The sequence below is a fragment of the Mesorhizobium sp. M0621 genome, assembly GCF_040320745.1.
Classification (GTDB): domain Bacteria; phylum Pseudomonadota; class Alphaproteobacteria; order Rhizobiales; family Rhizobiaceae; genus Mesorhizobium.
In genome coordinates, this window is record NZ_JAMYQF010000044.1 from 1 (window position 1) to 56114 (window position 56114).

A 56114-nucleotide genomic window follows, 5' to 3' on the forward strand; every position below is an offset into this window, starting at 1 on the left:
GTGCTGATCCCAACCTCAAAGCGCACTGCCGCCTGCCGCCGCGACAGGCCACCCTGCTCAACTGACGCAACAACCCGTTCGCGAAGATCCATCGAGTAAGGCTTGCCCATCCATGCTGACCTCCTTGCCCAGCATGAAGGTTGAATCTGGAGGGTTCTGTGTGGTCGCGGGCGCGATGGTAGGGGCTCGCACGGGTCGTGACTACATTGAAGCCTGATTGAACTGAACCGCGGGATGGCGGGCGGGGCTATGGGGATTTAGGGCTCGACAGTGTGTCCGAGGCGCCGGAGCGGGCTCGCCGATCGCTCTTGGGCGGTCGCCCGTCGTCGCGATGCAGGACCATCTGCGACGCGAGAGACGGCGCCATTGGGTCGTTGACGCTGAGGTGCAGCGTTGCTGGCGACAGCCAGGCTGCGACTTTGACTAGCGGCGCGCAAAGGCCCCTTCGGCGACTGTAGCAGACGCCGGGATGGACGGTGCGAGCGTGTCGGTACGCAGCGTGTCATGAGGTGTCTGGCCAAGTCGGGGCCTTGCGCGGGATCGGGCCGAGCGAGGCCATGGCGCCGCCGCAGCCCGGACAGATGTCCAGGGAGCGCCCTGTGAGACAGCGGTAACGCTGGCGATAGTCGGCGGTCGGGTCCGGCGTCAGCGGCGTGGGCGCCGCCAGAAGAAGACGGCACTGGGCGAGCTTGGCGACGCGGTGGCCGTTGGCGAGGAGGCCGTAATGACGGATGCGATGGAATCCGTCTGGAAGAGCGTGCAGCAGGAAGCGCCGGATGAACTCGTCGGCGCTTAAGGTCATGAGCTTGTGCTTGGACTTGTCGTGGTGACGATAGTCCTTCCAGCGGAAGCTGACCTTTCCCTGGTCCAGGCTCACGAGGCGGCTGTTGGCGATGGCGACGCGATGGGTGTAGCGGCCCAGATAAGCGAGGACCTGTTCGGGACCGCCGAACGGGGGCTTGGCGTAGACGACCCATTCGATCCGCTTCAGTCCAGCCAGTTGGGCGCAGAAAGTGGCAGGGTCGGCCAGGCTGGCGAGATCGCTGAAGAAGCGAAGCTGGCCGGCGTCGAAGGCGTCCTGCAGGCGCCCCAGGAATAGCCGCCTGAACAGGCGCGACAGAACCCGCACTGGCAGGAAAAATCCCGGCCGGCAGGCGATCCATCGCTGGTCCCCGGCCTTCGCCGTGGCAGGCTCGAGCGACAGGCCGCCGCCCGGCACGACGCAGTGGACATGCGGATGATGGTGGAGATTTTGACCCCAAGTATGAAGCACGGCGACCATGCCGATCTCGGCGCCCAGATGCCTGGGATCGGCCGCCGCCACCCTCAAGGCTTCGGATGCGGCCTTGAACAGGATCGCATAGACCGCCGCCTTGTTCTGAAAGGCGATCTCGGCGATCCGGGCCGGGACGGTGAAGACCACGTGGAAGTATGGGACCGGCAGCAGCTCAGCCTGCCGCTCGGCCAGCCACTGGGCGCGGGCTAGGCCCTGGCACTTGGGGCAGTGGCGGTTGCGGCAGGAGTTATAGGCTTGCCGCACGAGACCGCAGTCGGCGCAGTGTTCGGCGTGACCGCCCAGGGCCGCGGTCCGGCACGCCTCCACCGCGGCCATGACCCGGCGCTCGACACGCCCGAGATGGCCGGCATGGTCGCGGCGATAATCAGCCCCGTGACGGTGGAATACATCCGCCACTTCCAGATCCGGGCGCATGGCGCGCAGCTCAGCCGGGCGGCGTGATCTCCATGCGGAGTTGGTCAAAAGGACTGGCGGTCCGGCCGATCACAGCCGTTGAGACCTGGGCGTATAGTGTCGTCGTCGCCAGGCTGCGATGGCCCAGCAGCACCTGAATGATCCTTATATCCGTGCCGGCTTCCAAAAGGTGGGTGGCGAAGCTGTGGCGAAGGGTGTGCACCGTCACCCGCTTCTCAACGCCCAGGAACTCGCAGGCTGCTTGACAGGCGATCCCTAAGGTCTGTGGGTGGATCGGGCCGCGGCCATCGCGCCGAGGAAATAGCCATCGCCCCGGCTTGGTCAACCGCCAATAGACGCGCAAAATCTCCAGCAGCTGCGGCGACAGCATCACATAGCGGTCCTTGCCGCCCTTGCCCTGCTCGATGCGAATGATCATCCGGCTGCTATCGATGTCCGTCACCTGTAGACGCGCCGCCTCCGCGGCGCGTAAGCCCACCGCATAGGTGGTCATCAGAGCGACCCGGTTCCTCGTCCCCTTCACGGCCTGCAGAAAGCCGACCACCTCATCGGCGCTCAGCACGATCGGCAACTTGCGCGGCGTCCGGGCGTAAGCGATCCGCTCAGGCAGATCAGATCGACCAAGCGTCACGCCGTAGAAGAAACGCAAGGCGCAAACGGTCTGGTTCAACGCGCCCCACGAGACCCTTCGGCCCACCAAGTGGGCCTGATAGGCGCGCACTTCTTCATATCCTAGTTGATCGGGTGATCGTCCAAAAAATCGACTGAACTTCGCCACGTGATGCACGTAGGATCGCTGGGTCTCCGGTGACAAATTGCGGATCGTCAGATCTTCAATCATCCGCTGACGCAGAGGGCTTATCTGGGCCATCTGGGGTTCTCCTGTCTGGAAGGTTGGCTCGACACCAAATCTTCTCAGACAGGGACCTCCTCAGGCCAGACCCGCGCATCAGCTACCGCGGCAGCGGTTTAGTTCAATCAGATTTGCACGCCTAAGGGAATCCCACGCCGATTCAGTCTCATTTCATCCCGCTCTAGTCCGTCTTCTCGTCCAACAGTCCCGAGACGAAATCGAACAGGCCTGGCCGGCGATCGCGTCTTAGCCGCTCGGCGACGACGATGCCGCGCACTTCGGCGAAGGCGCGGTCGAGGTCGTCATTGATGATGACGAAATCATATTCCTTCCAGTGCTCGATCTCGTTGCGGGCGTTTTTCAGCCGCGTCTCGATCACCGCCTCCTGGTCTTCGGCCCGGCGCTTCAGCCGCGCCTTCAATTCCTTCATCGACGGCGGCAAGATGAAGATCGAGACAATGTCGGCGCGCATCTTCTCCTTGAGTTGCTGGGCACCTTGCCAGTCGATGTCGAACAGCATGTCGCGCCCTTGAGCCAACGCCAGTTCGGCCGGTTCGCGCGGGGTGGCATAGCAATTGCCGTGCACCTCGGCCCATTCGAGCAGCGCGTCTGAATCGCGCAGCCGCTCGAACTCGCGCACCGTCCGGAAATGGTAGTGGACGCCCTCGATCTCGCTGCCGCGGCGCGGCCTGGTGGTGACCGAGACCGACAGTTCGAGGCTGGAATCGCTTTCCAGAAGGTTGCGCGCGATCGTCGACTTGCCGGCGCCGGATGGCGACGACAGAACGAGCATCAGGCCCCGGCGGCGAATGCGGGACCCCAAATCCTTGGCAACCATCGGCTACTCCAGATTCTGGATCTGTTCACGAAACTGGTCGACCACCGCCTTCAGTTCCAGCCCGATCGCGGTGACGGCGGCGGCATTCGACTTCGAACACAGCGTATTCGATTCGCGGTTAAATTCCTGTGCCAGAAAATCGAGCTTGCGGCCGACCGCGCCGCCGGCTTCGAGCAGTGCCCGACCGGATGCGACATGCGTTTTCAGCCGGTCGATCTCTTCGCGAATATCGGCTTTGGTGGCGAGGAACGCCGCCTCCATGTGCAGCCGGGTGGCGTCCAGGTTGGCGGAAGCGTCCATCAGCAGCCTGACCTGCTCGGCGATGCGTTCGCGGATCGCCACCGTCTCGCGCGACGGATCCGCCTCGGCCCGCAGCGTCAGCGCCTCGATTATGTCGATATGGCCCGACAGCAGCAAAGCCAGCGCAGCGCCCTCACCCTGTCGTGCCTGTTCGAGCCCAGCCAGGGCGATCTCGAGCGCGACCATGATCACGGCATCGAGCGCGGCCCTCGCCTCTTCGGTTTCGACAGTTTCGGGAATATCGAGCACGCCGCGCAGCGACAGCAATCCGTCCGATGTTGCGGGAGCAGCGCCGAATTGCTCCTGCAGCCGCTTGGCGAGCCCGGCCAGATCCTTCAGGAAGGCTTCGTTGATGACCGGCTGCGCCTGCGCGCCGGCGGCACGGCCGATGGTCAGCGTCGCCTGGAAATTGCCGCGTGCAAAACGTTTCTGAAGTGTCTGCCTGACGGCAGGTTCCAGCCGCTCGAAGCCTTGCGGCAGTCGCAGCCGCACTTCGACGCTCTTGCCGTTGACGGACTTGACCTCCCAGGCGATCGACGTGCCTTCATGCTCGGCGACGGCACGCGCAAATCCGGTCATGCTCTGCAAATTCATATCGCCCACAAGTCCCTGGCGCATCACCCCGAGACCGGCTTTCCGGAGAGGAGCAAGTGCTGCTTGAAAATGATCGCGCCGCAGGCGTGTCGAAATCGGATGCGCGGCGCTCTTGCAAATGTCGGGGCGTTGCCTGGTGGGCAACGCCTTTCTTTATTCTACTGGGCAGCGCCCGCGTCACCGCCGCTGTCGTCGCCACCGTCAGCCGGCTCACCATCGGTCGGCCCCCCGTCTGTCGGCTTGCCGGCATTGCTGTCGATGACGCCGGTGGCGGCCTTGGCGGCGTCATCGGCCTGCTTCTTCTGCAACGCACGATAGCGGGCGACATTCTCATTGTGCTCTTCCAGCGTCGCGGCAAAGACGTGCCCGCCGGTGCCATCGGCGACGAAATAGAGGTCGTCGGTCTTCGACGGATTGGCCACCGCCTCCAGCGCCGCGCGACCCGGGTTGGCGATCGGCGTCGGCGGCAGGCCGCTGATCACATAGGTGTTGTAGGGCGTCTGCTTCTGGATATCCGACTGGTAGATCGGCCGGTCCGCCGGCTTGCCCTTGCCGCCGAACAGACCGTAGATGATGGTCGGATCGGACTGCAGGCGCATGCCCTTGGCAAGCCGGTTCAGGAAGACGGCGGCAACCCGTGAACGCTCGTCACCCTTGCCGGTCTCCTTCTCTACGATCGAGGCCAGCGTAACAAACTCTTCGACGTTGGCCAGCGGCAGGTCCGGCGCGCGCCGCTGCCAGACATCGTCAACCAGCTTCTTCTGATCCGCCAGCAGCTTGTCGACCATCTGCTGGCGCGTCGCGCCGCGCGTGAAGCGCAGTGTGTCAGTGGCGAGACTGCCTTCTGGAGGCGTGGTCGCCGGCATATCGCCGCTCAAGGCAGCCTCGTCGGTGATGCGCTGCAGCGCCTGCGCGACCGTCAGCCCTTCTGGAATGGTCAGCGAATACATCACCGACTTGCCGCTCTTCAAAAGCTCCATGATGTCGCGCATGGAGGCTCTGGGCTTGATCTCGTACTCGCCAGCCTTCAGCGCGGAATCATTGCCGAAGGCGCGCACGCCAAGGCGGAAGATCCGAGCGTCGCTGACCAGTCCGCGGCGTTCGAGCTGGTCGGCGATATCCTGGACGCCGGTGTTCGGCTTGACCAGAAAGGTGTCGCCATTGGCGGAGGGGCCGGGCTCAGTGAATTCCTGCTTGCCGAAATAGACCGCAACGCCGGCCGCCAGAACCATCAGCATCACCGAGGAGATGACGAAGTTCATGAACACGACGACCTGGCTGCGTGATGCACGCGAGCGCTTCGGCGGCGGCGTGCCGGCCTCAGGCCGCAACGCCTCGCTGGCCGTTTTCGGCATGATCGGTCCGGATGTCGCCGGCCGCTGCCCGAATTCTCCGTTGCCTGCCGGATTTGTGTTCATTTCGCCCTACCGTTTGATCGCCCAACGAATCCCCAACGGCAGAGTAGAGGCGAATATGGCAAAATTGACGGCACGCCAAAGCGGCGCCCGGCAGCCGGACGATCAGCCATTGTAGCGCTGGAAGACCAGCGACGCGTTGGTACCGCCAAAGCCGAAGGAATTGGAGAGCGCCACGTCAATCTGGCGGGCACGCGGCTTGTTCGGAACCAGGTCGATCGCGGTTTCTCGCTCCGGGTTGTCGAGGTTGATGGTCGGCGGCGCGACATTGTCTCTGATGGCAAGGATCGAAAAGATCGCTTCGGCGGCACCGGCCGCCCCAAGCAGATGGCCGATTGACGACTTGGTCGACGACATCGAAATCTTCGACGCGGCATTGCCGACAAGCCGCTCGACGGCGCCGAGTTCAATCGTGTCGGCCATGGTCGAGGTGCCGTGAGCGTTGATGTAGTCGACATCGGCAGGCGTCAGCTTGGCCCGGTTCAGCGCCGCCGTCATGCAGCGGAAGGCACCGTCGCCATCCTCGGCGGGCGCCGTGATGTGATGCGCGTCGCCGGTGAGACCATAACCGGTTACCTCGGCATAGATCTTGGCGCCGCGCGCCTTGGCATGCTCGAGCTCCTCCAGCACGACAACGCCGGCACCTTCACCCATGACGAAGCCGTCGCGGTCGCGATCATAGGGACGCGACGCCGTTTGCGGCGCATCGTTGCGATCGGTCGACAGCGCCCGGCACGCGGCGAAGCCGGCGATCGACAGCCGCGTCACCGGCGCTTCGGCGCCACCTGCAAGCATCACGTCGGCATCGCCCCACATGATCAACCGGGCAGCATCGCCAATGGCGTGCGCGCCAGTCGAACAGGCCGTGACGACGGCATGGTTCGGGCCTTTCAGCCCGTGCCGGATCGAAACCTGCCCGGAGACGAGATTGATGATCTGGCCCGGGATGAAGAAAGGGCTGATGCGGCGCGGGCCGCGTTCCCTGAGGATCATCGCGTTCTCGGCGATGCCCTCGATGCCGCCAATGCCGGAGCCGATCAGGACGCCGGTGGCGCATTGCTCGGCATGTGTCTTCGGCTCCCAGCCGGAATCCTTCAGCGCTTCGTCGGCGGCGGCAATCCCGTACAGGATGAAGTCGCCGATCTTGCGCAATTCCTTCGGCTCGAGCACGGCCTCGGGATTGAAGGTGGCATTGCTGCCGTCGCCACGCGGAATGACGTGGGCGATCTTGCAGGCAAGATCTTCCACCTCGAACTCGGTGACGCGCTTGGCAGCGCTGCGGCCGGTCAGCAATTCCTTCCAGCTGTGCTCGAAGCCCATGCCGAACGGCGACAGCAGCCCAAGGCCCGTGACGACGACACGCCTCATCGCAGGTCCTCCCCGGTGATGACTGCGGAAAATATCAGGCCGAAGCCTTGTCGATGTACTTCACCGCATCTCCGACGGTCAGGATCGTCTCGGCCGCGTCGTCGGGAATCTCGACGCCGAATTCTTCTTCGAACGCCATGACGAGTTCGACCGTGTCGAGGCTGTCGGCGCCCAGATCATCGATGAAGCTCGCCTGCTCCGTCACTTTGTCGGCATCGACGCCAAGGTGCTCGATGACGATCTTCTTGACGCGCTCTGCGGTGTCACTCATTTGGGCATCCTCGTCTTTTGTTTGTCTGTCTTCGTTAGCGGGCAGAATGCCGCTAATCAAGCTGAAAGATGGTCCTGCCGGAAACGCAACGGCTACGACCGGTTTTTGCCCGAACCGCCGGGTTGCGGGCCGCATTACACGAAAATCAGCTGAGGTCCAAGCCGAAATGGGCCTTCTCCGATGACTTTGAGCGGGTTCTGTCGCGACCCCGCTCCATCCCTCCGTCGCATGCGTGCCTGGCGTCCCGCAAAAGAAATTCCGCGAGAATGGTCCAGCAGGATGACCGACGCGGGTCGATTAGAGTCATTGTTCTAGACGCGAACCAGCGACAAGACGGGCATCTTGGGCATGCCGACGACAGCCAGACGAAAATCGAAAATGGAGATAGCCTGCTAACTGAAAAGTTACTCCATCATGGTACCGTTAATGATTCTGTCAAGAAATGGTGCCCCGATGACGGTCGCGCTGGCTTGCGGGAATAAGAAAAGGAGTGGACGTATGTCATCCTTGCTCAACAAAAGAGGCCTGACGACCAAGCGCTGCCTAGTCATACTGGCGATTTTCGCATTTGGCATTCTGCCTGCGCGGGCATTGGAATCCATAAAGCTCCCAGAACCGCCGGACACGGTTGCTTTCAATATCCAGAAGAACGGTGAATCGACTCCGATCACCTTGAGGCAACTGGAGAAGCTCGGCCTCTATAGAATCACGACCCCAAGCCCTTTCGAAAGCGGCCAGCTTACATTTGAGGGCGTCCTGTTCAGCGATGTTCTCAAGCTGGTTGGATTGGAGGGCAAGGATTCCGTTGTTCTGCGAGCCGTCGACGACTATGTGCAGATAATTCCGAGAGAGGACTGGACCGACGGTCCTCTCCTGCTCGCCACGCGACAGGACGGAAAGTTACTGACCCGACGCACCCAGGGTCCTACCCGGCTCGTCTATCCCCTCAATGACTATCCTGGCTTCGATACGCCGATTCGCAAACCACGATGGGTCTGGCTGATCAAGGCGATCGAAGCCGGCAGCTAGTTGAGCTTCCGCGTGACCTTGATGGCAAAGCTTGGAAAGAGGGGCTGGCGAGTTCCGGTTACATACGGGACAGCCATAGCTGCAGCCGTGGCCTGTTCAAGCATCTTGATCACGGTGTTGTTTCTCAGCATCAGCAAGATAGAGTCGTCGCTGCCCCGGTTCGGGTTTTTCGCCATTCGCGAATTCCACATCGCCATACGCGACGTGACGCACTTGCGGGATATGATTTCGCTCGCTCAGGCTGCTCCCACGTCCACAACAAGCCTCGATCAGCTACTGGCGGCAAATGATCTGGTTTATGTCCGCTTCGAGCGGGTCGACGGCAGTGGAACGAGTCGTGAAATTCCTGCCTACGCGGGGATCGTGCCGCGCGTCAACGACCTGGTGACGCGGACTGATGCGCTGATTGCAGCCGGGCTACCTCTCGATGCAGACAGATTGAAGGAAATGGGGCTGGAACTCGATCAGATCGTAGCCCGAATGAATGAGGAGTATTATAAATTCGGTGAACAGGTAAACGCCGATCTCTACGCCTCAGAAATCAGCCTGAATAGATTTAATTATCAGATTGCCTTCGCGTTGGCGATTTTGTCACTACTTGCAATCGGGACTGCCGTTTTGCTTATCGGCCGCCGTGAGACCATAAAGAAACTGGAATTTCTGGCCTGGCGTGACGCGACCACTGGTTTGAAGAACCGTGCCTGGATGTCAGCCAATAGAGACGATTTGCTGGATCGCGCAAAGCTAGCTGGCAAGCAACTCCATCTTTACCTGATCGACCTCGATCATTTCAAGAATGTGAATGATACGTTCGGCCATCACGTTGGCGATCTTCTGCTGAAAGCCGTCGCCGAAATCCTGCAGTTGATCGAACGCCCCGATGACGTATTTGCGGTTCGATTGGGTGGAGACGAGTTCGCCGTCATCGAGGTTGGAATGACGCATTCGGCCGAAAAAGGTCTCGGCAATCGTCTTCGGGAGCAATTGAATGGGTTTGCCGAGCTGGAAGGCCATCAAGTTCGAGTTGGCGCAAGCATCGGCATGGCCAGTTTTCCGCAGCACGGTGCGGAAATTTCAACATTGATGCGCAACGCGGATAGCGCTCTCTATGCCGCAAAAGCCCAGGGGCGGGCCGGCCTGGTGACGTTTTCGCCTGCAATCCTCAGTCAAATCGATGTGCAGCTTGGCGAAGAGGCCGCAATCAAGCGAGCGCTTAATTGCGACGAATTCTTCCTGGTCTGGCAACCACAATTTGAGTTGGCAACCGGCCGCATGACCGGGGCCGAGGCCTTGGTCCGTTGGCGTGACCCGATCTCAGGGGCGATTCGGCCGCCGATATCGTTTATTCCAACAGCCGAGCGAAGTGACCTGATATTGGAACTCGACAAATTGGTCTTGAGCAAGGCTTGCCGGCAGGCAGCACAGTGGCTGCCCATTTGCTCGGAGGACTTTGTCTGCTCGGTAAATCTTTCAGGAAAGAGTCTTCAGAATGACGTCTACTTCACCCATCTGGTTGAAGTGTTGCGACAAACGGGACTGCCGACGTCACGTCTGCAACTGGAAATCACTGAAGGGGTGTTTGTCCAGAACAGCCGAAGCGCTTTGGATATCCTGACCGAAATTCGAAACATCGGAGTCAGTTTGGCACTCGACGATTTTGGCTCTGGCTATGCAAGTTTCGGCTATCTCGCCGATTTCAACCTGGATCAATTGAAGATCGACCGGTCCTTCTTGAGCGATTTGGCATCGTCCCCGAAAAAGCAGAATGTCGTGCGAGGGATCATAGCGCTGGCCAATTCGCTCAGCCTGACCGTCGTGGCGGAGGGGGTGGAAAACGAAGCGCAGCTAGATTTTCTGATTGCTGAACAATGTCACCGCGCTCAAGGGTTCTTTATGTCGAAGCCCATCGAAGAAACCTTGCTGACAAACCACATGATTGCCCGGCGAGGCAGGACGAGAAGCGCAGGAAAATTCAAGCTGAGCCTCTCCGCCTAGTCATCGTTCGACCGGCCTCATTCCGAACAACTGGTCTCATCCCGAACAAAGCGGATGCGCGGGGAAGTGCCGCGTCCGGTCAAATCATCGCCATGCCGCCATTTACATGGATGGTCTGGCCGGTGACGTAGGCGGCTTCGTTGGAGGCGAGATAGGCGACAGCGGACGCGACTTCAACGCTGGTGCCCATGCGGCGCGTCGGGATCGCCGCCATGATCGCCTCTTTCTGCTTGTCATTGAGCTTGCCGGTCATCGCCGACTCGATGAAGCCCGGGGCGACGCAGTTGACGGTGATGTTGCGAGTGGCGATCTCCTGCGCCAGCGATTTGGAAAAGCCGATCATGCCGGCCTTGGAGGCGCAGTAGTTGGTCTGGCCGGGATTGCCGGTGACGCCGACGACCGAGGTGATGTTGATGATGCGGCCGTGGCGGCGGCGCATCATCGGATGGGTGAGTTCGCGGGTCAGCCGGAACACGGCGGTCAGATTGACTTCGAGCACGGTGTCCCAGTCGGCATCCGACATGCGCACGAACAGCCCGTCCTTGGTGATGCCGGCATTGTTGACTAGGATGTCGACGCCTTCGAGATCGACCTCCGCCTTCTGGCCGAGCGCCTTGACCTCGTCGCGGTTCGACAGATTGGCCGGAAACAGCTTGACCCGGTCGCCAAGCTCGGCGGCCAGCGCTTCCAGTTTCTCGACGCGGGTGCCGTGCAGGCCGACGATCGCGCCTTGCGCATGCAGCACCCTGGCGATCGCCTCGCCAATGCCTCCCGATGCGCCGGTGACGAGCGCCTTGCGGCCAGTCAATTCAAACATGTCTTTTCCTTCTCTCAAACCGGACAACGATTATCTGTAGACATCACTGCCCCAGAAGTCGTCGGCTTTCATAATACCTTCCTCACCGATCCTGATCCGCACCAGCACCGCGGCGGCAAGACAGTAGTCTTCTAGGTCCTCAAGGCCGCGCTCAATGAACTCGCGCATGTAATAAGCGCTGGCGAGACCGGTCTTGGACGCGAGAGCATCCAGGCGCAGCCTGACCTCTGGAGAAAGACGGATCGATGTGGGCATGCCGCACCTTGGTTGCGATGCGCGTATTCATGTGGCCGCGCGTCTGTGAATTCAAGTCAGGCCGTTCAACCAAGCGCCGCTAGCGCTGCCTCGACTTCGACCGGCGTGCCGACAGCTGATGTGGCGATGTCGCGGTTGATGCGGCGCGCCAATCCCGAAAGCACCTTGCCGGCGCCAATCTCGTAAAGTGTGGTGACGCCATTTGCGCCGAACCATTCCACCGTCTCGCGCCAGCGCACGCGGGAGACCACCTGCTCGACCAGACGCCGCGCGATCTCGTCGGGGTCATTGGTCGGGGTGACGGTAACGTTGGAGACGATGGGCACCACCGGCGCGGCCTTCGTCACGCTGGCCAACGCCTCGCGCATGATCTCGGCCGCAGGCGTCATCAGAGCGGAGTGGAAGGGCGCAGACACCTGCAGCATCAGCGCGCGCTTGGCGCCCTTTTCCGTGCACAGTTTTGCCGCCAGTTCGACCGCGGCCTTGACGCCGGAAATGACGAGTTGGCCACCGCCATTGTCGTTCGCCACCTGGCAAACAGAGCCCTTCCCGGCCGCTTGGGCGGCCTCGGCGCAGGCAGCTTCGACATCGGCCTGTTCCAGTCCGATGATCGCTGCCATCGCGCCCTCGCCGGCCGGCACCGCCGCCTGCATGGCGTTGCCGCGGATGCGCAGCAGCCGGGCGGCATCGGCAACCGAAACGAAGCCTGCGGCCGCGAGCGCCGAATATTCGCCCAGCGAATGGCCGGCGACATAGGCGACCTTGCCTTTCAGCGAGAAACCACGCGATTCCAGCGCCCGGATCGCGGCCAGCGACACCGCCATCAGCGCCGGTTGCGCGTTGGCGGTCAGGGTCAACGTCTCTTCCGGACCTTCCCAGATCAGCTTCGACAGGTTTTCGCCGAGCGCGTCATCGACTTCCTGGAAGATCCGGCGCGCCTCCGGAAAGGCGTCGGCGAGATCCTTGCCCATGCCGACAGCCTGGCTGCCTTGTCCAGGAAAGGTGAATGCAACGGCCATGCGAGGGCTCCCAAGGGTTGGTTTTGCTTGCCTGGTAGATGAGTTTTTCTTGCGTGTGACGCAAGGCGGGCTGCCAAGTCAAGCCCGGTTCGACCCCGCCCGGCGGCAACTTTGTCTGCAGAGTGCCTGTTCCGAAAGGCTTTTTGGCGATCACACTCCATGAATCAATTTGCCGCCACATCTTTTTCGCAGCGATGGCCAGCTTGATGCCCTGTTGATGGGTATCCTCGAAGACCGTGGTGAAGCCAAACTAACCCGCCCCCTAAACGAGTTGAGGGTTACGATCCGGCATCGGCGGCCAGAGAGCTACCTCGATGTAATTTGCTCGAACTTGAATTTATAGAGCGGACTGACCATCGAGGGCTCTTCCAGCAGATTGGTATCCACAAGCCCGCTGACATCCGACGGGTAAAAATGCCCCGAGAAAACAATTGTTTGGCCGACTTCCAAACCCAGAACGGTTTGATACAAGCTCGAGTCAGCGGTTATAAAACTTCCGTCATCCGGCTTGGTTCGTTCCGATGACCCAAGCGTTTCTGCGGTCTGGTTCAAAATTCCGTCCAGCATCGAGTCCGGATTATCCAACAAGCTCCCCGAGCCGATTCTAATTTCGTCACCAACCTCAACGGAAAGCGATGCCCAGTGGCCGTTCACCTTATCGACTTTGTACACCTTCCCGACCCAGTTCGAGACTGAAAAACTGCCTTGGCTAAACGGTTGGAGCTTTTTGCCTCTTTCCTGCAAAAGCGTGGATTTTAGCAACTCGTTTTGTGATCCCTTGTATCTCTCCCGAAATTCGCTGTTGATTGCGACAAACCTCGCTTCTTGGTCAGGAATGATCGGATCAGATTGAACATTCTGGATCGGATTGGACTGGGCACCTGCGGCGTTGGTTCCTGCGCTGCTGACGGCCTCGTTCCCCGGTGCAAATTTGGCCGAGTCATCATTGAGGTTGATGGCGAGATGCAGCAAATACAACCCTCCAACTACAACCACGAACCTGACCAGAAATTTCGTGCCAAATTTGCCTTCAGTGGCCCGAGTATCCGCACTCTTCGAATCCGAAGGAAACATCAAAGCCGACACGGCCCTCTCAAATTCCTTCTTGCTCAGAGTCTTATTTGAGAGCAGCCCGTAGAGCTTGTCGATTTCCTCGGCGATTTTGAGGTGCTTGCCACTAATAAGTTGCGACTTGGCACTTTCGTACCCTTTTGCGGAGATGACCCCTCTTTCTCGGAGAGACGAGAGTCGACCTAATTCGTCCGCAATCTCTGCGCTCATTTCACTTGCCCCCAACTCTTTCCTCACGCCTGAATTAATATCCAAGACAGCGTCAATGTTCAACGAAGGACACGTAATTTATTACGGAATTTTGCCGCCTTAGTCGGATATTGTTCGGTTCACGGCTTGAGGCTGGCAGCGCAATGCTGCCCTATGTCAGCGACCAAAAACTTCGGCACGATTCTGAGGGAACTCCGCAAGTTGCGAGAGCTTACGCAGGACGATTTGGCGCTCCGGACGGATAGGTCAGTTGACGCTGTTTCCCAGTGGGAAAGAGGACTGAATTGGCCCAACTTCGAAACCCTCGTACGCCTCGGCAAGGCTCTGGATGTCCCCGTGAGAGTTTTCTTTCAAGAGGGCGATCTGACTCAATCTGAGCAACGGGCCATGCTTGAGATTCAAGCCGGCGTGATACTCTCAGGACTTAATGATGGCGATTTGCAGGTTGCAGTTGAGCAGCTAAGGGCGCTGGCAAAACGAACCCAATCGGCGTCATAGTTTGTAATTTAGGCAGGCCCGAGCATGGCACAAAGGGCACACCTCTCCCAAATTGCCAGCATCCTCTGGCTTTCTGCGGCACCATGCTCTCTTCGCCGTTTGTTGCGGCTACGGCTGACGCTCTCCGTTCGGATTCGTTAGAAGCTTGGTGCGCATCCACTTTTCCCCTATTTTTTCAATGATCGCATATCTGTCTGGGTCCTCCGATGCGATGACCTTTAGCACTCCAAAAGCCCTGCCAAAGTCATTGTCACTCGCAGATTTGATGTAGAGGCGAGGAAAAATGATAACAAGCAAGCTGAACGCAACGGCCAACAATCCGAGGCCAGCAAAGACCAAAAGAGCCAAGCCTAAAAGCAGTCCGTAAACAGGGGTATCCAAAAAGAACCTATCAGTGGCCGAAAGTTCCCGCTGTTCATCGGTCGGAGCTTTTCTAATTTGCACCGGATCATCACCAACAGATATCAAAATATCCCCACCGCCGGATGAATCGGAAAATCCGGAATCATCAGCAAGGCCGTAAACCTCAATCTTTTCGTTCGGCGCAATTGTATAGTCTTTCGCTGAATCTCCCGGGTACTCGATATTCCCGTCTGCATCGACAGCAGCAACTTTAAACCCACTGAGTTTAAGATTCAGGTTTTTATATATCTTTCCACCAAAATTCGAGATGACAAATTTCTGAATGACAAAGCCCGAGTTAAAATCGTAGTCGTGCTTTCGAAGCGCATCGACCCCACTTGCCGGCGTCATTCGACCATCGGCAATAAGCTTAGCAAGCCCAGCCTGGATAATGTCATTTCCTGTATATAGGGGCAGCGATATCGTGCTCTGATACGCATCAATCGATGGCTTCTCCGGCCCTTGCTGTAGGAAGTAATGGTTGAATGAGGTTACGATGATAGCCGTGATAATCGACCCAACAATGCCATAAAGCCACGCCTTCATTTACGGATTCCCCCTCTTGATCGACCGGGAATCCCCCAGCCAATCAAGCCTATCTTATCACGACAACCTGGGGCCTCACCACAAAGGAGCGGAAAGCCGCCCCCCTTGATCCGAGCATACCTGAGCACCAAAGATGTCCCCGCCGCCCAACTATGTCAGGCGTGCTTCCCCGCCTTGAGCGTGGCCACAGCCCCCGCCAACAGAGACTCGATTGATTTGCGAATGTCTGCTCGATGAGAGAGAGGCATTGGAGTCCACACAGGGCGAGCTTCGTCATGCACTGAGATTTCAAAGTTGCTGAGGGGACTATCCAGATTCTTCAACATGCCGGCTGCTCTGTAGCCGAGTTTTTTCGTTCCACTGTGATCCGCAGCGCTCAGAGTAACTTCCCATTCGTATGTTCCATCGGGGAGCGTATCCACACAACAGTTGAGAACCGGACCATCGTATTGCTTAGCAGTCATTGAAAGCCCCCTTTTGGTCGTCCCCAGAGCCCCGAGGAAATCAGCCCGCAGCCCTAAGGGGCGTCCCCGACCAGTCAAACCGGAAGCAGTTAGCCTGTTCCTCAAGGACTCGATCCTTCGAGGTCAGTCCTAGGTCTAGATAGAGCACAGCCCCATCGGACGGCATCCTCGTGGCGGCGTTCACCACGATAACGGAAAGCACCGGATAGCCCGCACGTGACAACGTATGGCTATCCCGCCAAGGATGTCTCCCCAGCCCCGAGTGGCAACGTTGAATTTTGTCGAAAGCTCACCGTAAGTGACTGTGTCCCCAGCCGTCGCAACTGCAGCAAGGTGCCGGGCGACATCCAACCGAAAGCTGTTCTTCATTTTCAAATAATGGCTTGCTGATATCTGGCCCATTGACGATCCCCCTAATTTCCACCCAGCCCCAAATCTTGGATGTCCTACGACTTTCACTTTCTAGATGGCTTCGCTCTAACTTTTGGCTTGGCGGGCGGCGTAGTTAGCTGCCTGTAGGCATCGTCGATTCGACCACGAGTTTTTCCGATGAATCCACCGCTCCTGATTGCGACGTCCCGCACAGAATCGTTCCGAGAAAAATAAAGAAGCATTCTTATCAAGGCATACACGGACAAGGTGACCCTTGGAATTTTGCGCTGGTTAATCAGATCAAAGATCGGTGCAAATGATGAGACTAAGTCATTGAGTGTAGCATCCAGCTTCTGGATGGTGTCAATCTCCGTCGCCCGCAATAGCGGAAGCAATCGATTGTAGCGCTGGTCTTCTTCGTCAATCTGCCCAGTGAATGTAGGTACGTGAAGTCCGCTCCTCCTTGCGGCAGATACGAGCTTTTTGACTGTTGAACTCTCTTCAAGAAACACTTCCAGAGAGTCTTTGTTGACTGCAACCTGCAGCTTTCCGGCTTTCACCCCCTCTGCATATTCTTCCCTTAGTTTAACAACCCGCCGCTCAATATCGGTCAAATCCTCGTCAACACCTTCAAGCATTGCGCTAACTCGATAGAGCTTGCGCTTGATCGGGATCGGAACTGCGCTGTCATTTCCATACCTAAGCCGCCTGTCTAGGGCGGCCCAGGTATGTTGAAGCAGGGTCCGTACCTGTATCTCCAGCTTCATACCTGCGAACTGTACGTATTCTGGAAGTTTATCTCTGGCCGATCCATAACTGGCGATGTAGTGGATTGAGGCGTAGCCAAAGCGATCCGGCTCCGATGCTTGGGTCTTATCGATCGAGTTGACCAAGTCGATTTCATACCAGCTTTTAATCAAGCGACAAATTGCATCTACGTCCTTTTGGTAATAGGCGATTATGCGTATTCCGCTCAAATCAGTGATATCCGTATACTTTTCGTATTTGCCGATTTTATCTGGCCTAGTTACCTTCTTCGAAAAACTTGCAAGGTCTTTGGTTCTCTTCTCGATAGCCAAATACTCGATACTTTTCCCATTCATCAATGACTTTATTCTATGCTCGGATTCTTTTGTAAACTCGAGATATCTCCGTCGGCTTTTCTTGAAGTCAGATATCATCCTTGCGGCATGATCCATCCCCTCACCCCCTATCGATTGTTACCCAGCAAACTGCCTTCCGATCACCAATAGCCCCTGCTCCTGTGGGAACGACCATATCTGTTCGCTTGTGTCCCACAAGAGTTCCATTGACATTTTGGGAATTCTGTCCCACAATCTCATAGGGGCTATTGGGAAGGATTTTGCATGTTTGTGGGTTATGCGAGGACAAGCACTGTAGACCAACAGGCTGGGTATGAGGCGCAGCTTCGGGACATCAAATCGCAGGGCTGCGAGAAGGTTTTCAGCGAACAGGTTTCTTCCGTCAATGCACGCCGGGACGAACTTGAGCGGGTGATCGAGTTCGTGCGTGAGGGCGACATCCTTGTGGTGACACGACTTGACCGCCTCGCCCGTTCGGTTGCCGATCTGTGCCAGATTGTCGCCCGGCTTGAGGCCAAAAAAGTCGGATTGAAAATCCTCGACATGAACGTGGACACCACCACCCCAACCGGTCGCCTGATGTTTAATCTGCTGGGCTCAATTGCTCAGTTTGAGCGGGAATTAATGCTTGAGCGTCAGCGTGAAGGAATCGCCAAGGCTAAGGCCGAAAACAAGTTCAAAGGCCGGGCACCTACCGCCCGCCGCAAGTCCGATGCCATTTGGTCAATGCATCGGGCAGGCAAGAAGCCAACTGAAATCGCCAAGGCAATCGGGGTGGGACGCTCGTCCGTGTATCGGATTTTGGCTGAGGCCGCTTGATGGCCCAAACTGCGACTGGGCTGCTCCTGGAGCAGTCGCCGACGCAAGGGGTGGATCGGCAACCTTTCCCTGCCCGCTCGTGCTGAGATCGACAGGCTGCTTAAAGAGACCGGTGTTGAGAACTTCAAAGACAACTGGCGAGAGCACAAAGCCGACCTTGACGATCTTGAGAGCAGCTTCGGCACGAAGCCCTGACACCGGACAGCGCTGTTATCGTCAGCGGTTCAAGGTAGAGGGCCTGTTGCTCGAATTTACAGCCACACATGGCGGCCCTGTGACCTTTCGAGCAATTGGCGGGCAGACACAGCTGAAGGCGTTCTCCGGCGGCTCCTGGGGCGGCTGGGACGATGAAATCGCTCAGTTCACTGGAAGCGGCTATTTCCGGAATGGCTTTCTCGTCCTGCGGCACGTTGTGTCACTTACAAGCGACTGGGTTCGACGTGAAAGGCCCTTTCGTTTTCACTTCGAAGCTGTAGACGAGAGGAAGCACCGGATTTATCTTTACCTGGTGGCTCGCTACCAGGCCCCGATGAAACGGCGTTACGTGCATTTTATGGACGGAAATCGGTTCTGGTTCGTTCGGACTTCCGACGACCCCGGCTTGGGCCAGCAAATTCCTGATAACGACGGCCGGGCCGGTGATCACCACATTGGCTGAAGTAGACCGCAGAGACGGTATCGAGCGCTTTGACCAGCTTGTGGACCTCGACGCTGAATAGCTTGCCAGTGAGGGTCAAAACCGGCTCATTTCGTCGACTCAGGCGAAAACGGCGGGAAACGCAATTGCACGACTTACAAACCAAGTACCCGATAATTTTGGCCGACCCTGCATGGCACTTCAAAACGAATGTGACCAAGAATGGGCGACACGTAACGAAGCACTACGACACGATGAGTATCGAGGCGATCAAAAATCTCCCTGTTGCTGACATTTCAGCAGATGATGCAATTCTTTTCCTCTGGGTAACCAATCCGCTGCTTGATAGGGCGCCCGAGATAATCGCTTCTTGGGGATTTCGGTATAAGACGGTTGGATTCACGTGGATCAAGCAAAACAAGAAAAGTGAAGGGCTGTTCAAAGGCATGGGTTACTACACCCGTGCCAACGCAGAACACTGCCTGATTGGAACACGTGGAAAGGTATTGCCTCGAAAATCGAAATCAATCGAGCAGCTCATTTTTGCCCCAAGGCGAGAACATTCACGAAAACCGGACGAAATTTACCATCGCATCGAGGCCTTGTATGAAGGCCCATATCTGGAACTGTTTTCCCGCAGTTCGAAGCCGGGATGGACGCTCTGGGGAAATGAGGTTGGCAAATTCAAGACCGGAACCCGCCCGACAATCGCCAAACCGCCGAGAGGAAAGCTTACGGCAGCCGATGTTATCGAAATCCGGCGACAGTTTCATGAAGACGGAGCGTGGCAATCTGTGATTGCCAAACGGTTTGGGGTTTCCGTGCCGACAATCTCTAGGTGCATAAAGCACAAAGTCTTTGGCGTTTAGTTCTTGGACCCGCCGTCTCCCATGCGAGGGGCGGAAACGCACTGAACCAAGCTTGTTTTCCAATATAATGATTATATTAACGGTTATATTCTTGATGTGCTGTATTACCGTACATATTTCAAATATGCGATAAATGTAGAATCAAGCGATGGTTGATTATCTATTGACAGCCCTGAGGGTTTGTGCTATTACTAGCTGGACATTGACGATACCCACCCAATCAGCCCCTCAACATTGAACTCGCTTGGGGAGCTGTAGTTACGTGATGATTACGCAAATGCCACTTTTGAGCCTTTGCGTTCCATACCATTCGGTCTGTCAACGGATGAAGTGTGGCAATTACTAAATACTCACTGCGTGCACAGGGATATTCGCTGCGCAGCAGATTGGCGTGGATCGCATTGTTATGATTAGGTTTGAAACGGCACTTTTGCCTCCAACAGCGAAGCTATGCCAATATTTAGGAAAGACTGCGAGATGGATGAAAACAACCCAAGAGACATCGCCCTGAGTGACATCGAGGCGCACTGTCCACGTTATTATTCTGATTTCTACTCAATCGTCAGTTCATCGGTGTCGGATTTTGAAGCTGCCGAAACCTTAGACGAAAAGGTCGATTGCTTATTCACGTTGCAGCTCATGCTCGCCTCGGCCTGTGTTCGTTTGCTGCCAAAGACTCGTTGAGACGAGGTCGACACACTATGGCAGTGACGATAGCGATCGACCCGACTGCTTTGCCGGCCCTCAAGCTAATGGCAAAGCGGAGTGGCAAAGACAGCGTCCAGGAACTGGCCGGCCAGATTCTCAACGACTGGCTGGTGCAGAACAAGGCTGACATAGCCCGTGAGTTGATCATCGAGAAGATTGCTCGCCACCGGATGACCCAGTTCGTTACGATTCCTTTCGTCCGAACTGGGTCGATCGAGGAGGCAGCAGAAATAGCCTATCGGAAGATCAGAGCTTCAAAGGCGCAGCCACCACTTCCGATGGAGGACCCCATATCTATCTTGAGGGCGCAAGATCGGCCTACCGGCGATCGTTTGGTCAAACGATATTTCTCTACGCTGCGTCGTCAGTTTGATCGAAATTTGCCGGCAGTTGCAATCAGTGAGACCGTCAAGAAGAACGGGATCGACTCGACCTTCCTTCACTATCATTGCCTGCTTGCAATCCCGGACCACGAGGAGCTTAGGTTTCGCCGGATGTCCCAACATTTCTGGGGCAAGATTGGGATGCAGAAGGTTGGCTTCCCTGTGAAGCCGTCGATCCTTCGGCTGGATTCACAAGATTTGGCCATCCGTTATGCCCTCAAGAACGTGGACGAGCGTTACCCGATCGAGAACATTATCCTGTCGGGCTATGATGCACAGCCGGCATAGATCGAGTTGACGGCCCGTTCGCTGGGGCAAAGACCTGGGAAATAGGATGGCTGAAAATCGCTTAGATTCGGAGTTGTCGACGATCTTGGTAATCGGGCCGCTTCTTGGAAGCTCTTTACCCGTTCGGGACCAAACATCGATTTCTACCTCGCCTGTCGTGAACTCGGGGGCTCACTCAAGACTAGCTTTCATCAGTCGGGATTTTGGCACACCGCTTATGACCAGGCGGCCTTTGAACGAATGAAACCGAGCGACCAAGAGGGTCGTAATTGGTTCATCAGCAAGTGGCCAAAGCCGACCGAAAAGCTACCGGGATTCCGGATAGGCATGCACGTCATCACGCCATTTGGATCGTCGACGGTTCAAGACAAAAACTTGCCCGCAGGTTTCATAAAGGTTGCGCCCGCCCCGACCGGACGAGCAATCGAGTTCACTGTTGCGGTAAGCGAACCGCAAGTGCTCATTTCAGGCTGGCCAGGAAGCAGGACGGGAACGAGCCTTGTCGGCACGCTGGCGCTTACCGACGGCTCGACCGTCTGGGTTCTATCGTCCGTGGTCGATATACCCGAAATCAAAGTTCCTCACCGCAGTCCCCATTTCTTCGAAGGCCACGACGTGTCTGACCTCAGAAGCGAGGCCTTACGGGCGCTGGCGTTTGCGGACTGCGCCGACGGATCGAAGATGATTGTCGACGCCAAGGTTGCGCCCTTGGCTCGCCCGTGAGGACCAGCCCCTTGCTCGCTCGCTAATATTAAGCTGAGACCAATTCGGCTATGTCGGTCAAAGGACCGAGATTCAGGAAAACCGGAGTCGAAGGACGAGTTCTTTTCGGCATCAAGATGGCCCTAAACTCTCGCTGGTAAGCGTATCGGAAATGTTTGAGAAAATGGATCTCGTTGGCACTTTCGACGTCAACCGTTTTGTATGGATCGTAATAAACAACAGGAGAAAAAACAGCTCTGGCAAGCACGTCGTCTTCATTATCTGAATTGTGTCTATGTATGCTCTGAACCGCTCGCCTTTTGAATTCTTCGACATCTTGAATTACCAAGCAGCTATCCGCATTGAACTCGGCATACATCCGCAATTCATAAACGCAGGAGAATGAACACACCCAAAATTCAGATTCGAGTTCGTAATAGCCTCCATTGCTGACATGGACTTGATTTTCATTGTCGAACTGGGCAGGGAGAAGAGCGCCGTCGGCATACGCTAGCGACGGACTAAAGCGAAGTTTGCCACTATGAAGAAGCGAGCTGTTGAATTCCTTAGCAGAGAATCGGAATATCTTTTCCGGCTTTCGATAGGCTGTAGAGAAGGTTTTGTTTGAGGTACGAAGTTCATGTCTGACAGCCCACTTTTGTTCAATAAGAGCCTTCTCTGCATCAATTATTTTACGCTTATCATTTGCTTTTATTACATCTCTGCCTCTAAGCTCTCCTTCGTACGCAACCTCTATCATCATTTTAAAAAAATCAAGGTGAGGTAAAGAGTAGTATATACCGCCGTCGATAGTAATATCTGGTTTGTATTTCCAACTGTCCCAGTCGAGAGCCATTATATTGTCGAAAATATCGCACATCCTACCTTCTAGGTCTTCGATCGATGTCGTGAGCAGATAGCGATTCTTCAGATACTCCTGTCGCCAAAGCCGAGGCATTTCGGTGTTCATAGACACGGGCTTCGGAAAACGATGGATTTCTTGGCCCGGATTGAGGCGTGATCCACCAAGGTCGTCCTGGCCCTTCATATCGCCTCCTTAGGAATGATCCTCTCGTCGATTCGCTTAGCATGGGCTCTCGTCGGGCTAGATCAACCGGAAATCGTGCATCACGGTCAGCGACCCCCGCCCGTGACTTTTCTGAATGATCTCCGGATACCTTGGATTTCTGCCGGTTGGCGCTTACATCTTAAGTGCGACTCACGTCGAGCTGGGGATGGTCGAAAAATGACAGATTCGGGGCTTGGTGGCTTGGCACTTGATCCGGCGACACGTGCATTGTTCGAATTTGTAAATAGCCCTGGCATGAGGCAAGCGCAGCTTGCGTTCAGAGGCCTTCCGGAGAGCCCGGCCTTCAAGGAGGCTCAGAAGCTGGTAGCAGCCATCAGGGACCTTCCGAAGAGTCCTGCCTTCACGGAAGCCCAGAAGCTGGTAGCAGCCATCAGGGACCTTCCGAAAAGTCCTGCCCTCACGGAAGCCCAGAAGCTGGTAGCAGCCATCAGGGACCTTCCGAAGAGTCCTGCCCTCACGGAAGCCCAGAAGCTGGTAGCAGCCATCAGGGACCTTGCGAAGAGTCCTGCCCTCACGGAAGCCCAGAAGCTGGTAGCAGCCATCAGGGACCTTCCGAAGAGTCCTGCCCTCACGGAAGCCCAGAAGCTGGTTAGCGCCTTCAGCGCTTTTGCCGCCAGCACGCCATATGATTTGCCCACTGTGAATGCGATCAAGGGGCTTGCAATTGCTATCAACAGCCCCACTGAATACGCCTCCACACTAGAGCATTTTTCAAATTCCTCGGCCGGTAGGATTATCCAGGAGATAGCCTATTCCCGGATCACAGAGGCAGAAGACGAGGCAGAAGCACCGGTTCACTCTATCGGGAGTATTCGCTCAGATAGAAACCCAATAAGCATCGCTCATTCGGACATACACAATGAGATACTAAAATCTCTGTCTGCGATTCGATATACGCTCGACAAAAACAGCACTTCTCGATCCGAAAAATTACTGTCTCTTTTTATATTTCCTGCCGTTTTATCATTGTTTTGCGTCATACTCTCCGCATACCTGTCGTCATATGACCTTTCTAAACTTAGCTCTTCAATGCGAGATGATTTGCAGTCGGGCGACGAGCGAGTCATACACAAAATAACAGAAAAGCTCTACGAGATAGAGATCTCAATCGATAGATTGGCTCAGCGTAAAGAGCCGAATCTCTCATTTTATCTAGTCGTTAGAGCGGTTCCTCTAAATTGGGAAAAGAAGTACTCTGGCGGTCACTACATTTTGCTACAGCCCGGTCAGCGGGTTGAAGTCCTGCGACGGTCAGGCAAATGGCTGGAAGTTCGCACCATACTTGCCGATCATACCGAGATCGCTGGTTGGGTCTTGAAAAAATACCTGCGATCCGCTCGTTGACCGCAGGCACTTTTTCAGCGGAATCCTAGCTCTCTCGCCTGCCGCTCGATGGTAGCCTGTACCTCTTCCATTCTCTCAATGACTCTCTTTGCACCGTCCAGACCAGCCTTGCCGCCGTTCTCAACCATCCAATCCACTTCCCTCATGGTTTCGGCCAGTATGCAGTCTCCTAGCCCCGTAGCCGTCACTAAATCGTCTGGGATGATATCTTTTCCCTTGAACCCCCCAGTGACCGCATAGGGCTTTTTGGCGTTCGTGTAGTCCACATGCACGGTTCGGATTCCACCACCCGCAAAATGGACCGAGAAGGATGAATCAAACTTACTGGTGCCGTCCCGCTTGAGGGTCACGCACTCCACAATCGTCCTGATGTGTTCAGCCACCTTTGCCCGTATCTTGGCATCCTTTGGTAGCTCTACCGGTAGCAGTTCATTGGATGCGCTACGCTCTGCATGCACCTTGTTGCGCTCGACCTCTAGCACCTTTGCCTGTGCGTTGATGGCGTCCAGCTTTTGCCGATTGGACCGAACCCTGCCTTGGTAGATTGGTTCGATATCCGGTGTCTTCTCAATCGCCGACAGATAGGTTTCTTCCACCTTCATCAGGTTCGAACGCTCACCCTGTAGGGCTTGAAGCTGCTTGGTAATCTCTGCCAGCTTGGACTCCGAACCGTCACCGATGACGGCTCGTGTATCAATCTCCCTGACCACTGACAGGAATGCCGACTCGAACACGTCATAGTTCCATGGCTTGTGGCTGCATGTCTTCACGCCAACACCCCTGCAACGGAATTGGAGCGCCTTGTGTGGCTGCTTTTGGTTTCTGCCGTCTTTGATGTTCATGGCTTCGCCGCAATAGTGGCACTTGGCGATGCCCTTAAACAGGTTGGTGTAGTGCTTGCCCGTCCTACCCTTCGCAACCATGTGCCGCTTGGCTCTAGATGCCTCTGCCCGGTAATAATCTTCCTTCGATACGATCGGCGGGAACGCAATCCATGGGTCACCGTCTTTCGGGTGATATTCTCCAAACACTGCCTTGGAACGGAGGACGTAGGCAACGCTGGTGACGGTCCAGAAATCCGAACGGTTCTTGATCGTCTTGCGCTTGTGCTTGGCCAGTAGTGGAACACCTTCCTTGTTCAGGATTTGGGCTATGGCCGTGATGCCTAGCCCGGAGATGCACATATCGAAAATGCGTTGGACGATTGCCACCTTGGCTTCATCCATCTGCAGTTCCCCGCTGGCCTCATAGAGCCACGCAGGCGGGTTGCCGGGAATGTGCTTACCACTTGAACGTGCCTTTTGCGTTCTGCCTGCCCAACTGTCCCTGACACGCCTTGAGAGCTTTTGCACAAATCTGTGATTGCTCTTCATATCGCTGATGGCTTCTTTCAGATTCTCTTCGTCAAGGTCCTCCCAACGGAAGGAGCGTTCATCATCGTCATCATCCCCGAGCGTCACCAACACGATTCCAGCACGAAGGAGGTCCAAGAAGATCGTCAGGACTTCCGCCGTTCTCATGCGGCTCAGGCGGTCTAGCGACTCGACCAACAGGTAAGAGCCCTTGGCAACGAACCCGTCTTTCGCAGAGGTCACAAAAGCGGATATTGCACCCTCTTTCAGGTTCTTGCCCCGGAATGCGGACACACCGGCATCAACCATGATCTTGTCATCAGCCAAGAGAACGCCGTTTCTCTGGCACCACTTTTCGGCCAAATGCTTCTGGCGACGGAATGAATCGCCTTCGCCTTGGATGGCTGATGACCACCGGATGTACGAATAGGCCACCGGTGTTTCTATATTTCCGGTATATGAATGTGAATGTGAAAAAGGCAACGTTTTCATGGGGTTCCACCGTGTTAACCGCCATATGGGACGCCTGTTTGGGGAAACAAGCGACTAGGGTGGCTAATATTTTAGTGGATCACTCCTGATGAAAACCGCTCACGATTCGTTTGCTGGCTCTTCTTATTTTGGCCACAGGCGCTAGCTTTGCGTGACAATTCCATGACAATCGAGTGACGTGTTTGTCGCTGGGGTGGGGAAGTTAAAGTGGCAAAGAGTTCTAAACGCGTCGGCAAAGCCGCGCCGCAGTTCCTGGAAGACGACCCCTCTACCGGCTACCTGCCGGGCAGGAGATGGCCGGTTGTGCGCTATGGGCTGATCAGCCTGGCGATCGCTGCCGTCTTGGTGTTTGCCATCGAATTGATCGTGCGCGGCGACTTTGCCGGCACGGTCTCCTTCTTCCTGCAGCCGCTCAAGCCGGGCTGGACCACCATTGTCGTGTTTGCGCTGATCCTGATCGGCCTCGATGCGGTGCTCGGCCGCAGCCATCAGAGCCTGATGATCGTCGCGCCGCTGACGCTTTCCCTTGCTTTCGTCGGTCACCAGAAGTCGCACTACCTCGGCGACCCGCTCTATCCGGCCGATTTCCTCTATGCCCGCCAGATCTTCGCGCTGCTGCCGCTGCTGGTTCGCGACCGGCCGATGACCGCGCTTGCCATGGTCGTCGGCATCGTCGCCGGCCTGTCGCTGCTCGTCTATGGCTGGCGGCTGTGGCGCCGCAAGGTTCCGTCGCTCAGCCGCAAGGGACGCCTTGCCCGGCTGACGCTCGCAGTGCCGCTGCTTGCCTTCTTCGTTTCGATCATGGACTACGCCACCTTCTCCTGGACCAGGGACCGGCTGCAGATCATTCCGATCATGTGGGACCAGAAGGAGAACTATGCCTCCAACGGCTTTGCGCTGGCCTTCGCGCTCAATGTGCCGATGGCGCATGTCTCGGCACCGCCCGGCTATTCCGACAAGGCGATCGCTGCGATCGGCAGGCCTGATGTGACAGCCTCGGTGCCGGCCGAGAAGCCCGACATCATCATCGTCATGAGCGAGTCCTTCTGGGATCCGACCAAGCTGCCCGGCGTCACCATCACGCCCGATCCGATTCCCAATGTGCGGGCGCTGCGCTCGGGCTCGATGTTCTCGCCCGAATTCGGCGGCATGACCGCCAACATCGAGTTCGAGGCGCTGACCGGCTTTTCCAACGCGTTCCTGCCGGCCGGCAGCATCCCCTATCAGCAATATGTGCGCACGCCGACGCCTTCGCTCGCAACCTTCCTCAAGAGCCAGGGTTACCGGGCGCGCGCTATCCATCCCGGCACCAACTGGTTCTGGAACCGTGGCGCGGTCTATGCCGATTTCGGCTTCAACGACTTCAAATCGGAAGAGACGCTGCCGCCGATGCAAAAGCGCGGGCCGCTGGCATCGGACGCGGCGATGACCGACGAGATCATCAGCGAGGCCGACGCCAGCGACGAGCCAGTGTTCTTCTTTGCCGTCAGCCTGCAAAACCACGGCCCTTACGAGCCGAACCGCTATTACAATCCGACGCATACAGTGAAGGCGCCGATCAGCCAGTGGGCGCGCGAATCGCTGCTTAGCTACGCCGAGGGCTCAGCCGATGCCGATCGCGGCCTTGAACGCCTGGTCGAATGGGCGAAGAAACGCTCCCGTCCCACCGTGATCGCCTTTTTTGGCGACCATCTGCCGCCGCTGGGGCCGGTCTACGTCGAAACGGGTTTCCTCAAGGACAATGTCGCGCCGCGCAAGGAAGCGTCGCCCGAGGCCGCTATCGAACACCACGCGACGCCGCTGGTCATCTGGTCGAACCGCACCGGGCCGGCTGAAGATGTGGGCGCCGTCAGCCCGGCCTTCCTGCCCTATCATATCCTGAAGACGGCCGGCATCACTCATCCCTACTACACCGGCTTCCTGGGCGAGATGAGCGAGCGCTACCGTGTCGTCGACCGCAACCTGTTGCTGACGCCGGCTGGCGAGGCCACGCCCGACTGGGCGCGGCAGAAAGAGATCGACCCGGCGATCCGCGATTTCCGCCTTTTGCAGTACGATATGATGTTCGGCAAACGCAATGCGGCGCCCGACTTCTTCCCCGAAACGGTCGACAAGGTTGTCGCCCATACGAGTTGAACCGATCGATCCCGTCAGGAGCCGGCCCGACTCTCTCCGGTAAGTTTTCAATTCGTCAATTGCAGCTTCGAGAACTTGTTGGCGATCTGAAGGAACACGTTCGGCAGTTTGGTCGGATCGTTGACGGCATAGTAGTCGCTCGGATTCGAAGCACAGGCGCTGTAAAGCGCGCGGTTGGCTGCGGTGTCGGATTGCAGCACCATGGTGTAGATCTGCACGCCCTCGTTCTTCAATTGCGTGCAAACGCTTTTGGTCCAGCCGTCGACATTGCGCGCCGCGGTGATCTGGTTATCCGATCCGAAACGGCCACCCGCCAGGTAACCATAGGATGTGTAATCCGACTTTGTCGGTTCTTGTTCGCTGGCGCCATAGACGACGTTCTCGCCATCGGTGAGCAACAGTACGATTTTGCTGATGCCAGGCGTCTTCCAAGGCGCGCCATCGGTGTAGGGCGCCGCGGGCGACAGCACCCGCATGCCCCACGACAGACCCTCGGAGACATTGGTGCCTGAACCGTTCCACTCGGTCATCTCGCTTGCTGCCTTGCGCAGCTTGTCGAAATCGTCGGTCAGCGGGACGACGGGTGTGGGGCAAGCGCGGTTCGGGCCGACGGTTATGCGGGTGCCCGCCTCGGTGATGATCTCGTTGACGGGCGCGACATATTTGGCGACCTTTTCCTTGGCAGACTTGCCGGGCGTCAACAGATCGCCGAGGAGATCACTGAGATCGATGCCGAGAAGGTTGCCGTTCTGTTTGGCAAGCTTGGTCTTGTCGTAACCATCGTCGAGATAGGAATTGTTATAGTATTTATCCGAATTGCCATAGGAGGCAGATGGGGCCTGGGCAACTTGCGGATCGTCCGGCGCGAAATACGGAACGAACAGCGTGTCGGGCTTGGCGGGATCGGGCGGGGTGTCGGAAATGTTGTAGGTGCCCGGTCGCGCCTCGACGCAACCTTTCCAGCCCGTATCTGCCCCTGTAGAATCCTTCCATCCTGTCAACTTGGCGGCCGAGGCCGGATCTTTCATGAGCTGCCTGAACAGCGCCATGTGATTGGGACGCTTGCCGTCGATGACCGGGAAGTTAATGCCGTTGGTGGACGACTTGCCGTCCATGTCGATCCAGGACGGGTCGAATTCGTCACCGTCGACATTGACGGCCGTAACGAATGGAACCAGCGAGGCGCGGATCTGGCGCGTCGGCGACTTTGTCGTTTCGAGCGTGTCGAGCAATGATTTGGTCGCTGTCCTCAGCGCAGTCATACGCGCGCCGGCCATGGAGCCGGTGTTGTCCAGCACCAGAACGACCTCGAGCTGGTTGTTCGATTCGACGGCGGAGGCATCGACCTCGATGTGCTTGCTGTCGCCGAACAGGAAGGCAAAGTTCAGATTGACGTCCGCCGTGGCAACCGCCTTTGTCTTGACGAAATTGACGCCCTTGTCGACGGTTAACGTCGCCTGCGCATTGCCGAGTTCGCCGTGCCCGACGATGTTGGCCTGGAAATAGCGGTTGAAGGCATCGTTGCGGCTGATATCGAGATCGCCGAGATGCGAAGAGGCAAGGTTTGCCGCATCGAGGGCATTCTGCAGATTGCTCTTGGCCCGCATCAGGGTGGAGACATCGGTTGCGAAAGCGACAGCCGTCAGGATGACCGGCAAGCCCAGTCCCAGCACAAGCGTGAAATTGCCGCTCGTCGAGCGCCAGAATTTGTTGAGAAGCATCCTTACCCCCGGAAATGCTCGCCGCGCTTTTTGCACGGGTTATCCTGGCTTTTGTGCCTTCCATGATGAATCGACCGTTGACGGTGGGGTTTCAACTCCGCACAACCTGACATTGTGGTTAAGGCGCAGTTGCCGGAAACCACAAACTCCGGCCACCGTTGCTGCTCGTTTTTTCCTCCTGCGACACAGGAGAATGCCCGCTTGCCCTTGCGTTGTGGCCGGATTGCTTTATAGACGCCCGCAATCTGCCGGTCCTTGCTGGGGGCTGAACGGAGGGCCGGAGGTTTTTTCGAAAACCTTCGTGTGGAGCCAGAAGCGCTTCCGCCTCCCGTGTCTCCGCTCTCGACCGTCTCGTGATGCTCCTTTCTTCCCCGTGCCCTTGCTGGGTTTGCGGGTCAGAGAAGTTGCAGAGGCTTTTGCCGCCGGGAACCGGGAGAGAAACGAAGAAAGGCATAAGACATAATGGCTCTTTACGAACATGTGTTTCTTGCCCGGCAGGACCTCTCGCAGCAGCAGGTCGATGCGCTTGTCGAACAGTACAAGGGTGTCATCTCCGCGAATGGCGGGTCCGTCGGCCGGGTCGAGAACTGGGGACTGAAGTCCCTCACCTACCGGGTCAACAAGAACCGGAAGGCTTACTACACGCTGATGGACCTGAATTGCCCGGCGGCCGCGCTCAACGAGATGGAGCGCCAGATGGGCCTTTCCGAAGACGTGCTGCGCTTCCTGACCATCAAGGTCGAGGCACATGAGGAAGGCCCGTCGGCCATGATGCAGAAGCGCGAAGAGCGCTCGGAACGCGGTGGCTTCGGCGACCGTGACCGTGGCGATCGTGGTCCGCGCTCGTTCGGCGACCGCGAACGTGGCGATCGTCCGCCGCGCTCGTTCGGCGACGCCGGTGCCGATCGTGGTCCGCGCCGTCCGCGCGAAGGCTTTGAAGGGGGTGCAGAATAATGGTCGACATCAATCAGATCCCGACCCGGCGCCCGTTCCATCGCCGCCGCAAGACCTGCCCGTTCTCCGGCGCCAACGCGCCCAAGATCGACTACAAGGACGTACGTCTCCTGCAGCGCTACATTTCCGAGCGCGGCAAGATCGTGCCGTCGCGCATCACCGCCGTCAGCCAGAAGAAGCAGCGCGAACTCGCCAAGGCGATCAAGCGCGCCCGCTTCCTCGGCCTGCTGCCCTACGTGGTTCGCTAGGACTTTTAGTTCTGGCATGCGGGCGGTTCGCCGCCCGCTCTTCTCCCACGGCGACGGGCGCCGCAGGGTTGAACATCAAATCCCGGGTTGAGGTCAAACACCTCTAACTGCCGCGACAGGCAGGACAGCGACACCAGCGCCCAAGGCGCTCAAGCTTCCTGACCTGTTCCAGAGACATTCGGCGTCGATCTCATCGATCGATTGGCGCCCAACCAAAGGAACAAAATCATGGAAGTCATTCTTCTCGAACGCGTTTCCCGCCTCGGCCAGATGGGCGATACCGTCAAGGTCAAGGACGGCTTTGCCCGTAACTTCCTGCTGCCGCAGGGCAAGGCGCTGCGCGCCAACGAAGCCAACAAGAAAAAGTTCGAAGGCCAGCGCGCCCAGCTCGAAGCCCGCAACCTCGAGCGCAAATCGGAAGCCAGCCAGGTCGCCGAAAAGCTCGACGGCAAGAGCTTCGTCGCCGTTCGCTCCGCCGGTGAAACCGGGCAGCTTTACGGCTCAGTGTCGACCCGTGACATCGCCGATCTGCTGACGGCGGAAGGTTTTTCGATCAACCGCAACCAGATCTTGCTCAACCAGCCGATCAAGACCATCGGCGTCACCAATGTGGCGATCGCGCTGCATCCGGAAGTCGAGGTCACCGTCACGCTCAACATCGCCCGCACGGCTGACGAAGCCGAGCGCCAGGCCAAGGGCGAGACGCTGACCACCGCCGAAGCCATCTATGGCGACGACATCAACGACAATGCCCGGCCGGAAAACTTCTTCGACCCGAACACCGAGTTCGAGGGCGGCGAAGACAACGCCTGATCATACGTCGCAAGACGATCGGAGCCGTGCTCTGATCCCGATCGGAGCTACGCTCCGATCACTTTGCCGGCATCCAGCCATACTGGACCAACGCCCGGGCCTCGCGCCCGGGCTTTTTTATGCCAAATGGAACTTTTCGAACCCCTATATATTGTTGCAGACGCGCGTCCTTTGGCCGCGCAAATGACGCTGTGCTTTGGTTCGGCGCAAGATCCCCGATGAAAATCGATTCCGATTTTCGGGTCACGCGCCAAGACAGCCTGTCTGGCCGAGAGGGGACATTTGGTCATGAATATTCTGTTGAAGCGCGTTCTCGACCGCCTGGTGCGCACCGGCAATCTCAGGGTAACCGGTCCCAAGGGCGCGACGGTGGTTTTCGGCGACGGCAGCGGCGAACCGGTGCACATGCACATCAAGACCGCGCATGCCGAGCGCGCCATCACCTTCGATCCGATGTTGGCGGTGCCTGAAGCCTACATGGACGGCGAACTCGACATCCTCGAAGGCGGCGTGCTGGGTGTGATGCGCATCGCCTTCCAGAACATGGGCAGCGGCGGCATCGACGCCACCTGGTCGAAGGCCATCGAAGGCCTGCGCCACGCCTTCCGCCGCCTGCAGCAGATCAACACCGCCTCGCGCTCGCGCCGCAACGTGCAGCGCCACTACGATCTGTCGGGCGATCTCTACCGGCTCTTCCTCGACGAGGACATGCAGTACTCCTGCGCCTATTTCGAGCAGCCGGACATGACGCTCGACGAAGCGCAGTCCGCCAAGAAGCGCCACATCGCCGCCAAGCTCCGGCTGAAGGCCGGCCAGACGGTGCTCGACATCGGCTCCGGCTGGGGCGGACTCGGCCTCTACCTCGCCAAGGCGTTCGACGTCGACGTGCAAGGCGTGACGCTGTCGACCGAGCAGCATGGCGTCGCCACCGACAGGGCGCACGCGCAAGGGCTGGAAAGCCGCGTGCATTTCGAACTCAAGGACTACCGCGAACTCAACGAGCGTTTCGACCGTATCGTCTCGGTCGGCATGTTCGAACATGTCGGCGTCAACCACTACCGCACCTTCTTCGACAAGAGCGCGACGCTGCTCAAGCCGGATGGCGTCATGCTGTTGCACACGATCGGCCGTTCCGGCGTGCCGTGGGCGACCAGCGCCTTCATCCGTAAATACATCTTCCCCGGCGGCTACATCCCCGCGCTCTCGGAAGTCATGCCGGCGATCGAGAAGTCGGGCCTTGTCGTCACCGACGTCGAGATCCTGCGGCTCCACTATGCCGACACGCTGAAGCACTGGGGTGCGCGCTTCGCCGCCAACCGCGACAAGGCCAAGGCAATCTATGACGAGCGCTTCTGTCGGATGTGGGAGTTCTACCTGGCCGCCTCGGAAGCCGCTTTCCGCTGGCAGGACCTCGTGATCTTCCAGATCCAGATCGCCAAGAAGAACGACACGCTGCCAATGTCGCGCGACTACATGGCCAAGTGCGAGAAAGCGCTTGAGATGCGCGACATGGGGCATCGCGAAACGGCACCGGTCAAAAAGAGCCCTGCCGCCAGGCCAGTTCGGCGCCGCAAGGTTGCGGACCCGGAATAGCATTGTCGCTTGCCATTGCCGGCCCCTGCACTGAAAAAGGTCCTGTGACAGCCACGAGACCCTTTTCATGACTTATGTCTTCTATGCCGCCGCTGCTCTGGCCGAGATCGCCGGCTGCTTTTCGTTCTGGGCCTGGTGGCGATTGGAAAAGTCGCCGCTGTGGCTGCTCCCCGGTCTCGCCTCGCTCGCTCTGTTCGGCTTCCTGCTGGCGCTGGTCGACACGTCAGCCGCCGGCCGCGCCTACGCCGCCTATGGCGGCATCTACATTGCGGCGTCGCTTGGCTGGTTGTGGCTGGTGGAGGGCGTGCGCCCCGACCGCTGGGATTTTGCCGGAGCGGCGCTCTGTATTGCCGGCGCTTCGGTGATCCTTCTCGCCCCGCGGGGCGCGTGAGATGGAACTGCCGGCCCAACTTCGCCAGGGTGTCGAGCGTCTGCTCGAAAACATTCCGCTGGCGACACTGAAGCAAGCGGCAAAAACGCTGTCCGACCGTTATCGTGCCGAATTGCGCGACGGTCGTCTGCACATGGCGGAAGATCTGGCGGTGAAGGCCTATCTGGCGACGCGGTTGCCGGCGACCTATGCCGCGATCCGCGCCAGCCTCGACGCGCTGAGCGACGCCAAGCCCGACTTTCAACCCAAGAGCCTGCTCGATGTCGGGGCCGGCCCTGGTACGGTGCTTTGGGCCACGGCCGATCAGTGGCCGGATCTCGAACAGGCGGTGTTGTTCGAAGCCAGTGCCACAGTGCGCAAGGTCGGCGAGGCACTTGCCGCCGACGCGATCACCGCCCAGACCAGTTGGCTGGCCGGCGACGTCACCGTCGACCTCGCCGGCCTCAAGCCAGCCGATCTGGTGACGTGCGCCTATGTGTTGGACGAAATTGTTCCGGCATCGCTGCCGAAACTCATCGACCGGCTCTGGCGGCTCACCGCCGACACGCTGCTCATCGTCGAGCCGGGTACGCCAGCCGGATGGCAGCGCATCCTTGCCGTGCGCCAGCAGCTGATCGAGGCGGGCGCGCATGTGCTTGCCCCTTGCCCGCATCAGGCGCCCTGCCCGCTCGCCCAGCCCGACTGGTGCCATTTTTCCCGCCGCGTCGCCCGCTCGCGCCTGCACCGGCTGGCCAAGGATGCCGATGTGCCATGGGAGGACGAGAAATTCATCTATGTCGCGGCTTCCCGCGATGGACCCACCTCGCACCAGGCACGGGTTCTTGCGCCGCCGAAATCCGGCTCCGGCAAGGTTCTGCTCAAGCTCTGCCAGGAAGATGGCACCGCCGCCGAGCGCTTGTTCACCAAGCGCGACGGCGCCGATTTCAAGCTCGCCCGGCGGCTGGACTGGGGCGACAGGCTGGCTTCCGAATAGGCGGCAGTGGCGTTTGGGACCACGCCGAAGAAAAATTTCGGAGCGATGTCGAATCCGGGCTGTGCCGTTCGACCATTGGCGTTCTCGGACCTTTCGAGACGCCAAGAGTGTCAAACGGCATCAGCCAACAGGAGAAAACGCAATGAGCTATATCGCAGGATTTGTCGCCGCGGTGCCTGCCGCCAACAAGGAAGCCTATCGCAACTTTGTTGCCAAGGCGGCATCGGTGCTGAAGGAGTTCGGCACCACCCGCATGGTCGAAGGATGGGGCGATGACGTGCCCGGCGGCAAGATCACCGACTTCAGAGGTGCCGTGAAGGCAAAGTCGGATGAGGTCATCACCTTTTCGTGGCACGAATATGCGGACAAGGCGGCCGCGGACGCGGCCTATCACGCGATGATGAGCGATCCGCGCATGGCGGAGATCGGTGCGCCCATGCCCTTTGACGGCCAGCGCATGATCATCGGCGGCTTCACGCCGTTCATCGACCTGAACACGACCGGGGAGACCGGCTACATCGATGGCTCGCTGGTGCCGGTGTCGGCCGCCAACAAGCAAGCTTACTTTGCAGTGGCGGCGAAGCAGGCCGCGGTGATCAAGGAACATGGCGCAACCCGCGTCGTCGAAGCCTGGGGCGACGATGTTCCCGACGGCAAGATCACGGATTACCGTGGCGCCGTGAAAGCGACGGGCGACGAGGTGGTCGTCTATGCCTGGGTCGAATGGCCGTCGAAGCAGGTGCGCGACGAAGCCTGGAAGAAGGTGATTGCCGATCCGCGCATGTATGCCGACGCCATGCCCTACGACAACCAGCGACGGGTCCATGGCGGCTTCGCCACGATCCTCGACGCCTGAGCCCAAGAATCAAGATAAGGAAACCCAACATGCGTTACGCCTGTCTCATCTACTACCACCCCCAGACGTTGTTCGGCGGCAGCCCGCAAGCCAATGCCGCGCTTGCCGAATGCGCCGGATATGACGACGTGCTCAAGGCCAGCGGCCATTTCGTTGCCGGCGAGGCCCTCGTGCTGCCGGAAGAGGCAATGACCGTGCAGGTTCGCGACGGCAAGATGTCGTCTGTCGACGGTCCGTTCATGGAGACCAAGGAGATACTGGGCGGCATCATCGTCATTGAGGCGCGCGACCTCAATGAAGCCGTGCGCGTGGCGAGCGGCCATCCACTGGCAACGATCGGCTTTGTCGAAGTCCGCCCGGTCGTCGACTTCAGCCAGCCGCCGCCTGTGCTGTGAGCACCGCCGGCCCACGCGATGCCCTGGAGGCGGCCTACCGCACCGAGGCGCGGCGTGTGCTGGCGACCTTGATCCGCCTGCTCGGCGGTTTCGAGGCGGCGGAGGAGGCCTTGCATGAGGCCTTCACCGCTGCCGCCGAACAATGGCCGCGCCAGGGCGTGCCAGCCAATCCCTATTCCTGGCTGGTCTCGGCAGGCCGCTTCCGAACCATCGACCGCTGGCGCCGGGAAGCGCGGCTGGCCGGGGCTCTACCGGAGCTCACGGCCCTGGCCGAGCCGACACCCGAGCCAGCCCTTGCGGAAGACATCCAGGACGACGAATTGCGGCTCATTTTCGTCTGCTGCCATCCAGCGCTGACTCCGGATGCACGCATCGCTCTGACCCTGCGCGAAGTGGGTGGCTTGACCACCGAAGAGATCGCCCGCGCCTATCTGACGCCCGCACCGACCATCGCCCAGCGCATCGTGCGGGCCAAGGCCAAGATCCGTGACGAGGCGATCCCCTACGAAGTGCCCGACCGCGGTGAATTGCCGGCGCGGCTCGAGAGCGCGCTGCAGGTGATCTATCTGATCTTCAACGAGGGTTACGCGGCAACCGAAGGGCCGAACCTGACGCGGGCCGATCTCTGCGCCGAGGCGATCCGGCTCGGCCGGCTGATGGTCGAGCTGCTCGACCAGCCGGAGGCGCAAGGCCTGCTCGCCCTGATGCTGCTGCATGAGGCGCGGCGCACAACGCGGGTCGACCCTGCCGGCGATCTCGTGCTGTTGGAGGACCAGGACCGCACGCTCTGGGACCGCGCACTGATCGCCGAGGCCGACGGGCTGATCGGCCAGGCGATCGCCTCGCGCCGCATCGGACCCTATATCCTGCAGGCAGCGATTGCTTCCGTTCACGCCGAGGCGGCAGGTACGACCGAGACCGACTGGGTACAGATCGTCGCGCTTTACGACGTGCTGAGTCGCGTCGACCCTTCGCCCATTGTGGCACTCAACCGCGCTGCGGCCATAGGCATGCGCGACGGCCCGCAGGCCGGACTGGCGGCAATCGAGACGGTCATGGGACAAGGCGGCCTCGACGGCTACCATCTCGCGCATGCCGCACGGGCAGACATGCAGCGCAGGCTTGGCTTGGGTGATGCGGCAAAAACCTCCTATCGGCGGGCGCTTGAGTTGACCCGGCAACCGGCGGAACGCCGTTTCATCGAGAGGCGACTCAGTCAGCTTTGAGCCCAGTGGCTGCGCAGAGCACCATTGCTTGTTTTCCCGTTTTGTTCTCCCTATAGATGCGCTACGATCGTTCTTTCGATTCGAGTCAATCGTGATTCTTTCCACTGAAAAAACTCGGCTGTGAATCGCGGGTATCAAAGCTGATTGGACAGGCACTGGTGCAGATAAGTCAGCATGGGACTTGTCACGTTCTGATATCGAAAAGCCGGGATTTTAATCGGGGACATCATGGCAGAAGCAGCGCGAAAGTTCGGCGTCGCGGAAACACCGCTTTATCGTGAAGCGCCAAACAACATCGAGGCCGAGCAGGCGCTGCTCGGCGCCATCCTCGTCAACAACGACGCCTTCTACCGCGTCTCGGACTTCCTCAAGGCCAGCCATTTCTACGAGCCCCTGCACCGCAAGATCTTTGAGGTGGCGTCCGAGTTCATCCGCATGGGCAAGGTCGCGACGCCGATCACGCTGAAAACCTTCCTGCCGGCCGACGAGAAGGTCGGCGACATGACAATGGCGCAATATGTCGTGCGGCTGGCGGTGGAGGCCGTCACCGTCGTCAACGCCACCGATTATGGCCGCGCCATCTATGATCTTGCTACGCGCCGCGCGCTGATCACCGTCGGCGAGGACATGGTCAACATCGCTTACGACGCGCCGGTCGACATGGCACCCGGCGAACAGATCGAGGACGCCGAGCGTCGTCTGTTCGAACTGGCCGAAAACGGCCGCTACGATGGCGGGTTTGAAAGTTTTTCCGATGCGTTGAAGAACGCTGTCGACATGGCCAGTGCCGCCTATATGCGCGATGGCCACCTGTCCGGCATTGCCACCGGCCTGCGCGATCTCGACCACCGCATGGGTGGCCTGCAGCCGTCGGATTTGATCATCATCGCCGGCCGCCCAGGCATGGGCAAGACGTCGCTGGCCACCAACATCGCCTATAACATCGCTGCCGCCTACGAGCCCGCACAGCAGGCGGACGGCTCCGTCAAGGCGGCCAATGGCGGCGTCGTCGGCTTCTTCTCGCTCGAAATGTCGTCGGAGCAGCTGGCCACCCGCATCATCTCCGAGCAGACCGAGATCCCGTCGTCCAAAATCAGGCGCGGCGACCTGACCGAAGCCGATTTCGGCAAGCTCGTCGCCTACACGCAAGAGAACCACAAGCGCCCGCTCTACATCGACCAGACGGGCGGCATTTCGATTGCCCAGCTTGCAGCTCGCGCCCGCCGCCTCAAGCGCCAGCGCGGGCTGGATCTGATGGTCATCGACTATATCCAGCTGATGCAGGGTTCATCCGCCAAGGCGTCGCAGAACCGCGTCCAGGAAATCACCGAGATCACCACCGGACTGAAGGCGCTGGGCAAGGAACTCGGCGTACCGATCATCGCCCTCTCGCAGCTCTCGCGTCAGGTCGAAAGCCGCGACGACAAGCATCCTCAGCTGTCCGACTTGCGCGAATCGGGTTCTATCGAGCAGGACGCCGACGTGGTGCTGTTCGTGTACCGCGAGGAATATTACATCAAGAACAAGGAGCCGGAAAAGGGCACGCCCGAGCACCTCGCCTGGGAAACGAAGATGGTCGAGGTCCAGGGCAAGGCCGAAGTGATCATCGCCAAGCAGCGCCATGGACCGACCGGCACCGTCAGCCTTGCCTTCCAGGGCGAGTTCACCCGCTTCTCCGACCTTGCCGAGGAGCATCACCTGCCGGAAAGGTTCGAGTAGCTTTTTGACCTACCGTCGCGCTCTGTCAGGAACGCCTGACCTCCGCAATTTTCAGCCTGCGGCAACGTAATGGCCAAATCGCGCGTTCAATTCATCTGCCAGAGTTGCGGATCGGTGCATCAGCGCTGGGCCGGCAAATGCGATGCCTGCGGCGAGTGGAACACGCTGGTCGAGGAAGGCACGGCCGGCGGCATCGGCTCCGGTCCGGCCAACACGCGCAACGCCCGCAAGGGCCGCGCCGTGGTGCTGACCACGCTGTCCGGCGATATCGAGGATGCGCCGCGTATCATCTCGGGCATCGGCGAACTCGATCGCGCCACCGGCGGTGGTTTCGTGCGCGGCTCGGCGCTGCTGGTCGGCGGCGATCCTGGCATCGGCAAATCGACGCTGCTCACCCAGGCGGCGGCCGCACTGGCGTCAAAGGGCCACCGCATCGTCTATGTCTCGGGCGAAGAGGCGGTCGCGCAGATCAGGCTGCGGGCGCAACGGCTTGGTGTCGCGTCCTCTCCGGTGGAGCTTGCCGCCGAGACCAATGTCGAAGACATCCTCGCCACGATAGCCGACGGCAAGCGGCCCGACCTCGTCATCCTCGATTCGATCCAGACACTGTGGACCGACCTCGCCGATTCGGCGCCGGGCACCGTCACCCAGGTGCGCGCCGCCGCGCAGGCGATGATCCGTTATGCGAAATCCACGGGGGCGGCGATCGTGCTGGTCGGCCATGTCACCAAGGAAGGCCAGATCGCCGGGCCGCGCGTAGTCGAGCATATGGTCGACGCCGTGCTCTACTTCGAAGGCGAAGGCGGCCATCACTATCGTATCCTGCGCACGGTGAAGAACCGTTTTGGACCGACCGACGAGATCGGCGTCTTCGAAATGTCGGACAAGGGTCTGCGCGAAGTTGCCAACCCATCCGAGCTTTTTCTTGGCGAACGCCATGCGAAATCGCCGGGCGCCGCGGTTTTCGCTGGCATGGAGGGGACGAGGCCAGTGCTGGTCGAGATCCAGGCGCTGGTGGCGCCCTCCTCGCTCGGCACGCCGCGCCGCGCCGTCGTCGGCTGGGATGGCGCCCGGCTGTCGATGACCCTGGCGGTTCTCGAGGCCCATTGCGGCGTGCGCTTCGGCAGCCACGATGTCTACCTCAACGTCGCCGGCGGTTATCGCATTTCGGAGCCCGCGGCGGATTTGGCAGTGGCGGCGGCCCTGGTTTCCTCGCTCACCGGCCTTGCCCTTCCCGCCGATTGCGTCTATTTCGGCGAAATCAGCCTTTCGGGCGCCGTGAGGCCGGTTGCGCATGCGCAACAGCGCCTCAAGGAAGCCGAAAAGCTGGGTTTTGGAAGCGCGGTTCTGCCCTCGGGAAGCGGGGAACTGGCCGGGGGGATCGGAGCCGGTTCTTTCCAGCCGACCGAGCTTGCCGACCTCGTGGCACGCATAGCCGGCTCACGCCGAAGCCGCGTGGACGAGGAAGACTAGAGCATCGGACCCAAAAACCGATGCTCCGCGCTATAATGCGGCTCATGGAGTGGGGCGAAAGACATGCCGATTACGCTGCTTGACGGAATTCTCGTCGGCTTCACTCTGGTCTCGGCGATGCTCGCCATGGTTCGCGGCTTCTCTCGCGAAATCCTGTCCGTCGTCTCCTGGGCAGCGGCAGCGGCGGCGGCATTCTTCTTCTACAAGCCGGTTGTGCCTTACCTCGCGCCCTACATCGAGAATGAAAAGGTCGCTATGGCGGCCGCCGCGGGCGTGGTCTTCATCATCGCGCTGATCGTCGTGTCGGTCATCACCATGAAGCTCGCCGACTGGATCATCGATTCCAGGATCGGCGCACTCGACCGTACGCTTGGTTTCCTTTACGGCGCCGCGCGCGGCATCCTTGTCGTTGCCGTCGCGCTGCTGTTTTTCAACTGGCTGGCCGGCGCCAAGGCACCGGCCTGGGTCACGGAGGCCAAGTCGCGGCCGCTGCTCGAGCAGATCGGCGCCAAGCTCGAAAGCCTGCTGCCCGAAGACCCGGAAAACGCCATCCTGAAGAAGCTCAATCCGAATCAGCCGGCCGTCGAGACGCCCGCGGCTCCGGACGCACCGGCGGCCGATGCTCCGTCAGGTGGCGACGATGCCAACGCGCCGGCACCCGACGACAACGATGCTGAAACACCGCCGGCGGACAACGCCCCGGCCAATCCGGCGCCGGCTGCACCGGCAAACTGACGCCGGAAATGGGCGCTGGGAATTGACGATGGTGTGAATGGCTGCACGGCGCGCGTTGCTTTCGACGCGAACCCGCATTATATGGCGATTTTAGCGGAGCTTAAGATGGCAGACGCAGACGACGTGCTTTCCGCCGAGGCCGACGACCATTTCCACGACGAATGCGGCGTGTTCGGCATTTTCGGCCGGCAAGATGCCGCGGCCATCGTCACATTGGGCCTGCATGCGCTCCAGCATCGCGGCCAGGAAGCGGCCGGCATCGTTTCCTATGACGGCAGCCAGTTCCATGTCGAACGCCATGTCGGCCTGATCGGCGACACCTTCACCAAGCAGCGCGTCATCGACAGCCTGCAAGGCAACCGCGCCATCGGCCACACGCGCTACGCCACCACCGGCGGCGCCGGCATGCGCAACATCCAGCCCTTCTTCGCCGAATTGGCCGATGGCGGCTTCGCCGTCGCCCACAACGGCAATCTGACCAACGCCATGACCGTGCAGCGGGCGCTGCAGAAGCAAGGCGCGATCTTCTCCTCCACCTCCGACACCGAGACGCTTTTGCACCTCGTCGCCACCAGCAAGGAGCGCGATTTGAACTCGCGTTTCATCGATGCGGTGCGGCAGGTCGAGGGTGCCTTCTCGCTGGTCGCGATGACGGCCAAGAAGATGATCGGCTGCCGCGACCCGCTCGGCATCCGCCCGCTGGTGCTGGGCGATCTCGATGGCGCCTGGATCCTGGCTTCCGAAACCTGCGCTCTCGACATCATCGGTGCGCGTTTCGTGCGCGACCTGAAGCCCGGCGAGATGGTCGTCGTCACGTCCAAGGGCATTGAAAGCCTGTTCCCCTTCGAGCCGCAGAAGACCCGCTTCTGCATCTTCGAATATGTCTATTTCGCGCGGCCTGATTCCTCGGTCGAAGGCCGCAACGTTTATGAGGTGCGCAAGCGCATCGGCGCCGAGCTGGCGCTCGAAAGCCCGGTCGAGGCCGACATTGTCGTGCCGGTGCCGGATTCGGGCACGCCGGCGGCGATCGGCTTTAGCCAGGCGGCCGGCATTCCCTTCGAACTCGGCATCATCCGCAACCATTATGTCGGCCGCACCTTCATCCAGCCCGGCGATTCGATCCGCCACATGGGCGTCAAGCTGAAGCACAATGCCAACCGCCGTATGATCGAGGGCAAGCGCGTGGTGCTGGTCGACGACAGTATCGTACGCGGCACCACCAGCCAGAAGATCGTGCAGATGGTGCGCGACGCCGGTGCCAAGGAAGTGCATATGCGCATCGCCTCGCCGCCGACACGCGCCTCCTGCTTCTACGGCGTCGACACGCCGGAGAAGTCGAAGCTTCTGGCATCACGCATGTCTGTGGAAGAAATGGCCGAGTTCATCCGCGTCGATTCGCTCGGCTTCCTGACCATCGACGGGCTTTACCGCGCCGTGGGCGAGGCCAGCCGCGACAACGATCAGCCGCAATTCTGCGACGCCTGCTTCACCGGCCAGTACCCGACCCGCCTGCTCGACTTCGAAGGCCACGACAATGTGCGCACGCTGTCGCTGCTGGCGACGAGCGGGACGTAGGATTGCCGGACGGTCATTTGTTTTCGCCAGTTTGCCCCCCTCTGTCCTGCCGGACATCTCCCCCTCAAGGGGGGAGATTGGCCCACGTCGGGCCTAGCGCCAATTCTGCGCCGTTCGCAATTGGCGAAAGCATTGCGTTTGGTCGATCTCCCCCCTTGAGGGGGAGATGCCCGGTAGGGCAGAGGGGGGTGTTTCACGCCGACCGTACGGAAACTCTCGCATGACCCTCGACCTTACCGGCCGCGTTGCGGTCGTTACCGGCGCCTCGCGCGGCATCGGCTACTTCATCGCCAAGGAATTGGCTGCCGCCGGCGCGCATGTCGTCGCTGTGGCGCGCACTGTCGGCGGCCTGGAAGAGCTTGACGATCAGATCAAGGCAGCCGGCGGCCAGGCGACACTGGTGCCGCTCGACCTCGCCGACATGGCCGGCATCGACCGGCTGGGCGGCGCCATCCACGAGCGCTGGGGCAAGCTCGACATTCTCGTCGCCAATGCCGGCGTGCTCGGCGTCATCTCGCCGATCGGCCATGTCGAAGCAAAAACCTTCGAGAAGGTGATGACCATCAACGTCACCTCGACATGGCGGCTGATCCGCTCAGTCGACCCGCTGCTGCGGCTCTCCGATGCCGGCCGGGCCATCATCCTGTCCTCCAATGCGGCGCACTCGGCCCGCGCGTTCTGGGCGCCCTACGCGGCATCCAAAGCGGCGGTCGAGACTATGATGCGCTCCTGGGCGCATGAGACACAGAGCCTGCCGCTCAGGGTCAACGCCGCCGACCCCGGCGCCACCCGCACCGCCATGCGGGCGCAGGCGGTACCGGGCGAGGATCCCGAAACGCTGCCGCACCCCTCCGAGATCGCCAAACGCATCGTGCCGCTGGCCAGCCCGGACCTGAAAGAGACAGGTTTGATCTTCCAGGCCAAGCACAATCGCTTCGTCGCCTATCGCCAGCCGGAATAAAACTTGATTGCGAGATGGATTAAATAGGCCTCCGGCAACGTTTCTTCTGACGTAACCGGTCGAAACGGAGGACACCATGCGCAGACTGCTTCTCGCCACCGCCGCTACCCTGATCGCAGCCGCGGGCGCCGCCTATTCGCAAGACGCAACGATGAGCTTCTTCGTCACCAGCGTCGGGTCCGGCAAGGGAGCCGATCTCGGCGGCCTCAAGGGCGCCGACGCGCATTGCGCCTCGCTGGCGGAGGCCGCCGGCGTCACCGGCAAGACCTGGGCCGCCTATCTGTCGACCAGCGACACCGATGCGCGCGACCGCATCGGCAAGGGGCCGTGGGTGAACGCCAAGGGCGTCAAGATCGCCGACGACGTCGCCTCGCTGCACAGCGACGCCAACGGCATCACCAAGCAGACGGCGCTGAACGAGAAGGGCGAAGTGGTCAACGGCCGCGGCGACACGCCGAACCGCCACGACATGCTGACCGGCTCCAAACCCGACGGCACCAAGATCGCCGACCAGACCTGTGGCGACTGGACGATGAGCGGTGCCGAGGGGGCCGCGATGATGGGTCATCACGACCGTACCGGCCTTGACGATTCGGCGGCCGCCAAATCCTGGAATTCCTCGCATGCCTCGCGCGGCGGCTGCAGCCAAGAGGCGCTGAAGGGCACCGGAGGCGATGGCCTGTTCTATTGTTTTGCCACCAACTGAGCCGATTGGTCTTCGAAATTTGGGCTGGAATCCGCCGTCACATCACGCGGCTGTGATGTGACGGCGGAAGGCTGATCCGCGGTCATGCTTTCGTCATTTCCGTGGAGTTGGTAGGATCGCATCGACTCCCACAACAAGCGCCCAACTGGCAGAGGAAATCCCCATGGCTACGACCGCAGCAGCGTTGGTCTGGTATCTGGTAATCGCCGGCCCGCAGGGAGGCATGGTCGTGCTGCCCAGCACCTTCGACAAGCGCGAACAGTGTACCGCCGCCATCACCGAATATCAGAAGCAGCCGACACCGGCCGGCTGGTCGGTGCAATGCGTGCCGAGCGCCTCGCCCTTCACCGACGAGGGTGACGCCGAAGAACCGTCAGCGCAGTAGTGAGCGTAATCTCCCCCCTTGAGGGGGAGATGGCCGGCAGGCCAGAGGGGGTCGCCGCGCGTGGAGCGCCGGCATTCTCTTTTCAACGTAGGAGGTCGCGCCCCGTCATTCCGACCCCCTCTGTCGCCTTCGGCGACATCTCCCCCTCGAGGGGGGAGATCCTCAGCGCTGAGCTGAAACCGTCAGTTCCGGCTTCTGGCTGATGGTCTGGAACACCACGCAATAGCGCTCGGTCAGCTTCAGCAGCGAGTCTATCCGCCCCTGCGGTTCATCGGTGTCGAGGTTGAAATTGAGCCGGATGGCGCGAAAGCCGACCGGCGCATCTTTTGCCACACCGAGCGTGCCGCGAAAATCGAGATCGCCTTCGGCTTCCACCGTGGCGGCGCCGAGCTTGAACTCAAGCGCCGTCGCCACTGCCTTCAGCGTCACCCCGGCGCAGGCCGCCAAGGCCTCCAGCAGCATGTCGCCCGAGCAGAGTTCAAGGCCTGAGCCGCCGGTTGCCGGATGCAGACCGGCAATGGCGAGCGCCCTGCCCGTCTCGACCTTGCAGGCGACCGACTGGTCGTCGATCGAGCCCTTGGCGCGAAGCGTGATCAAGGCTTGCGAAGCGTCGTCGCGATAGGCCTGCTTCAGCGGCGCCTGCATGGCCTTCAGTTCGGTCGCATCCATCCGCTCTCCCCTTTCGTCGACTGTTCCCAGCACCGGCATAACGCCGTCCGGCCGAGATTTGCGCCGATCACCATGGCAAGGCAATGCCATTCATCCTTGCCGCAAGGGCCGGCCGCCACCGCACAATATCCCAAATGGGACATTGACGGACAAGGCTCCAAAAACGTCTGATCCGGGCAAGTCGTCACTCCATTTTTCCGGCGGTTCCCAGATGCCCCGTACCCTCTCGACAAAGCCTAGGCAGGATGGGTTTCGCGCGCCCGGCGAATTCGAGCCCAAATCAGGCTGCTGGCTGATCTGGCCGGAGCGGCCGGACACCTGGCGCCTCGGCGCCAAGCCGGCGCAGAAGCTGTTCGTCGATGTCGCCGCGGCGATCGCGCAGAGCGAGCCGGTGACCGTGGCGGCGTCCGCTCGCCAATGGCAGAATGCCCGGGCGCGATTGCCAGGCAATGTGCGCGTCGTGGAAATGTCCACCAACGATTCCTGGCTGCGCGACAGCGGTCCCAATTTCGTCGTCAACGACCATGGCGATGTGCGTGGCGTCGATTGGATCTTCAACGCCTATGGCGGTTTTGACGGCGGCCTCTACGTGCCATGGGACCTGGATGACCTGGCGGCGCAAAAGGTGCTCGAGATCGAGAACATGGATCGCTACCGGGCGCCGCTGATCGCCGAGGGTGGCGGATTGCAGTGCGACGGCCAGGGCACGCTCATCACGACGGAGCAATGCCTGCTCAACCGAAATCGCAACGCCCATCTCGGCAAGGCTGAGGTGGAGCGGCAGCTTGGCGACTATCTCGGTGTCGACACCATCATCTGGCTGCCACGCGGCTTAGCCTTCGACGAGACCGACGGCCATGTCGACGACGTCTGCTGCTTCGTGCGCCCCGGCGTCGTCGTGCTGAGCTGGACCGACAATCGGGAAGATCCACAATATGAGATCGTGCGGGAAGCCGAGGACGTGTTGCGTTCGGCCCGTGACGCGCGCGGTCGTGCGCTCGAGGTCCATCGACTGCCGCATCCCTTGCCGATCGAGATGACGCTTGAAGAAAGCGACAGCGTGGACCGGCTCGATTCGACCTGGGCGCGACCGGCCGGAAACCGGATCGCGGCGAGCTACATCAACTACTATCCGGGCAACAGCGTCGTCGTCGTACCGCAGTTCGGCTGCGATCTCGACGTGACTGCCAAGCAGAAGCTGGCCGCGCTGTTTCCCGACCACAGAATAGTCGGCATCGAAAATTCCCGCGAGATCTTGCTGGGCGGCGGCAATGTCGCCTGCATCACCTTGCCGGTCTATGCCCCGCAACGACGTTGACGGACGACGGATGCCGAAAACCGGCAGCGAAAAGGAGAACACTGATGCGCGCTCTGATCTTCTCAACCCTGCTTGCCGGGCTTGCTTGCGGCATCTGCGCCGGTACGGCCTCGGCGGACGAGGAAAAAATCGTCAACGTCTACAACTGGTCCGACTACATCGCGCCGGACACAGCCGAGAAATTCGAGAAGGAGACGGGCATCAAGGTTCGCTATGATGTTTATGACGGCAACGAGGTCCTCGAAACAAAGCTGCTCACCGGCGGCTCCGGGTATGACGTGGTCTACCCCTCAGCCTATCCGTTCCTGAAGAACCAGGTGACGGCGGGGGCTTTCCTGGAACTCGACAAAGCGAAACTTGCAAACCACTCGAAGATCGATCCGCAAGCCCTCTCGCTGATCGCGGGCGCCGACCCGCGGAACCTGCATGCCGTGCCCTACATGGCCGTCACCGACGGCATCGGCTACAACGTCGCGGCGGTCAAGCAGCGGCTACCGGACGCACCGACGGATTCCTTCGCCATGGTTTTCGACGTCGAAATGGTCTCGAAACTCTCCGATTGCGGCGTGGCCATGATCGACGCTCCCGCCGAAGTCATTCCGATGGCGATGAACTACCTTCACATCAACCCAAATCGACCAGCCCCGACGACCTCGCCAAGGTCGAGGACCTGATGGGCAAGGTGCGACCCTACACCCGCTATTTCCACTCGTCGAAATACATCAACGACCTGGCGAACGGCGACATCTGTGTCGTATTGGGCTGGTCGGGCGACATACTTCAGGCAAGGACCCGCGCCGCCGAATCCGCCAAGAAGCTGGAGATCGCCTATTCCATTCCCAGGGAAGGCACGCTCATCAACTTCGATACGATGGCGGTGCCGAAGGACGCGCCGCATCCCGAAAACGCCCAGGCCTGGATCAACTTCAATTTGCGGCCCGATATCGCCGCGGCCAATTCCAGCTATGTCTCCTACGCCAACGCGATACCGGACTCGTTGCCGCTGATGGACAAGGCGATAGCCAGCGATCCCGGCGTCTTTCCGCCCGATGCCGTCAAGGCCAAGTTGTTCGTGGTGGACAACAACGACGCAAAGTGGCTGCGATCACAAAACCGCATGTGGACGCGCATCGTCACGGGACAATAGAGCAATCCCAGGAAAAGTGCGTACCGGTTTTCCGTCCGGAATTGCGTCAAAAGAAGATAGGGCCGGCGCGGAAGTCGTCAGCCCTGGACGACGTCGCGGATGGTCGCCAGCAGCTCGACCTGGGAGTGCACGCCAAGCTTGCGATAGATCTGCTTGATGTGGTTGCGGACGGTACCGGGCGAGATAGCGAGGCTTCGCGAAATTGTCTTGGCGTTGCCGCCACCAACCAGATGCCGTGCGATCTCGCTCTCTCGGCTGCTCAGCCGCGATCGCCCCTCACCGATTGCGGCGCCCTTGTCCCGGGAGCGGCACAGATGAAGCAGCCTTTGCAGAATGAGCCTCGTCGCGCTGCTTGCCGCGCAAGCCATCGCCAGATCCTGCTCGCCAAAGGCCGGCGCCCCGTTTCGCCTGAGAAAGGTGACATAGCCGGCGGTCAGCCTGTCGAGATTGAACACACCAGTGATCTCGTCGAAGCTGTCGGAGGGACCATAGAATTCGCGATAATAGGGTGTGCGCCGGAAGTCGCCATTGCGCAGAGCCGATAGCGGCAACAGAAAATCCTGCCTTGTGCTGGCGAACCTCTGGAAGAAGGGATCCTGGCGATAGATGTGGGCGTCGTAGTCGCGGTTCCAGCGATCGGGGCCGGCATCGTCTATAGTCAGGGACGTGATATCGCGATGGTAGAAGCCGACATAGACGCGGTCGGAGCCAACCAGCCCGCTCGCCGCCGCCGTGAAGCGAGCCGACAACTCTTCGGGCGTCGCAGCCATTGCCGCAGCGGCCACGCCGTCGCTCCAGCGCCCAAACTGATCGAGAGAAACGTTCGACTGCATTCCGGCTCACCCTAGCGCAAGCCGTTGCAAGTTCAAAATAGCCATTTCCTTTGACTTCGATCATCTCGGCCATACCTATGCGGGAGTCGTTCTCGCGGAGCCACCATGCCGGTCAAGCTGAAACTGATCTTCCTTATCCTGCCAATGCTTGCCGCCCTGGCGCAGCCCGTCCTGGCTGAAACGGCGGAGCGACCGGGCCCCTCGGGCGGCGTGCTGTCCCTGCTGCCGCCGCCGCAGATCACCAACCATTCGATCACCCTCGCCGGGCGCAAGCTGGATTATCAGGCCAAGGCCGCCACCCTGTCGTTGCTTTCCGGCAAGGGCGACGTCACGGCGGAGATCTTCTATGTCGCTTACACGCTGGAGCCACCGGCAAGCGCGACCAAAGATCCGCAGCGGCCGATTACCTTCGTGTTCAACGGCGGCCCTGGAGCAGCGTCCGCCTATCTGCATATCGGCGCACTCGGTCCGCGTATAATCGCGACGGGAGCCGACGGCGAATTTCTGCCTTCACCGCAAAGGCTTATCGACAATCCGGACAGCTGGCTCGACATGACCGATCTGGTCTTCGTCGATCCGGTGGGAACCGGATATAGCCGCGAGGCACCGGGCCAGGACACGCACGACTTCTGGGGCGTCAATCAGGATGCCAGCTCGATAGGCGCCTTCATCCGGCTCTATCTCGCGCAGAACGGCCGCACCGGGTCGCCGCTGTTCCTTGCCGGCGAAAGCTATGGCGGCTTCCGCGCGGCGCTGCTCGCCAGGACATTGCAGGAAGATATCGGCATCAGTCCGAACGGCATCGTGCTGATCTCGTCGGCGCTGGAGTTCACGCTGGTGCAGCCCGACGAATTCGAGCCGCTGCATTGGGCGCTCGAACTGCCTTCCCTGGCGGCGGTGCGCCTACGCGCCGAAGGCGTCAGCGGCGATGCGTTGCGGGAGAAGCTGGCCGAAGTCGAACATTATGCGCTGGGCGATTACCTTACGGCGCTCACCAGCGGACTAGAGCAAGGCAGGCGACTGGCCAGCCAACGCGTGGCTGACATCACCGGCCTGCCGCTCGACCTCGTGCAGCGGAACTCCGCCCGCATCCCGACCGGCCTGTTCGCAAGGGAGTTCGCCCGTGCCAGCGGCAAAGTGCTCAGCCCATATGACGCCATGATCGGCACGGCCGATATCGCGCCCGAGAGCGCCCGCATCGCCGGCGCGGATCCGGTGCTAGACCGCAGCGTGCCGGCGTTGACGTCGGCTTTCGTCGGCTACGTCAGCGACGAACTGAATTTCCGCACCGATGTCAGCTATCGGCTGCTCAATGGCGAAATCAGCCACAATTGGGACTACGGGACCAGCGCCTCACGACAAGGTTATGCCGGGGTGATGGACGATCTGCAGCGGGCACGCTCGCTGAACCCTTCGCTCGGCGTCGTGATCGTCAACGGCTACACCGACCTGGTCACGCCATACCTCGCCTCGCGCTATCTGGTGAATCAGATCCCGTCGCTCGCCAATGCCAAGCCTATCCGCCTCGATGTCGTCGAGGGCGGACACATGATGTATTTCAGGTCCGACGGCCGGCGCGCCCTGAAAGAGGCCGCTTCGGAGCTTTACCAGGCGACGCAGTAAGCTTTGCGACGGTGCGGCTCGCCATGGAACGCCTGCGCCAACATAAGCACGGGGCTGGCGTAGCGCTGCACCGACTTTCGCCCGTATAGCTTGGTGCCGAGGGAGCTGAATTCCCAGGTCCCTTGTGTTGCTCCTCACAGCATCTCTGCCGCTCCGGCAATTTTGGTCCCACGCGCCTTATGGCCGATATCGCCATTCTCGAAACACGCGAGCGGGTTCTTGTCGGCATCCTGCTGACCGGTGCGGCCTATTTGCTGTTTTCGACGCAGGATGCTTCGATCAAGCTGCTGGTCGTCGGCATGAGCGTCTGGCAGATCATGTTCTTCCGCAGCATCACCATTCTGGGCGCCTGCGCGGCGATCGGCGGCCGACAGCTGTTTGCCGACACGGCGCGCTCGCCGATCGTGCGGCCGATGCTGGTGCGGAGCGCCTTCACGCTTGCCGCCTGGCTCTGCTACTACAACGCCGCGCGCAGCCTGCAGTTGGCCGAACTGACCACCGTCTACTATGCGGCGCCAATCATCGTCACCGTGCTTTCGGTGGTGATGCTTGGCGAAAAGGTGCCGATGTTGCGCTGGCTGGCGGTGCTGATCGGCTTTGCCGGCGTGTTCGTCGCTTGCGACCCAACCCATCTCGGCCTGTCCGTGCCGGTGCTGCTGGTGCTGGCGGCCGCCTTTTTGTGGGGCATCGCCATCGTGCTCTTGCGCAAGACCGCCCTTGCCGAGCGCTCGATGATCCAGCTCCTTCTCAACAATTTCTATTTCCTGGTGTTCGCAGCGGGGCCGGCGCTGCTCTGGTGGCAGACGCCCGACTGGGCTCAATTGCTGCTCGTTGCCAGCGTCGGTGCGCTCGGCGGCCTTGCGCAATATCTTCTCTTCGAGGGCATGAAGCGCACACCGGCCTCGGTCCTCGCACCGCTCGAATACACCTCGCTGTTGTGGGCATTCGCGCTCGGCTTTGCGATCTGGGGCGACGTGCCGCGCCGCGAAGTCTTCCTGGGTGCGGCCCTGATCATCGCTGCCGGCCTGCTGATCGTCGGCACCGAGCATTTTCGTAAGCGGCTATGATGTGGATCACCATCACTGCTGACGCCACGATGTCAGGACTGAACGGCGTAGGCTGGCTGCATGACTGACATTGCAGCCGCCACCGACACCGCCGCGGAGCGCACGCTTGGCATCATCCTGGTGTCGTCGTCGGCCGCCGTCTTCGGCCTGACCGGCGTTCTGACAAAGTCGATCCATGCCGACCCGCTGACCATCATCTGCTGGCGCGGCTTTGTCGGTGCGATCCTGATCAGCCTCTACGTGTTATGGCGCCGCCGCCGCTCCGGCAACCGCGAAACGCTGCGCCTTGGCTGGCGCGGCTGGCTGCTGGCGGTGGAGGGGGCGCTGGCCAGCATCGCCTTCATCTCGGCGTTCAAGTTCACCTTCGTCGCCAATGTCGCCGTCATCTATGCCACAGCGCCTTTCGTCACCGCGCTGCTGGCCTGGATTTTGACCCGCGAGCCGTTCCGACTGCAGACGATGGTCGCCGCCGCCGTGTCGCTGTGCGGCGTGACGATCATGGTCTGGTCCGGCTTCGGCAGCGGCAATCTGTTCGGCGACGGACTGGCGCTGCTGATGACCATCGGCAGCGGCCTCTACATGATCATGGTGCGCGCTTTCCGCGACACGCCCGTGGTGTGGGCCGGTGCGGTTTCGGCTTTCCTGTTGTTCGTGCTCGGCTGGTTCGTCACCGATCCGCTGGCGGTTTCGCCAAGGGATGCCGTTCTGCTCGCCACTTTCGGCGCGTCCTTCGCACTCTCCTCGATCCTGTGGACGGAGGGCGCGCGGCTCATCCCGCCCGCCGAATCCGGGCTGCTCGGCTCGGCGGAAGTGCCGTTCGCGATCCTGTTTGCCTTCCTGTTCCTGGGCGAGATTGCGCCGGCCGCCAGTATGATCGGCGGCGCCATCGTGTTGTGCGCGGTGTTTGCCCATGCGGGGCGGGATTGGCTGATGACCCGCTCGCAACGCATGGCGTCAAATATTTCTTAAAAAAATGACACAGTCACGGAACCATCATCGTGGTCAGGCATTATTGGTGCGACGGGCCATCCCCAAGTCCCCCCAAACCCCTCGGCCCGTCCTACTCTCAAGCCGACCGTAAGGTCGGCTTTTTCTTTGGCGTTCAGCCAGCCGACAAGGCAAGGTTGCCGCGGAGCAGCGTCGCCAGGTCGCCCGCCGGACCATCGGCGCCGGCGCGCAGCCGGATCGCGAATTCAGCCATCGGAACCTGCGGCAGGCCAAGCTCGCGCGGCGCCTCGACAATGCCGGAATGGGCAAAGCGGGCCGTTCGCAGCGTCAATGCGACACCGGCGTTCACCGCCGTGCGCAGGCCAGCCAGACTGGCGCTGCCGGCGGCGATTCGGTAGCGGCGTCCGGACGCATCGAGCGCGGCAAGTGCCGCTTCGCGAAAACCGCAATAGGGATCGAGCAGCGCCAGCGGCAGTTCCTCCTGCCGCGAGGCCAGCCCTTTCTGCGAACACAGCCATATCATCGGCTCGCGCAGCACGCCGACCTCGTCCGAAGCCGCAGCCTGACGCATGACGATTGCCAGATCGAGGCCGCCAGACTGCAGCGCCTGCGCAAGTTCGGCGGAACGGCCGACCCGCAGTTCAATCCTGACGAGCGGATGACTGACGGCGAAGGCACGCAGCAGGTCCGGCAGGCCGCTGTCGGCGAAATCCTGTGTGGTGCCGATGGCGACACGTCCGGCAGCCCGCGCGCCCTTCAGCGCCAGCCAGGCCTCGCGATGGGCGGCAAGGATGCGCCTGGCATGGCCGACGAGGTCCTCACCGGCCGGCGTCAGGCCGCGCCCCCGCCCTTGCGGCGCCAGAAGCGGCTCGCCGACGATTTCCTCCAGCCGCTGCATCTGGGCGGTCACCGCCGAGGCCGAACGGCCGACGCTAGAAGCCGCCTGGGCGAGTGAGCCACTGTCGACGAAAGCAAGGAAAGTCCTGAGCAGATCGGGATCGAGCGTTTCCATAATTCGATTATGTCGAATCTTCAGTTGAAAACAATTCGATTTTTTTGATCCAATGATGATGACATGATCCTTCCCAACGGCGATCAGACGCCGCTCGAACCAAGGAGAAGCAAAATGCCCATCATCACCGTCAACGTCACCGGCAAGCCTGACGCGGCTCTGTCCGCTCGCATCGCAAAGGAGGTTACCGAAATCACCGCCATGCAGCTGCGCAAGGATCCGACGATCACCGCGGTTGCGGTATCCTATATCGATCCGCAGCACTGGTTCGCCGGCGGCAAGTCGCTGGCCGAGCACGGCACCAATACGTTCTGGCTCGATATCAAGGTGGTCGACGGCACCAACACCAAGGTTGAGTTGGAAGCCTATCTCAAGGCGATCTTCGATGCGTTCGGCCGCCTGCTTGGCGGCGTGCACGAGGAAAGCTATGCCTTCGTGCATGAAGTGCCGGCGGCGGCCTATGGCTATGGCGGCAAGACGCAGGAGTTTCGGTTTATCAGCGGACGGTTGAAGGCGGCGTAAGCAGGCCGCCTCACCTTCCCCACAAGGGGGAACGAAAAAGGTCCGCATTGACGTTGCTCCCACATCGTCTAGGTTCTGGCCGAAGCGGCCGCAAAAGAGCCGAGATGATAAAATCGTTGGGAGAGACGCGGCATGGTCCTGACACTGGCGCTGCTTGCGGGTCTTGTTCTGGCCTGGCTGCTGATCGGCGTGGTGGAAAAATTCCGCCTCGGCCTGCGCTTCACCCAGGCGCTGCTCTATGTGCCGTTCAAGCTCGGCTACCGGATAGCCGACACCCGCATCAAGATTGCTCGCAGGGCGCAGGCCCCCGTCATCTACGTCATCTCGCATCAATCGCGTTTTGAACCGGCGCTGATGCTGTCGCTGCTGCCGGACGATACACTTCACATACTCGACGAGGTCTCGGCGCGGTCGCCCTGGCTCGAACCGTGGCGCGAACTCGGCCGCACCATCGCCTTCAATGCAGAACATGTCTTCGTCAGCCGCCGGCTGGTGCGTGTACTCAAAGGCAAAGGCCGGCTCGCCGTCTATCTGCCGGATGCGGTCGAGCCCGACATCAAGACGTTCCGGCTGTTTCGTGCCGTCACCCGCATCGCGATGCAGGCCGACGCCAGCATCGTGCCGATCTTCGTCGGCGGCGCGCGCAGCCTGCCGGTGTCGTTGACGCCGGCGGACAAGGCACCACGGCACTGGTTTCCGCAGCTGTCGATCAGCGTGCTGGAGCCGATGACCATCGCCGAACTGGTGGCGCGCAACCCCGACCAGGCCTCGAACACCAATGCGTTGTTCGACCGTGTCGCCGAAGCCCGGCTTTTCGGCACTAACCTCGATCGCGGCCTGTTCCTGGCCATGCGCGATGCCGCCGATCGGGTCGGCGCTTCGCACACGATCATCGAGGACGTCATCTCCGGCGCGATGAGCTACCGCAAGATGTTCATCGGTGCCCGCGTCCTGGGCCGCCGGTTCGAGGCGATCACGGCGCCGGGCGAAGCGGTCGCGCTCATGCTGCCGAACGCCAATGGGATCGTGCTGTCGCTCACCGGACTTCTGTCGGCCGGCCGGGTGGCGGCGATGATCAACTACACGGCCGGGCCGGCGAGCGTCACCGCTGCCGTGCGCACCGCGGTGATAAGGACCATGATTTCCTCCCGCGCGTTCGTCGAGAAGGCCGGCCTTGCCGATATCGTCGCGGCGGTCGAAAAGGGTGGCGCCAAGCTGCTCTGGCTGGAGGATGTGCGGGAGAGCGTCACCGCGCTGGACAAGCTCGCCGCCGCCTTGCTGTGGCGGTGGCCGCTCCAACGGCAGAATGCGGCCAAGCCGGCGGTGATCCTGTTCACCTCGGGTTCGGAAGGCACGCCCAAGGCGGTGATCCTTTCGCACAAAAACCTGCTGGCCAACGCCATGCAGGCCGAGGCACGCATCACTATCTCGCCCGCCGATATCCTGCTCAACGTGCTGCCGGTGTTCCACTCGTTCGGGCTGACGGGTGGCACCATCCTGCCGCTGGTCACCGGCGTAAGATTGTTCCTCTACCCCTCACCGCTGCACTACAAGATCATCCCCGAGGTCGCACGCAAGGTGAAACCGACCATCATGTTCGGCACCGACACGTTCCTCGCCAACTATGCGCGCACCGCCAAGGACGGCGATTTTTCCAGCCTGCGTTTCGTCGTCGCCGGCGCCGAGGCGGTGAAGCCGGAAACCCGCCGCGTCTATCGCGAGCGCTTCCAGGCGGAGATCATCGAGGGATTCGGACTGACCGAGGCAGCACCCGTGGTTGCCGTCAACACCGCAATCCATGGCCGCGACGGCACCGTCGGCCGGTTGTTGCCGGCCATGCGCATGAAGCTCGAACCGGTCGAGGGCATCTCCGACGCCGGTCAATTGTGGCTCGACGGACCGAACCTGATGATGGGCTACATGACTGCGGACCGTCCCGGCGAGCTGCAGCCGCTGACCGGCTGGCATGACACCGGTGACATCGTCGCCGTCGACCGCGAAGGTTTCATCACCATTCGCGGCCGCGCCAAACGCTTCGCCAAGATCGCCGGCGAGATGGTATCTCTGGGTGCGGTCGAGATGCTGGTGCAGTCGCTATGGCCAGAAGAACGCCATGCGGCTGTGGCCGTGCCGGACAAGCGGCGCGGCGAACGCATCGTGCTGGTCACCACCGCCGACGACGCCAATCCCGACGAGCTGCGCAAATTCGGCAAACAGGCGGGTGCCGCCGAACTGATGGTGCCGAACGACATCGTCAAGGTCGAGGAAATCCCGGTGCTGGGATCCGGTAAGACCGACTA

General features: G+C 60.2%; 53 protein-coding genes and 2 pseudogenes (1 of these 55 running past the window's edge). 35 read left to right on the forward strand and 20 right to left on the reverse strand.

Going from position 1 to position 56114, the window contains the following annotated elements; genetic code table 11:
• From NKI38_RS24545 to mltG, 6 genes and pseudogenes are all read right to left on the reverse strand, one after another.
• Nucleotides 1-110, reverse strand: a pseudogene (locus NKI38_RS24545) (IS630 family transposase); the annotation flags it as partial.
• A gap of 392 nt (nt 111-502) precedes the next feature.
• Nucleotides 503-1711 (reverse strand): IS91 family transposase, encoded by a 1209-nt coding sequence (locus NKI38_RS24550; RefSeq protein WP_352661820.1) that lies wholly within the window; start codon nt 1709-1711, stop codon nt 503-505.
• Between the two features lie 10 nt (nt 1712-1721).
• Nucleotides 1722-2582: a tyrosine-type recombinase/integrase gene (locus tag NKI38_RS24555; protein ID WP_352661823.1), complete on the reverse strand. Its 861-nt coding sequence runs from the start codon at nt 2580-2582 to the stop codon at nt 1722-1724.
• Between the two features lie 163 nt (nt 2583-2745).
• Entirely contained in the window at nt 2746-3402 is a 657-nt protein-coding gene (gene gmk / locus NKI38_RS24560) for a guanylate kinase (protein ID WP_352661825.1), read from the reverse strand.
• A 3-nt stretch (nt 3403-3405) separates the two neighbouring features.
• Nucleotides 3406-4296: a YicC/YloC family endoribonuclease gene (locus NKI38_RS24565; RefSeq protein WP_352661828.1), complete on the reverse strand. Its 891-nt coding sequence runs from the start codon at nt 4294-4296 to the stop codon at nt 3406-3408.
• A gap of 158 nt (nt 4297-4454) precedes the next feature.
• Nucleotides 4455-5651, reverse strand: coding sequence for an endolytic transglycosylase MltG (mltG, locus tag NKI38_RS24570; RefSeq protein WP_352661830.1), 1197 nt, complete (start codon nt 5649-5651; stop codon nt 4455-4457).
• Between mltG and NKI38_RS24575 the strand changes: the two genes are divergently transcribed.
• Entirely contained in the window at nt 5557-5829 is a 273-nt protein-coding gene (locus tag NKI38_RS24575) for a hypothetical protein (protein ID WP_352661964.1), read from the forward strand. The two genes, mltG and NKI38_RS24575, sit on opposite strands and share 95 nt — an antisense overlap.
• On the opposite strand, the gene fabF is transcribed toward NKI38_RS24575, so the two are convergent.
• Nucleotides 5817-7079: a beta-ketoacyl-ACP synthase II gene (gene fabF, locus NKI38_RS24580; RefSeq protein ID WP_352627025.1), complete on the reverse strand. Its 1263-nt coding sequence runs from the start codon at nt 7077-7079 to the stop codon at nt 5817-5819. The genes NKI38_RS24575 and fabF overlap by 13 nt on opposite strands.
• 34 nt (nt 7080-7113) lie before the next feature.
• Nucleotides 7114-7350: an acyl carrier protein gene (locus tag NKI38_RS24585; protein WP_006203723.1), complete on the reverse strand. Its 237-nt coding sequence runs from the start codon at nt 7348-7350 to the stop codon at nt 7114-7116.
• Nucleotides 7351-7848: 498 nt separating this feature from the next.
• Here NKI38_RS24585 and NKI38_RS24590 point away from each other — a divergent pair, with 498 nt between their 5' ends.
• Together NKI38_RS24590 and NKI38_RS24595 are read left to right on the forward strand one after the other, a co-directional pair.
• On the forward strand, nt 7849-8379 hold the full coding sequence (locus NKI38_RS24590; protein WP_352661833.1) for a putative pterin-binding protein: 531 nt from the start codon (nt 7849-7851) through the stop codon (nt 8377-8379).
• Between the two features lie 21 nt (nt 8380-8400).
• On the forward strand, nt 8401-10374 hold the full coding sequence (locus NKI38_RS24595; RefSeq protein ID WP_352661836.1) for a putative bifunctional diguanylate cyclase/phosphodiesterase: 1974 nt from the start codon (nt 8401-8403) through the stop codon (nt 10372-10374).
• Between the two features lie 79 nt (nt 10375-10453).
• On the opposite strand, the gene fabG is transcribed toward NKI38_RS24595, so the two are convergent.
• The 4 genes from fabG to NKI38_RS24615 form a co-directional block, all read right to left on the reverse strand.
• Nucleotides 10454-11191 (reverse strand): 3-oxoacyl-[acyl-carrier-protein] reductase, encoded by a 738-nt coding sequence (gene fabG / locus NKI38_RS24600; protein WP_352661839.1) that lies wholly within the window; start codon nt 11189-11191, stop codon nt 10454-10456.
• 30 nt (nt 11192-11221) lie between these two features.
• Nucleotides 11222-11446: a type II toxin-antitoxin system RelB family antitoxin gene (relB, locus tag NKI38_RS24605; RefSeq protein ID WP_352661842.1), complete on the reverse strand. Its 225-nt coding sequence runs from the start codon at nt 11444-11446 to the stop codon at nt 11222-11224.
• Between the two features lie 65 nt (nt 11447-11511).
• Nucleotides 11512-12465, reverse strand: a complete 954-nt coding sequence (gene fabD / locus NKI38_RS24610; RefSeq protein ID WP_352661845.1) for an ACP S-malonyltransferase — start codon at nt 12463-12465, stop codon at nt 11512-11514.
• Between the two features lie 306 nt (nt 12466-12771).
• On the reverse strand, nt 12772-13809 hold the full coding sequence (locus tag NKI38_RS24615) for a hypothetical protein (RefSeq protein WP_352661848.1): 1038 nt from the start codon (nt 13807-13809) through the stop codon (nt 12772-12774).
• A 90-nt stretch (nt 13810-13899) separates the two neighbouring features.
• Between NKI38_RS24615 and NKI38_RS24620 the strand changes: the two genes are divergently transcribed.
• Nucleotides 13900-14244 (forward strand): helix-turn-helix domain-containing protein, encoded by a 345-nt coding sequence (locus NKI38_RS24620; protein ID WP_352661851.1) that lies wholly within the window; start codon nt 13900-13902, stop codon nt 14242-14244.
• 108 nt (nt 14245-14352) lie between these two features.
• Here the strand turns inward: NKI38_RS24620 and NKI38_RS24625 are convergent, their stop codons facing one another.
• Nucleotides 14353-15192 (reverse strand): hypothetical protein, encoded by an 840-nt coding sequence (locus tag NKI38_RS24625; protein ID WP_352661854.1) that lies wholly within the window; start codon nt 15190-15192, stop codon nt 14353-14355.
• 919 nt (nt 15193-16111) lie between these two features.
• The gene (locus NKI38_RS24630) at nt 16112-17227 is read right to left on the reverse strand and encodes a GTP pyrophosphokinase (protein ID WP_352661857.1); all 1116 of its coding nucleotides are present in this window, start codon (nt 17225-17227) and stop codon (nt 16112-16114) included.
• A 168-nt stretch (nt 17228-17395) separates the two neighbouring features.
• Here NKI38_RS24630 and NKI38_RS24635 point away from each other — a divergent pair, with 168 nt between their 5' ends.
• From NKI38_RS24635 to NKI38_RS24660, 6 genes are all read left to right on the forward strand, one after another.
• The gene (locus NKI38_RS24635; RefSeq protein WP_352661860.1) at nt 17396-17950 is read left to right on the forward strand and encodes a recombinase family protein; all 555 of its coding nucleotides are present in this window, start codon (nt 17396-17398) and stop codon (nt 17948-17950) included.
• Nucleotides 17951-18191: 241 nt separating this feature from the next.
• Nucleotides 18192-18608 (forward strand): hypothetical protein, encoded by a 417-nt coding sequence (locus NKI38_RS24640; RefSeq protein WP_352661862.1) that lies wholly within the window; start codon nt 18192-18194, stop codon nt 18606-18608.
• Between the two features lie 125 nt (nt 18609-18733).
• On the forward strand, nt 18734-19456 hold the full coding sequence (locus NKI38_RS24645) for an MT-A70 family methyltransferase (RefSeq protein ID WP_352661865.1): 723 nt from the start codon (nt 18734-18736) through the stop codon (nt 19454-19456).
• 477 nt (nt 19457-19933) lie between these two features.
• Nucleotides 19934-20140 carry a hypothetical protein gene (locus NKI38_RS24650; RefSeq protein ID WP_352661868.1) on the forward strand — a complete coding sequence of 69 codons (207 nt, stop codon included), beginning with the start codon at nt 19934-19936 and terminating at the stop codon, nt 20138-20140.
• Between the two features lie 17 nt (nt 20141-20157).
• The gene (locus NKI38_RS24655; protein WP_352661871.1) at nt 20158-20835 is read left to right on the forward strand and encodes a hypothetical protein; all 678 of its coding nucleotides are present in this window, start codon (nt 20158-20160) and stop codon (nt 20833-20835) included.
• 240 nt (nt 20836-21075) lie between these two features.
• Entirely contained in the window at nt 21076-21558 is a 483-nt protein-coding gene (locus NKI38_RS24660) for a hypothetical protein (RefSeq protein ID WP_352661874.1), read from the forward strand.
• Between the two features lie 28 nt (nt 21559-21586).
• Here the strand turns inward: NKI38_RS24660 and NKI38_RS24665 are convergent, their stop codons facing one another.
• On the reverse strand, nt 21587-22585 hold the full coding sequence (locus tag NKI38_RS24665; RefSeq protein WP_352661877.1) for a hypothetical protein: 999 nt from the start codon (nt 22583-22585) through the stop codon (nt 21587-21589).
• 198 nt (nt 22586-22783) lie between these two features.
• On the opposite strand from NKI38_RS24665, the gene NKI38_RS24670 reads away from it, so the two are divergent.
• The gene (locus NKI38_RS24670; protein WP_352661880.1) at nt 22784-23971 is read left to right on the forward strand and encodes an SH3 domain-containing protein; all 1188 of its coding nucleotides are present in this window, start codon (nt 22784-22786) and stop codon (nt 23969-23971) included.
• A gap of 14 nt (nt 23972-23985) precedes the next feature.
• On the opposite strand, the gene NKI38_RS24675 is transcribed toward NKI38_RS24670, so the two are convergent.
• Nucleotides 23986-25815 (reverse strand): recombinase family protein, encoded by a 1830-nt coding sequence (locus NKI38_RS24675; protein WP_352661883.1) that lies wholly within the window; start codon nt 25813-25815, stop codon nt 23986-23988.
• A 207-nt stretch (nt 25816-26022) separates the two neighbouring features.
• Here NKI38_RS24675 and NKI38_RS24680 point away from each other — a divergent pair, with 207 nt between their 5' ends.
• Nucleotides 26023-27951: an LTA synthase family protein gene (locus NKI38_RS24680; protein ID WP_352661886.1), complete on the forward strand. Its 1929-nt coding sequence runs from the start codon at nt 26023-26025 to the stop codon at nt 27949-27951.
• 47 nt (nt 27952-27998) lie between these two features.
• Here NKI38_RS24680 and NKI38_RS24685 read toward each other — a convergent pair whose 3' ends face one another.
• Nucleotides 27999-29672, reverse strand: a complete 1674-nt coding sequence (locus NKI38_RS24685) for a pilus assembly protein TadG-related protein (RefSeq protein WP_352661889.1) — start codon at nt 29670-29672, stop codon at nt 27999-28001.
• Nucleotides 29673-30134: 462 nt separating this feature from the next.
• Here NKI38_RS24685 and rpsF point away from each other — a divergent pair, with 462 nt between their 5' ends.
• The 16 genes from rpsF to NKI38_RS24765 all read left to right on the forward strand — a co-directional run bounded on the left by rpsF (nt 30135) and on the right by NKI38_RS24765 (nt 44675).
• Complete coding sequence (rpsF, locus tag NKI38_RS24690; protein ID WP_352661892.1) at nt 30135-30626, forward strand: 30S ribosomal protein S6; 492 nt, start codon at nt 30135-30137, stop codon at nt 30624-30626.
• Complete coding sequence (gene rpsR / locus NKI38_RS24695; protein WP_006203718.1) at nt 30626-30874, forward strand: 30S ribosomal protein S18; 249 nt, start codon at nt 30626-30628, stop codon at nt 30872-30874. The genes rpsF and rpsR overlap by 1 nt, the downstream gene beginning before the upstream one ends.
• 228 nt (nt 30875-31102) lie before the next feature.
• Complete coding sequence (gene rplI / locus NKI38_RS24700; RefSeq protein WP_352627012.1) at nt 31103-31687, forward strand: 50S ribosomal protein L9; 585 nt, start codon at nt 31103-31105, stop codon at nt 31685-31687.
• A gap of 288 nt (nt 31688-31975) precedes the next feature.
• Complete coding sequence (locus NKI38_RS24705; RefSeq protein ID WP_352661895.1) at nt 31976-33280, forward strand: cyclopropane fatty acid synthase; 1305 nt, start codon at nt 31976-31978, stop codon at nt 33278-33280.
• Between the two features lie 67 nt (nt 33281-33347).
• Nucleotides 33348-33671 (forward strand): YnfA family protein, encoded by a 324-nt coding sequence (locus tag NKI38_RS24710; protein ID WP_352661898.1) that lies wholly within the window; start codon nt 33348-33350, stop codon nt 33669-33671.
• Nucleotide 33672: 1 nt separating this feature from the next.
• A complete protein-coding gene (locus tag NKI38_RS24715) occupies nt 33673-34644 on the forward strand; it encodes a small ribosomal subunit Rsm22 family protein (protein ID WP_352661901.1) in 972 nt (323 codons plus the stop codon).
• 142 nt (nt 34645-34786) lie between these two features.
• Nucleotides 34787-35500, forward strand: coding sequence for a DUF1428 domain-containing protein (locus NKI38_RS24720; protein ID WP_352661904.1), 714 nt, complete (start codon nt 34787-34789; stop codon nt 35498-35500).
• A 29-nt stretch (nt 35501-35529) separates the two neighbouring features.
• Nucleotides 35530-35895 carry a YciI family protein gene (locus NKI38_RS24725; protein ID WP_352661907.1) on the forward strand — a complete coding sequence of 122 codons (366 nt, stop codon included), beginning with the start codon at nt 35530-35532 and terminating at the stop codon, nt 35893-35895.
• Complete coding sequence (locus NKI38_RS24730) at nt 35892-37121, forward strand: RNA polymerase sigma factor (protein ID WP_352661910.1); 1230 nt, start codon at nt 35892-35894, stop codon at nt 37119-37121. Before NKI38_RS24725 ends, NKI38_RS24730 begins: the two co-directional genes overlap by 4 nt.
• Nucleotides 37122-37349: 228 nt before the next feature.
• Nucleotides 37350-38840, forward strand: a complete 1491-nt coding sequence (locus NKI38_RS24735) for a replicative DNA helicase (RefSeq protein ID WP_126068580.1) — start codon at nt 37350-37352, stop codon at nt 38838-38840.
• 69 nt (nt 38841-38909) lie between these two features.
• Nucleotides 38910-40313, forward strand: a complete 1404-nt coding sequence (gene radA, locus NKI38_RS24740; RefSeq protein WP_352627002.1) for a DNA repair protein RadA — start codon at nt 38910-38912, stop codon at nt 40311-40313.
• Nucleotides 40314-40376: 63 nt separating this feature from the next.
• A complete protein-coding gene (locus tag NKI38_RS24745; RefSeq protein WP_352661913.1) occupies nt 40377-41048 on the forward strand; it encodes a CvpA family protein in 672 nt (223 codons plus the stop codon).
• A gap of 105 nt (nt 41049-41153) precedes the next feature.
• Nucleotides 41154-42623, forward strand: a complete 1470-nt coding sequence (purF, locus tag NKI38_RS24750; protein WP_352661916.1) for an amidophosphoribosyltransferase — start codon at nt 41154-41156, stop codon at nt 42621-42623.
• Nucleotides 42624-42843: 220 nt separating this feature from the next.
• On the forward strand, nt 42844-43584 hold the full coding sequence (locus NKI38_RS24755) for an SDR family NAD(P)-dependent oxidoreductase (RefSeq protein ID WP_352661919.1): 741 nt from the start codon (nt 42844-42846) through the stop codon (nt 43582-43584).
• Between the two features lie 76 nt (nt 43585-43660).
• Nucleotides 43661-44290 carry a hypothetical protein gene (locus NKI38_RS24760; RefSeq protein ID WP_352661922.1) on the forward strand — a complete coding sequence of 210 codons (630 nt, stop codon included), beginning with the start codon at nt 43661-43663 and terminating at the stop codon, nt 44288-44290.
• Nucleotides 44291-44453: 163 nt separating this feature from the next.
• Nucleotides 44454-44675, forward strand: coding sequence for a hypothetical protein (locus NKI38_RS24765; RefSeq protein ID WP_013532531.1), 222 nt, complete (start codon nt 44454-44456; stop codon nt 44673-44675).
• 162 nt (nt 44676-44837) lie between these two features.
• Here NKI38_RS24765 and NKI38_RS24770 read toward each other — a convergent pair whose 3' ends face one another.
• Nucleotides 44838-45344 carry an OsmC family protein gene (locus NKI38_RS24770; protein WP_352661925.1) on the reverse strand — a complete coding sequence of 169 codons (507 nt, stop codon included), beginning with the start codon at nt 45342-45344 and terminating at the stop codon, nt 44838-44840.
• Nucleotides 45345-45555: 211 nt separating this feature from the next.
• Between NKI38_RS24770 and aguA the strand changes: the two genes are divergently transcribed.
• Nucleotides 45556-46662 (forward strand): agmatine deiminase, encoded by a 1107-nt coding sequence (aguA, locus tag NKI38_RS24775; protein ID WP_352661928.1) that lies wholly within the window; start codon nt 45556-45558, stop codon nt 46660-46662.
• A 44-nt stretch (nt 46663-46706) separates the two neighbouring features.
• A pseudogene (locus NKI38_RS24780) lies at nt 46707-47809 on the forward strand (polyamine ABC transporter substrate-binding protein).
• Nucleotides 47810-47886: 77 nt separating this feature from the next.
• Here NKI38_RS24780 and NKI38_RS24785 read toward each other — a convergent pair.
• A complete protein-coding gene (locus NKI38_RS24785) occupies nt 47887-48642 on the reverse strand; it encodes a helix-turn-helix transcriptional regulator (protein ID WP_352661931.1) in 756 nt (251 codons plus the stop codon).
• 105 nt (nt 48643-48747) lie between these two features.
• Between NKI38_RS24785 and NKI38_RS24790 the strand changes: the two genes are divergently transcribed.
• The 3 genes from NKI38_RS24790 to NKI38_RS24800 all read left to right on the forward strand — a co-directional run bounded on the left by NKI38_RS24790 (nt 48748) and on the right by NKI38_RS24800 (nt 52301).
• Nucleotides 48748-50265, forward strand: a complete 1518-nt coding sequence (locus tag NKI38_RS24790; RefSeq protein WP_352661934.1) for a S10 family peptidase — start codon at nt 48748-48750, stop codon at nt 50263-50265.
• Between the two features lie 179 nt (nt 50266-50444).
• Nucleotides 50445-51332: a DMT family transporter gene (locus NKI38_RS24795; protein WP_352661937.1), complete on the forward strand. Its 888-nt coding sequence runs from the start codon at nt 50445-50447 to the stop codon at nt 51330-51332.
• A 60-nt stretch (nt 51333-51392) separates the two neighbouring features.
• Nucleotides 51393-52301 (forward strand): DMT family transporter, encoded by a 909-nt coding sequence (locus NKI38_RS24800; RefSeq protein ID WP_352661940.1) that lies wholly within the window; start codon nt 51393-51395, stop codon nt 52299-52301.
• Nucleotides 52302-52434: 133 nt separating this feature from the next.
• Here NKI38_RS24800 and NKI38_RS24805 read toward each other — a convergent pair whose 3' ends face one another.
• Nucleotides 52435-53292 carry a LysR substrate-binding domain-containing protein gene (locus NKI38_RS24805; RefSeq protein ID WP_352661943.1) on the reverse strand — a complete coding sequence of 286 codons (858 nt, stop codon included), beginning with the start codon at nt 53290-53292 and terminating at the stop codon, nt 52435-52437.
• A gap of 114 nt (nt 53293-53406) precedes the next feature.
• On the opposite strand from NKI38_RS24805, the gene NKI38_RS24810 reads away from it, so the two are divergent.
• Complete coding sequence (locus NKI38_RS24810) at nt 53407-53814, forward strand: tautomerase family protein (protein ID WP_352661946.1); 408 nt, start codon at nt 53407-53409, stop codon at nt 53812-53814.
• A 132-nt stretch (nt 53815-53946) separates the two neighbouring features.
• Nucleotides 53947-56114, forward strand: partial view of an AMP-binding protein gene (locus NKI38_RS24815; protein WP_352661949.1) — the 5' portion only. It continues 55 nt past the right edge of the window; 2168 of the gene's 2223 nt are visible here — the first part of the coding sequence; it begins with the start codon at nt 53947-53949; its stop codon lies beyond the right edge, outside the window.

Excerpts from the sequence above, each read along its gene's own strand:
- NKI38_RS24550 (WP_352661820.1), bottom strand. The coding sequence starts at position 1,711 with ATGCGCCCGGATCTGGAAGTGGCGGATGTATTCCACCGTCACGGGGCT.
- NKI38_RS24555 (WP_352661823.1), bottom strand. The coding sequence starts at position 2,582 with ATGGCCCAGATAAGCCCTCTGCGTCAGCGGATGATTGAAGATCTGACG.
- gmk (WP_352661825.1), bottom strand. The coding sequence starts at position 3,402 with ATGGTTGCCAAGGATTTGGGGTCCCGCATTCGCCGCCGGGGCCTGATG.
- NKI38_RS24565 (WP_352661828.1), bottom strand. The coding sequence starts at position 4,296 with ATGAATTTGCAGAGCATGACCGGATTTGCGCGTGCCGTCGCCGAGCAT.
- NKI38_RS24575 (WP_352661964.1), top strand. The coding sequence starts at position 5,557 with ATGAACACGACGACCTGGCTGCGTGATGCACGCGAGCGCTTCGGCGGC.
- mltG (WP_352661830.1), bottom strand. The coding sequence starts at position 5,651 with ATGCCGAAAACGGCCAGCGAGGCGTTGCGGCCTGAGGCCGGCACGCCG.
- fabF (WP_352627025.1), bottom strand. The coding sequence starts at position 7,079 with ATGAGGCGTGTCGTCGTCACGGGCCTTGGGCTGCTGTCGCCGTTCGGC.
- NKI38_RS24585 (WP_006203723.1), bottom strand. The coding sequence starts at position 7,350 with ATGAGTGACACCGCAGAGCGCGTCAAGAAGATCGTCATCGAGCACCTT.
- NKI38_RS24590 (WP_352661833.1), top strand. The coding sequence starts at position 7,849 with ATGTCATCCTTGCTCAACAAAAGAGGCCTGACGACCAAGCGCTGCCTA.
- NKI38_RS24595 (WP_352661836.1), top strand. The coding sequence starts at position 8,401 with ATGGCAAAGCTTGGAAAGAGGGGCTGGCGAGTTCCGGTTACATACGGG.
- fabG (WP_352661839.1), bottom strand. The coding sequence starts at position 11,191 with ATGTTTGAATTGACTGGCCGCAAGGCGCTCGTCACCGGCGCATCGGGA.
- relB (WP_352661842.1), bottom strand. The coding sequence starts at position 11,446 with ATGCCCACATCGATCCGTCTTTCTCCAGAGGTCAGGCTGCGCCTGGAT.
- fabD (WP_352661845.1), bottom strand. The coding sequence starts at position 12,465 with ATGGCCGTTGCATTCACCTTTCCTGGACAAGGCAGCCAGGCTGTCGGC.
- NKI38_RS24620 (WP_352661851.1), top strand. The coding sequence starts at position 13,900 with ATGTCAGCGACCAAAAACTTCGGCACGATTCTGAGGGAACTCCGCAAG.
- NKI38_RS24625 (WP_352661854.1), bottom strand. The coding sequence starts at position 15,192 with ATGAAGGCGTGGCTTTATGGCATTGTTGGGTCGATTATCACGGCTATC.
- NKI38_RS24630 (WP_352661857.1), bottom strand. The coding sequence starts at position 17,227 with ATGGATCATGCCGCAAGGATGATATCTGACTTCAAGAAAAGCCGACGG.
- NKI38_RS24635 (WP_352661860.1), top strand. The coding sequence starts at position 17,396 with ATGTTTGTGGGTTATGCGAGGACAAGCACTGTAGACCAACAGGCTGGG.
- NKI38_RS24650 (WP_352661868.1), top strand. The coding sequence starts at position 19,934 with ATGGATGAAAACAACCCAAGAGACATCGCCCTGAGTGACATCGAGGCG.
- NKI38_RS24655 (WP_352661871.1), top strand. The coding sequence starts at position 20,158 with ATGGCAGTGACGATAGCGATCGACCCGACTGCTTTGCCGGCCCTCAAG.
- NKI38_RS24660 (WP_352661874.1), top strand. The coding sequence starts at position 21,076 with ATGAAACCGAGCGACCAAGAGGGTCGTAATTGGTTCATCAGCAAGTGG.
- NKI38_RS24665 (WP_352661877.1), bottom strand. The coding sequence starts at position 22,585 with ATGAAGGGCCAGGACGACCTTGGTGGATCACGCCTCAATCCGGGCCAA.
- NKI38_RS24670 (WP_352661880.1), top strand. The coding sequence starts at position 22,784 with ATGACAGATTCGGGGCTTGGTGGCTTGGCACTTGATCCGGCGACACGT.
- NKI38_RS24675 (WP_352661883.1), bottom strand. The coding sequence starts at position 25,815 with ATGAAAACGTTGCCTTTTTCACATTCACATTCATATACCGGAAATATA.
- NKI38_RS24685 (WP_352661889.1), bottom strand. The coding sequence starts at position 29,672 with ATGCTTCTCAACAAATTCTGGCGCTCGACGAGCGGCAATTTCACGCTT.
- rpsF (WP_352661892.1), top strand. The coding sequence starts at position 30,135 with ATGGCTCTTTACGAACATGTGTTTCTTGCCCGGCAGGACCTCTCGCAG.
- rpsR (WP_006203718.1), top strand. The coding sequence starts at position 30,626 with ATGGTCGACATCAATCAGATCCCGACCCGGCGCCCGTTCCATCGCCGC.
- rplI (WP_352627012.1), top strand. The coding sequence starts at position 31,103 with ATGGAAGTCATTCTTCTCGAACGCGTTTCCCGCCTCGGCCAGATGGGC.
- NKI38_RS24705 (WP_352661895.1), top strand. The coding sequence starts at position 31,976 with ATGAATATTCTGTTGAAGCGCGTTCTCGACCGCCTGGTGCGCACCGGC.
- NKI38_RS24710 (WP_352661898.1), top strand. The coding sequence starts at position 33,348 with ATGACTTATGTCTTCTATGCCGCCGCTGCTCTGGCCGAGATCGCCGGC.
- NKI38_RS24715 (WP_352661901.1), top strand. The coding sequence starts at position 33,673 with ATGGAACTGCCGGCCCAACTTCGCCAGGGTGTCGAGCGTCTGCTCGAA.
- NKI38_RS24720 (WP_352661904.1), top strand. The coding sequence starts at position 34,787 with ATGAGCTATATCGCAGGATTTGTCGCCGCGGTGCCTGCCGCCAACAAG.
- NKI38_RS24725 (WP_352661907.1), top strand. The coding sequence starts at position 35,530 with ATGCGTTACGCCTGTCTCATCTACTACCACCCCCAGACGTTGTTCGGC.
- NKI38_RS24735 (WP_126068580.1), top strand. The coding sequence starts at position 37,350 with ATGGCAGAAGCAGCGCGAAAGTTCGGCGTCGCGGAAACACCGCTTTAT.
- radA (WP_352627002.1), top strand. The coding sequence starts at position 38,910 with ATGGCCAAATCGCGCGTTCAATTCATCTGCCAGAGTTGCGGATCGGTG.
- NKI38_RS24745 (WP_352661913.1), top strand. The coding sequence starts at position 40,377 with ATGCCGATTACGCTGCTTGACGGAATTCTCGTCGGCTTCACTCTGGTC.
- purF (WP_352661916.1), top strand. The coding sequence starts at position 41,154 with ATGGCAGACGCAGACGACGTGCTTTCCGCCGAGGCCGACGACCATTTC.
- NKI38_RS24755 (WP_352661919.1), top strand. The coding sequence starts at position 42,844 with ATGACCCTCGACCTTACCGGCCGCGTTGCGGTCGTTACCGGCGCCTCG.
- NKI38_RS24760 (WP_352661922.1), top strand. The coding sequence starts at position 43,661 with ATGCGCAGACTGCTTCTCGCCACCGCCGCTACCCTGATCGCAGCCGCG.
- NKI38_RS24765 (WP_013532531.1), top strand. The coding sequence starts at position 44,454 with ATGGCTACGACCGCAGCAGCGTTGGTCTGGTATCTGGTAATCGCCGGC.
- NKI38_RS24770 (WP_352661925.1), bottom strand. The coding sequence starts at position 45,344 with ATGGATGCGACCGAACTGAAGGCCATGCAGGCGCCGCTGAAGCAGGCC.
- aguA (WP_352661928.1), top strand. The coding sequence starts at position 45,556 with ATGCCCCGTACCCTCTCGACAAAGCCTAGGCAGGATGGGTTTCGCGCG.
- NKI38_RS24785 (WP_352661931.1), bottom strand. The coding sequence starts at position 48,642 with ATGCAGTCGAACGTTTCTCTCGATCAGTTTGGGCGCTGGAGCGACGGC.
- NKI38_RS24790 (WP_352661934.1), top strand. The coding sequence starts at position 48,748 with ATGCCGGTCAAGCTGAAACTGATCTTCCTTATCCTGCCAATGCTTGCC.
- NKI38_RS24795 (WP_352661937.1), top strand. The coding sequence starts at position 50,445 with ATGGCCGATATCGCCATTCTCGAAACACGCGAGCGGGTTCTTGTCGGC.
- NKI38_RS24800 (WP_352661940.1), top strand. The coding sequence starts at position 51,393 with ATGACTGACATTGCAGCCGCCACCGACACCGCCGCGGAGCGCACGCTT.
- NKI38_RS24805 (WP_352661943.1), bottom strand. The coding sequence starts at position 53,292 with ATGGAAACGCTCGATCCCGATCTGCTCAGGACTTTCCTTGCTTTCGTC.
- NKI38_RS24810 (WP_352661946.1), top strand. The coding sequence starts at position 53,407 with ATGCCCATCATCACCGTCAACGTCACCGGCAAGCCTGACGCGGCTCTG.